51 protein-coding genes (1 of these 51 only partly in view) are annotated in these 57671 nt (G+C 57.8%); 41 read left to right on the forward strand and 10 right to left on the reverse strand.

The window, feature by feature from the left end; all coding sequences use genetic code 11:
- The first annotated feature begins 451 nt into the window (after positions 1 to 451).
- The 7 genes from M5R41_02020 to M5R41_02050 all read left to right on the forward strand — a co-directional run bounded on the left by M5R41_02020 (position 452) and on the right by M5R41_02050 (position 4681).
- Positions 452 to 874 carry an META domain-containing protein gene (locus tag M5R41_02020; GenBank protein ID MCZ7555166.1) on the forward strand — a complete coding sequence of 141 codons (423 nt, stop codon included), beginning with the start codon at positions 452 to 454 and terminating at the stop codon, positions 872 to 874.
- A 60-nt stretch (positions 875 to 934) separates the two neighbouring features.
- Positions 935 to 1438: a class IV adenylate cyclase gene (locus M5R41_02025; protein ID MCZ7555167.1), complete on the forward strand. Its 504-nt coding sequence runs from the start codon at positions 935 to 937 to the stop codon at positions 1436 to 1438.
- Positions 1439 to 1551: 113 nt separating this feature from the next.
- Positions 1552 to 3132, forward strand: coding sequence for a hypothetical protein (locus M5R41_02030; protein MCZ7555168.1), 1581 nt, complete (start codon positions 1552 to 1554; stop codon positions 3130 to 3132).
- Positions 3133 to 3261: 129 nt separating this feature from the next.
- Positions 3262 to 3459 (forward strand): hypothetical protein, encoded by a 198-nt coding sequence (locus tag M5R41_02035; protein MCZ7555169.1) that lies wholly within the window; start codon positions 3262 to 3264, stop codon positions 3457 to 3459.
- A gap of 121 nt (positions 3460 to 3580) precedes the next feature.
- On the forward strand, positions 3581 to 4003 hold the full coding sequence (locus M5R41_02040; protein ID MCZ7555170.1) for a nucleotidyltransferase substrate binding protein: 423 nt from the start codon (positions 3581 to 3583) through the stop codon (positions 4001 to 4003).
- A complete protein-coding gene (locus M5R41_02045) occupies positions 3996 to 4346 on the forward strand; it encodes a nucleotidyltransferase domain-containing protein (GenBank protein MCZ7555171.1) in 351 nt (116 codons plus the stop codon). Before M5R41_02040 ends, M5R41_02045 begins: the two co-directional genes overlap by 8 nt.
- A 110-nt stretch (positions 4347 to 4456) precedes the next feature.
- Complete coding sequence (locus M5R41_02050) at positions 4457 to 4681, forward strand: hypothetical protein (protein MCZ7555172.1); 225 nt, start codon at positions 4457 to 4459, stop codon at positions 4679 to 4681.
- Positions 4682 to 4857: 176 nt separating this feature from the next.
- On the opposite strand, the gene M5R41_02055 is transcribed toward M5R41_02050, so the two are convergent.
- From M5R41_02055 to M5R41_02080, 6 genes are all read right to left on the reverse strand, one after another.
- Positions 4858 to 7155: a hypothetical protein gene (locus M5R41_02055; protein ID MCZ7555173.1), complete on the reverse strand. Its 2298-nt coding sequence runs from the start codon at positions 7153 to 7155 to the stop codon at positions 4858 to 4860.
- The gene (locus tag M5R41_02060) at positions 7155 to 7976 is read right to left on the reverse strand and encodes a purine-nucleoside phosphorylase (protein MCZ7555174.1); all 822 of its coding nucleotides are present in this window, start codon (positions 7974 to 7976) and stop codon (positions 7155 to 7157) included. Before M5R41_02060 ends, M5R41_02055 begins: the two co-directional genes overlap by 1 nt.
- 11 nt (positions 7977 to 7987) lie before the next feature.
- Positions 7988 to 9343, reverse strand: coding sequence for a NupC/NupG family nucleoside CNT transporter (locus tag M5R41_02065; protein MCZ7555175.1), 1356 nt, complete (start codon positions 9341 to 9343; stop codon positions 7988 to 7990).
- On the reverse strand, positions 9336 to 9935 hold the full coding sequence (locus M5R41_02070; GenBank protein MCZ7555176.1) for a thymidine kinase: 600 nt from the start codon (positions 9933 to 9935) through the stop codon (positions 9336 to 9338). The genes M5R41_02065 and M5R41_02070 overlap by 8 nt, the downstream gene beginning before the upstream one ends.
- 377 nt (positions 9936 to 10312) lie before the next feature.
- The gene (locus M5R41_02075; GenBank protein ID MCZ7555177.1) at positions 10313 to 11611 is read right to left on the reverse strand and encodes a thioredoxin domain-containing protein; all 1299 of its coding nucleotides are present in this window, start codon (positions 11609 to 11611) and stop codon (positions 10313 to 10315) included.
- Positions 11612 to 11790: 179 nt separating this feature from the next.
- Positions 11791 to 12165: a hypothetical protein gene (locus M5R41_02080; GenBank protein ID MCZ7555178.1), complete on the reverse strand. Its 375-nt coding sequence runs from the start codon at positions 12163 to 12165 to the stop codon at positions 11791 to 11793.
- 460 nt (positions 12166 to 12625) lie between these two features.
- Between M5R41_02080 and M5R41_02085 the strand changes: the two genes are divergently transcribed.
- The 11 genes from M5R41_02085 to M5R41_02135 all read left to right on the forward strand — a co-directional run bounded on the left by M5R41_02085 (position 12626) and on the right by M5R41_02135 (position 26079).
- Positions 12626 to 15451: a tetratricopeptide repeat protein gene (locus M5R41_02085; protein ID MCZ7555179.1), complete on the forward strand. Its 2826-nt coding sequence runs from the start codon at positions 12626 to 12628 to the stop codon at positions 15449 to 15451.
- 57 nt (positions 15452 to 15508) lie between these two features.
- Entirely contained in the window at positions 15509 to 16483 is a 975-nt protein-coding gene (locus M5R41_02090) for a DUF362 domain-containing protein (GenBank protein ID MCZ7555180.1), read from the forward strand.
- Positions 16480 to 18192, forward strand: a complete 1713-nt coding sequence (locus tag M5R41_02095; GenBank protein ID MCZ7555181.1) for a 4Fe-4S binding protein — start codon at positions 16480 to 16482, stop codon at positions 18190 to 18192. The genes M5R41_02090 and M5R41_02095 overlap by 4 nt, the downstream gene beginning before the upstream one ends.
- The gene (locus M5R41_02100; protein ID MCZ7555182.1) at positions 18189 to 18686 is read left to right on the forward strand and encodes a DUF6174 domain-containing protein; all 498 of its coding nucleotides are present in this window, start codon (positions 18189 to 18191) and stop codon (positions 18684 to 18686) included. Before M5R41_02095 ends, M5R41_02100 begins: the two co-directional genes overlap by 4 nt.
- A 19-nt stretch (positions 18687 to 18705) precedes the next feature.
- Entirely contained in the window at positions 18706 to 19440 is a 735-nt protein-coding gene (locus tag M5R41_02105; protein MCZ7555183.1) for a methyltransferase domain-containing protein, read from the forward strand.
- Positions 19441 to 19567: 127 nt separating this feature from the next.
- Positions 19568 to 19861 (forward strand): type II toxin-antitoxin system HigB family toxin, encoded by a 294-nt coding sequence (locus M5R41_02110; protein ID MCZ7555184.1) that lies wholly within the window; start codon positions 19568 to 19570, stop codon positions 19859 to 19861.
- Positions 19862 to 19879: 18 nt separating this feature from the next.
- Positions 19880 to 20242 carry a helix-turn-helix domain-containing protein gene (locus M5R41_02115; GenBank protein ID MCZ7555185.1) on the forward strand — a complete coding sequence of 121 codons (363 nt, stop codon included), beginning with the start codon at positions 19880 to 19882 and terminating at the stop codon, positions 20240 to 20242.
- Positions 20243 to 20395: 153 nt separating this feature from the next.
- On the forward strand, positions 20396 to 21223 hold the full coding sequence (locus M5R41_02120) for a mechanosensitive ion channel (protein MCZ7555186.1): 828 nt from the start codon (positions 20396 to 20398) through the stop codon (positions 21221 to 21223).
- 68 nt (positions 21224 to 21291) lie between these two features.
- Positions 21292 to 21984 carry a cell wall-active antibiotics response protein gene (locus M5R41_02125; GenBank protein ID MCZ7555187.1) on the forward strand — a complete coding sequence of 231 codons (693 nt, stop codon included), beginning with the start codon at positions 21292 to 21294 and terminating at the stop codon, positions 21982 to 21984.
- Positions 21985 to 22841: 857 nt separating this feature from the next.
- Positions 22842 to 23129 carry a zf-TFIIB domain-containing protein gene (locus tag M5R41_02130; GenBank protein ID MCZ7555188.1) on the forward strand — a complete coding sequence of 96 codons (288 nt, stop codon included), beginning with the start codon at positions 22842 to 22844 and terminating at the stop codon, positions 23127 to 23129.
- Positions 23130 to 23328: 199 nt separating this feature from the next.
- The gene (locus M5R41_02135) at positions 23329 to 26079 is read left to right on the forward strand and encodes a cation-translocating P-type ATPase (GenBank protein ID MCZ7555189.1); all 2751 of its coding nucleotides are present in this window, start codon (positions 23329 to 23331) and stop codon (positions 26077 to 26079) included.
- 230 nt (positions 26080 to 26309) lie between these two features.
- Here M5R41_02135 and M5R41_02140 read toward each other — a convergent pair whose 3' ends face one another.
- A complete protein-coding gene (locus M5R41_02140; GenBank protein ID MCZ7555190.1) occupies positions 26310 to 26945 on the reverse strand; it encodes an ATP-binding protein in 636 nt (211 codons plus the stop codon).
- A gap of 1086 nt (positions 26946 to 28031) precedes the next feature.
- On the opposite strand from M5R41_02140, the gene M5R41_02145 reads away from it, so the two are divergent.
- The 14 genes from M5R41_02145 (at position 28032) to M5R41_02210 (ending at position 41304) form a co-directional block, all read left to right on the forward strand.
- Positions 28032 to 29000 (forward strand): radical SAM protein, encoded by a 969-nt coding sequence (locus M5R41_02145; GenBank protein ID MCZ7555191.1) that lies wholly within the window; start codon positions 28032 to 28034, stop codon positions 28998 to 29000.
- Between the two features lie 195 nt (positions 29001 to 29195).
- Positions 29196 to 30185 (forward strand): AAA family ATPase, encoded by a 990-nt coding sequence (locus M5R41_02150; GenBank protein ID MCZ7555192.1) that lies wholly within the window; start codon positions 29196 to 29198, stop codon positions 30183 to 30185.
- Between the two features lie 48 nt (positions 30186 to 30233).
- Positions 30234 to 31112, forward strand: a complete 879-nt coding sequence (locus tag M5R41_02155) for a DUF58 domain-containing protein (protein ID MCZ7555193.1) — start codon at positions 30234 to 30236, stop codon at positions 31110 to 31112.
- Positions 31109 to 32065: a hypothetical protein gene (locus M5R41_02160; protein ID MCZ7555194.1), complete on the forward strand. Its 957-nt coding sequence runs from the start codon at positions 31109 to 31111 to the stop codon at positions 32063 to 32065. Before M5R41_02155 ends, M5R41_02160 begins: the two co-directional genes overlap by 4 nt.
- On the forward strand, positions 32062 to 33060 hold the full coding sequence (locus tag M5R41_02165) for a VWA domain-containing protein (protein MCZ7555195.1): 999 nt from the start codon (positions 32062 to 32064) through the stop codon (positions 33058 to 33060). The genes M5R41_02160 and M5R41_02165 overlap by 4 nt, the downstream gene beginning before the upstream one ends.
- A 22-nt stretch (positions 33061 to 33082) precedes the next feature.
- The gene (locus M5R41_02170; protein ID MCZ7555196.1) at positions 33083 to 34123 is read left to right on the forward strand and encodes a VWA domain-containing protein; all 1041 of its coding nucleotides are present in this window, start codon (positions 33083 to 33085) and stop codon (positions 34121 to 34123) included.
- A gap of 15 nt (positions 34124 to 34138) precedes the next feature.
- Positions 34139 to 34981 carry a tetratricopeptide repeat protein gene (locus M5R41_02175; protein MCZ7555197.1) on the forward strand — a complete coding sequence of 281 codons (843 nt, stop codon included), beginning with the start codon at positions 34139 to 34141 and terminating at the stop codon, positions 34979 to 34981.
- A gap of 4 nt (positions 34982 to 34985) precedes the next feature.
- Positions 34986 to 36869 carry a BatD family protein gene (locus M5R41_02180; protein ID MCZ7555198.1) on the forward strand — a complete coding sequence of 628 codons (1884 nt, stop codon included), beginning with the start codon at positions 34986 to 34988 and terminating at the stop codon, positions 36867 to 36869.
- On the forward strand, positions 36866 to 37624 hold the full coding sequence (locus M5R41_02185) for a tetratricopeptide repeat protein (protein MCZ7555199.1): 759 nt from the start codon (positions 36866 to 36868) through the stop codon (positions 37622 to 37624). Before M5R41_02180 ends, M5R41_02185 begins: the two co-directional genes overlap by 4 nt.
- A gap of 184 nt (positions 37625 to 37808) precedes the next feature.
- Positions 37809 to 38573 (forward strand): hypothetical protein, encoded by a 765-nt coding sequence (locus M5R41_02190; protein MCZ7555200.1) that lies wholly within the window; start codon positions 37809 to 37811, stop codon positions 38571 to 38573.
- A 24-nt stretch (positions 38574 to 38597) separates the two neighbouring features.
- Complete coding sequence (locus M5R41_02195) at positions 38598 to 39374, forward strand: hypothetical protein (GenBank protein MCZ7555201.1); 777 nt, start codon at positions 38598 to 38600, stop codon at positions 39372 to 39374.
- A gap of 95 nt (positions 39375 to 39469) precedes the next feature.
- Positions 39470 to 40120 (forward strand): deoxyribose-phosphate aldolase, encoded by a 651-nt coding sequence (deoC, locus tag M5R41_02200; protein MCZ7555202.1) that lies wholly within the window; start codon positions 39470 to 39472, stop codon positions 40118 to 40120.
- A gap of 12 nt (positions 40121 to 40132) precedes the next feature.
- Positions 40133 to 40732 (forward strand): SPOR domain-containing protein, encoded by a 600-nt coding sequence (locus M5R41_02205; GenBank protein ID MCZ7555203.1) that lies wholly within the window; start codon positions 40133 to 40135, stop codon positions 40730 to 40732.
- Positions 40733 to 40734: 2 nt separating this feature from the next.
- The gene (locus M5R41_02210; GenBank protein MCZ7555204.1) at positions 40735 to 41304 is read left to right on the forward strand and encodes an SPOR domain-containing protein; all 570 of its coding nucleotides are present in this window, start codon (positions 40735 to 40737) and stop codon (positions 41302 to 41304) included.
- Positions 41305 to 41373: 69 nt separating this feature from the next.
- On the opposite strand, the gene M5R41_02215 is transcribed toward M5R41_02210, so the two are convergent.
- Entirely contained in the window at positions 41374 to 41820 is a 447-nt protein-coding gene (locus M5R41_02215) for a hypothetical protein (GenBank protein ID MCZ7555205.1), read from the reverse strand.
- Between the two features lie 199 nt (positions 41821 to 42019).
- On the opposite strand from M5R41_02215, the gene M5R41_02220 reads away from it, so the two are divergent.
- Together M5R41_02220 and M5R41_02225 are read left to right on the forward strand one after the other, a co-directional pair.
- On the forward strand, positions 42020 to 43021 hold the full coding sequence (locus M5R41_02220) for a YfiM family protein (protein MCZ7555206.1): 1002 nt from the start codon (positions 42020 to 42022) through the stop codon (positions 43019 to 43021).
- Positions 43022 to 43164: 143 nt separating this feature from the next.
- Positions 43165 to 43683, forward strand: coding sequence for a hypothetical protein (locus M5R41_02225; GenBank protein ID MCZ7555207.1), 519 nt, complete (start codon positions 43165 to 43167; stop codon positions 43681 to 43683).
- A 119-nt stretch (positions 43684 to 43802) separates the two neighbouring features.
- On the opposite strand, the gene arfB is transcribed toward M5R41_02225, so the two are convergent.
- Complete coding sequence (gene arfB, locus M5R41_02230; GenBank protein ID MCZ7555208.1) at positions 43803 to 44228, reverse strand: alternative ribosome rescue aminoacyl-tRNA hydrolase ArfB; 426 nt, start codon at positions 44226 to 44228, stop codon at positions 43803 to 43805.
- 150 nt (positions 44229 to 44378) lie between these two features.
- Between arfB and M5R41_02235 the strand changes: the two genes are divergently transcribed.
- From M5R41_02235 to M5R41_02245, 3 genes are all read left to right on the forward strand, one after another.
- Positions 44379 to 44759, forward strand: coding sequence for a response regulator transcription factor (locus M5R41_02235; protein ID MCZ7555209.1), 381 nt, complete (start codon positions 44379 to 44381; stop codon positions 44757 to 44759).
- Positions 44760 to 45069: 310 nt separating this feature from the next.
- On the forward strand, positions 45070 to 48339 hold the full coding sequence (locus tag M5R41_02240) for a tetratricopeptide repeat protein (GenBank protein ID MCZ7555210.1): 3270 nt from the start codon (positions 45070 to 45072) through the stop codon (positions 48337 to 48339).
- Complete coding sequence (locus M5R41_02245) at positions 48336 to 48995, forward strand: response regulator transcription factor (protein ID MCZ7555211.1); 660 nt, start codon at positions 48336 to 48338, stop codon at positions 48993 to 48995. The genes M5R41_02240 and M5R41_02245 overlap by 4 nt, the downstream gene beginning before the upstream one ends.
- Positions 48996 to 49086: 91 nt before the next feature.
- Here the strand turns inward: M5R41_02245 and M5R41_02250 are convergent, their stop codons facing one another.
- On the reverse strand, positions 49087 to 52755 hold the full coding sequence (locus tag M5R41_02250) for a T9SS type A sorting domain-containing protein (GenBank protein MCZ7555212.1): 3669 nt from the start codon (positions 52753 to 52755) through the stop codon (positions 49087 to 49089).
- 375 nt (positions 52756 to 53130) lie between these two features.
- On the opposite strand from M5R41_02250, the gene M5R41_02255 reads away from it, so the two are divergent.
- From M5R41_02255 to M5R41_02270, 4 genes are all read left to right on the forward strand, one after another.
- Positions 53131 to 54150 carry a pirin family protein gene (locus M5R41_02255; protein ID MCZ7555213.1) on the forward strand — a complete coding sequence of 340 codons (1020 nt, stop codon included), beginning with the start codon at positions 53131 to 53133 and terminating at the stop codon, positions 54148 to 54150.
- Positions 54151 to 54387: 237 nt separating this feature from the next.
- Positions 54388 to 54888: a rubrerythrin family protein gene (locus tag M5R41_02260; protein MCZ7555214.1), complete on the forward strand. Its 501-nt coding sequence runs from the start codon at positions 54388 to 54390 to the stop codon at positions 54886 to 54888.
- Between the two features lie 84 nt (positions 54889 to 54972).
- Complete coding sequence (locus M5R41_02265; protein ID MCZ7555215.1) at positions 54973 to 55434, forward strand: hypothetical protein; 462 nt, start codon at positions 54973 to 54975, stop codon at positions 55432 to 55434.
- A 33-nt stretch (positions 55435 to 55467) separates the two neighbouring features.
- A protein-coding gene (locus M5R41_02270; GenBank protein MCZ7555216.1) for a TonB-dependent receptor crosses the window boundary here: on the forward strand, positions 55468 to 57671 show its 5' portion. It continues 49 nt past the right edge of the window; only the first 2204 of its 2253 coding nucleotides appear in the window; it begins with the start codon at positions 55468 to 55470; its stop codon lies off the right edge, out of view.

The following is a 57671-nucleotide window of genomic DNA, read 5'->3' on the forward strand; positions in this document are numbered from 1 at the left end:
AGTGCAAGCCCTGCGGAAGTAACGGAGGGAACTCTCCCCGATGGGCATCAGTCCCGGTAACCTACGAGCTATGGACGCCATGCACGCTGCATCCTGTTCCGCTCACGAACTGTGCGTAAGGGAGAGGCATTTTTCAGCAACAGGGGAATATACGGGATTCCAGACTCCGATGACAGTGGCCGCATTCGAGAATGCACGGGACTGCACTGTTCGCGATCGCACGTCCGTGGCAGGTCTCCGGATCGTGTGCTGTCCGTTTTCGCCTGCTCGGTGACAGCGAAGCATCCGGGCGTGCATTTTTTTTACACTGGACTTTATGCCTGACAATTGCAACATTGCAGTTTGTACGATGGAACAATTCATGACGCTGTACGAAAAAAGAGGCTATCATCCGAAACCACGGCTGACGGCCGGGACCGGAGTCGTGAAATCGCTGTATGCGGAACACCGAATGAAACGACGATTCCTGCCAGTCCTGTGCATTCTTCCGATGCTCTTTTCGAGTATCGTTGGCTGCAGCGAGGATGATTTCTCCCGCGGACGACTCGACGGGACGCAATGGCGCCTCGTGGCATGGTCGGTCAGTTCGCTGCATCCCGGCGACTTCACCATCACTGCCGATTTCAGCGGCGGTCGTATGTCCGGTACCGCCGCGGTGAATCTGTATGGAGGTCCCTATTCCACAACCGCGGGGGGTGGATTTTCCGTAGGTTCGCTGAGTATGACCGAGATGGCGGGTCCGGAGGATGCTATGCGCGCGGAAGCGCTCTATGTGCAATTGTTGCTTGACTGCGAAAAGTATCAATGGAATGCCACACAACTGACGTTGTACGACGCAAACGGAAACGAATTGCTGATCTTCCGAAAGCGCTGATGCGTGGCAGACCCGTCCTACGCGGGATCCCATTCTCTCAAATGCAACAAGGAAGACACGATGGCCCGTAATATCGAGATCAAGGCACGGCTGGACAATGCGGAGGATTTTCTTTCTCGTGTCGGTGAGCTGGCGGACAGCGGTCCGTTTGAAATGGAGCAGGACGACACCTTCTTCCGTTGTGAAAACGGCCGGTTGAAATTACGGGTGCTCTCCGAAGCGCATGCGGAGCTGATCTATTATCGCAGAGGCGATCAGGCCGGACCGAAGGAGTCGTATTACCACATCACTCCCACCATGGATCCTGAGGGCCTGCGAGAATCGCTCGATATGGCCTACGGCATAGTGGGACGTGTCGTCAAACACAGGACGCTCTTCATGATCGGTCGCACACGCGTGCACATCGATCGGGTGGAGGGATTGGGGAGTTTTATGGAGCTTGAAGTCGTCCTGAACGATGATGAGAGGAGCGGAGACGGAATGCGGGAGGCCACAACGCTGATGCACAGTCTCGGCATCGCCGAGGATTCCCTGATAGACTGCGCGTACGTCGACATGCTGTGAGGATTGACGCGCGTCCACCGCGAAATCAGTCAGCTGTAACTTTTTTCCGCTTTGAGGTTCCTTCTCATGTACCATGAGCTGAAGCAATCTCGCACATTCGTAACAGGTGAAGAATGCACACACACCTTTCCAGACCTTTCCGACGATGTTCCGGATACTTGTGCGTAGCGGCGGCACGAATTGTCGTCCGCGTAGTCATCACCGCCATACTTCTGCTTTTCGGATTGAAGCACGGCGCCGCGGTAGCCCAGCAACAAAAGCTGGCAAAACCATCGCTGTCGTGCACGGTCCAGGTGCCGGAGCTTCGCTGGCTGTTTCGGGAAATGCGCTTCGAGCCTGATCCGCTGCCTGTAACCATCACGGTGACGAATACCGGCGATCAACTCGCTGACTCCGTCTTCGCCACCATCGTGCTTCCGCGGAATGGCATGCTGACGCATCGGGATTCGCTGCCTACCGTCCCGCTCACGCCCGCGTGGATATTCCCGGGACAATCCGCTTCGGTTGTGAGACTACTCCGGATATTCGAAGGGGGAGTTTCCACGGTCGGTGTCCGTGCGTTCACCAGGCGTGGGGACAGCGCACACTGCGAAACCATCCTCGATGTTCCTGATCCGGCATACATAGATTTTTCACCATACGCGACGATTGCGGATCCTCCACGGGTAGCCGACGACGCGGCGCCGTACAGTCCCAATCCTTTCATGGTGACGCTCACGTGCATCAATCGCGTTGAAGGGACAGCCGCCCGAAAGGTTGAAGCGACAATAACTCTCCCCGAGCATCTGGTACTGGATCCTCCGGAGCAGCAGGCGACGGTGCTCATCTCGGATTCACTCGCCAGACCCGCCTTTGGTACACCTGCGCCCACCGTCACGTGGTCGCTGCGTTGGACGCATCTGGACAGGGATACGATTCGCAGCACACTGGGCTTCGCCGTTACCGCGTTGGGACCGGATTCCTTGCCTGTGGGGCCGTGGACGACACAGTGCTCCCTGACCGTTCCCGGTCTGCCGCGATCTCTCAGTGGATTCATTTGTGCGCAGGCGAGGGGAGAACTGCCCGGTAGTCTTGCTTGTAATGAAGACAGTACCGATTACGTCCCGAATCCGATCGAGATGCACTGGGGGCTGTTTTTCCAATCGGGCTGGCTGCCGATACGGCTGACCCATGCGGAATTGCGTTTTCCGGGAGCGGATGGGCTTCGTCTTGACGATGCCACGCCGAGACGTTGGGACGGCGATACACTGCTCAATCGCGGGGACACGCTGCTGTTTTTCTACCGCCTTCACGTCGAAGCGCGGCCGACTCGCCGTCTCCCGTTGATAGCTTTCCGGCTGAGTGATGGCGACGGCGAGTGGGGAGGAGAGCACTATGTCACAATACCCGGTCTGCCCCATGTAACGGAGTACGGCGTAATCGCGAGTCCGGGAGGACTTACCATCAGCGCACCGCGGCCGCATCCGGTGCAGGGACGTGCATACGTCACCATTGCGCTTCGAGACGCAGGCGTCATGGAAGCCACGCTTCAGGATCTTGCGGGCCGACGTGTGTGCACCCTGCATCAGGGATGGATGCTCGCAGGGGAGCACGAGCTTGTGCTTGATCGGGGCACGCTGACGCCGGGTTTTTACATGTTGATGCTTCGTATGGTCGGGGGTGGCTCGGCGCGGCGTGGAATGGTATTGCAGTGAAGGTGTAAGGGAAAAATGTTGTTACGTGACCCTTCCTGGCGATGCGTGACGTAGGGATGCCACCTTCTGAACACGCGCTCTCTCGCATCCGCGCCTTCAAAGCACGATGCGCTGCAGGACCTCAGCGCGGTGATGCAGTTCGTCGCGTTCCTTGCGCCGTTGGTATTCGTCCCATTGCCTGCCCGTGCGACATTCAGCGAAGACGGCCTCCCGGTGTATTACATCGCAAAACTCCGCCGGGACGGCATGAAATACCGGGGGAGCCAGCTGAGCGCACGTCTTTCACGCTGTCATCGCGTTGCCCATCCGGTGCCCATATACCCGTGATTCGGTTTATGCAGTATATTGGACATCATGGCGTGAAAGCTGCAACAACGGGCGGGGCTTGTGCCTGCTTGAGTCGTGTATGATGCTGATCGCCGGATGTTCAACGAGTTGGAGATGGCACATGCCGCTTTCATTAGACAGTTTCCGAAAAGCGATCATCGCCATGCGCGGGGTGAGTACCCGGAGCAAGGATGAGTATTTCATGGCATCGTTGGACAGGATTACACAGGACGCAATACGAGCAGGCGTGATCCAGCACTTTGAATTCACCTATGAACTCGCCTGGAAGTTCATGAAACGCTGGCTTGAGCTGAACGTCGGTGCCACAGTTGTTGACGGGGTGACGCGCCGCGAGCTGTTTCGGCATGCCGCCGAGCAGCGGCTCATTTCCGATGTGGAAGCATGGATGCGTTTTCACGATGCACGGAATATTTCAACACATACCTACGAGCCCGAAGTCGCGGACGAGGTGCTGCGCATCGCATACGCTTTCCTCCCTGAAGCCCAATCACTTCTCGAGAATCTGGAAGTGCGGAATGATTGATCTCGATCCTCGTCATCTCGATCTCGTCAGGCGCATCCTCGCACAAAATGTCCCGCACTGCGAGGTCTGGATGTTCGGTTCGCGCGTGAGCGGTCAGGTAAAAGAGTACTCGGACATAGACCTGGTGATCATTGGAAAAGCGAGACTCGATTTCGATACTCTGCGCTCACTGCGGGAGGCGTTCGTCGATTCCGTGTTGCCCATGCGTGTGGATGTACTCGATTGGCATGCCACATCGGAGGCATTCAGGGATGTGATTTTAGAAGCTGGTTACGAGGTGTTGCAACGGGCTCCGGATGTCGCCGGGAACGATACAGAGACCACGGTCGAAGGCGAGCGGTAGTTGATGTTCGTGTTAGCGATGAGGAGCGGTGAGGGTCACGCGCGACAGATATCCCAGGAGGGGAATAGGCCGGCTTGCGGTTCAACAATTTTCATGAGGAAGACACAGACATGAAACGCTTCCTGTATACCTTTCTCGGCGCCGTCGCGGGATACATTTCCGGCGCCGTGCTGGGATACATTCTTGTGCACCTGTTCTCACCCAATGTCCATGACAAGGAACTGGAAGCGGCGATGACCGGCGCATTTTTCAGCGGTCCGGTGATCGCGGTACTTTCGGCGGTCGTCGGTTTCGTCCTGGGTGGAAGGAAGCGTGTGAGGGATTCCGGAGAGTAAGCGCGGAGAGGCAGAGGCGCGGTGTACCCAAACCCGCGAGACAAGCGCTCCTCAGGCCGTCCGTCATCCATCGCTCAATGATTCGGTACGGCGCAGTATTCTTCGCAGGCGGGCACAGTACGCCCGGCTGACGTTCTGCACTGCAACCGATGCACGCTTGTCACGGGAGAATGGGCTCACCGCTGTTGACTGTTCATCCGGGAGAGAAGAATCCGTTCTGCTGTCAGAATGTAGTCTGCGGCTGTGGCGATGGATGGCTGCGCACCGTAAAATTTTCCGGTGACGGGATCGTACAACTCCGGAAGCATGTTGCCGTGTGCGGCGGCAATGCTCGTGACTTTTGCGAACAGCGCCTCGGCGCGTTCGTGTTTCCCCGCGGCCGCATACGCGCGGCAGAGGCGCAGGGCGATTTGCGGACGGACCTGTCGCTCGAACCAGTCTCCATCCGGACGCGCATGGTAATGCAACGCTTCGCCCTCCACCGAGAAGGATGTTTCCACCATATCGAGGATGAATGCGGTCTCCTCGCTCGCGGCTTCAAAGATTCCGAGTGCAACCGCATCGCAGAGCAGTGGATGGAACACGCGCAACGCACGCGCGTCAAGGGCGTCAGCTTTGTCAGATGTCACGACGCGCCGGAGAAGGGCGAGCACACCGTCGCGGCAGCGCCGTGCCGCATCGCGATAGAGAAAGGCTTTCAGGTCGTCGCGCATCCACTCGGCAAAGCGCGCGGCAATGCCCAGGGCGTGTATGGCGCGGACGCTGCCATGCACCGACGGCAGCTCACTGAGACCGCTGCCCCAGGGGCTGTCATCCTGCTTGAGTAATCCGGTGCTGTCGAGCCGATACGTGAGGATGTCAGCGACCTGCGTCGACAACTGCTGCCACCACGGCGCAACCCAGGCGCTGTCGTCGAATCGTGCTCCCGACGTGATGACGCGATTGCGCTCATGTTCACGCAATGCGTCAACTGCCTCGATGTACCAGGCAGGCCCGTCGAAGCGCAGAGTAGCCTGATCGGCGCGCGGCCACCGCCATTCATTTCCTGAGCCGTCCCAGGGAACCGGAGGTACAAGGTAGGGATATCCGACACCTCTCTCGTTTCCGTAGACGTCGAACAGTGTGTACTGCGCGTGCTCCGCATTGTGTACGAAGCGTAGGGCGTCATGCGCGACGCTGCCCAAGCCCGCCGCCGCCAGGGCACGCACCGCGAGCAGGTGGTCTGCGGGTATGCACACCGCGCGGGACCGCGGTTCGAGGCCGGAAAGTATCTGGCCGAACCCCCCACCGGGCTCGCGAACGGTCGCCTGGAGAAGAGAGATCAGCGACTGCGAATACACGGCGTGTTCTTTGGCATCGAGCAAACCGGGTATGTAGCGCGCTTCGCGGTGCAGCGACCTCCACCGCGCGATCTCCGCGTCGAGTCCGAACACTGCCTCGCCCTGATCCATGACCTGGTCGATATCGCGTTCGGCGAGTTCCATACAGCAACTGTTATACACCAGGATGTGATAGGTCGTCCGCATACCTGGATCCTCCGTCGTCAGCGCACGATACATCCACGCCGGTCGGTCGAAGGTGAAACCTATGCCGCTCTCGCGCGGAGTGGATGCGGGTGCGCGTATTGCCGTCACCAGCACGCGTTGTTCCATGTCCCGCGGATGATACCAGTACACCTCGAGGTCACCGGGAAACGTTGCGTGAAGAATCCCTGTGCCGGGAATGAACCCGATACCCGTCGGAGGCGGCAGGGGCCTGCCATCTTCTCCCGATGTGAGCTGCAGCTGGCTGAGAGTGTTTTCCGTTAAGAGGTCCTGCGAAATTCTGTCATACAGACGGGGCCTGCTCCAGCGCACGATGCCGCTGTCTGCGCTGATGGCCGACACCATGACGCCGTTGGAAATGTACAGTGACGCCGCTTCCGCCGGAGTGTCCACGATCTCATCGAGCACCTTGCCGATGTCCTCCGCCCGGATGATACGGAAAATCGCGCCGGTGATACCGCCGTCATCTCCTTTGTCGAACACGCGCACCGCGAGGAGATTGTGTTCCTCGCGGATGAAACGGGGCAGGGGATAGACACGAAGGGACCGCAGTTCGGAGCGGACGTTCGGGGGAAAGGCACCGCTTTTTCCGACGAGCACGCCGTTGAGGAAGGTCTCGTCCGCGTCATCCACAGCGCTCATGACGAGCAGCAGTGAATCCCCCCGCATTGCGTGAGGAACGCGAAATCGGACGCGATACCACGCGAAGCCGTCAAGAAGAGGAAAACCGTTCGCTTCCCAGGCACCGGGTACGGGAATGAAATTCCATTCCTCGATTTCATCGATGTATTTACTGCGCCAGACGTCATCGTCTCCCGGACGGAATGCGGCTTTGCCCCGCAGGTCAATGAAGCTGCTGTCCTGCGCCACGGCGGGCGGGGTACACAACCATGGGATGAGGAAGACCAGGAGGAGAAAATACCTGCGCATTACAATCGTCCGAGCAGCGCGGTCAGCAGTCGCGAGAACTGTTCGGCGGATTGCGCGGCGACGGTGGTAACGTCCTCGTGCGTCACACGCTGCTGCACCGTCACTGCCTTGTTCGTGATGCACGAAATGCCGAGTGTGGGGATGCCATTTCTTACCGCCGCGAGAATCTCGGGCACGGTGGACATGCCCACCGCGTCGGCGCCCATCAGACGAAACATTCCGATTTCGGCGCGCGTCTCGTAGGTCGGCCCCGAGCAGAAACCGTACGTGCCTTCGCGAAGCCGTACGCGTCCTTCGTTGGCGGCATCGCGTGCGAGCTGCATAAGATGTTCGGAGAACAACGGTCTCGGCAGGGGATGATCTTCGCTTCCCGGCCCGTGGAGGTCCAGTCCCATACGCCGGGCGAGCGGCAAGACAAGGACATCGGTAATAAGCATCAGGTCGCCGGCCTGATATGCGGTGTGCAAACCGCCCGCGGCATTCGTGGCAATGAAACAACGTGCGCCGAGCCGGGCGGCAATGCGCGCAGGAAACGCGGCAGCGGAAACATCATGCCCCTCATACCCGTGAAGTCGTCCGACAAAGGCCAGGACGGTCCGTCCCGCGACGCTTCCGGTGGCAAGCTCGCCCGCGTGACCCGCGACGCCGGAGACAGGGAAGCCCGGTAACTCCGCGGCAGGAATGCGACGCACGTTGTGTACTGTTTCCGCAAAGCCGCCCAGACCGGACCCGAGCACGACAACGGCGTCAATGCGCCGTCCGGTGAATGCGATGACGGCGTCCGTCATAGCCTGCGGAGGGTGTGCGTGCAGTGCTTCCATTCCGGCCCGCATCAGAAACCCGTCAATATTCCCGCAATCGCCGCCGTCATCATGGTGGCGAGAGTACCGCCGAGCAGGGCGCGAAGTCCCAGGCGCGAGATGTCCGGCCTCCGTCCCGGAGCCAGCGGACCCAGACCGCCCATCAGTATGGCGATGGATGAAAAATTGGCGAAACCGCACAGCGCGAACGCTGCCATGGTGATGGTTTTGTCGGAGTACAGCGTTCCGGCGCTGATCATTTTGGACATCTCGAGATACGCAACGAATTCGTTGAGCACCAGCTTGGTGCCCATGAGACTCCCGACATGAAAGCTTTCATTCCATGGGAAGCCGATACCCCACGCGATGTACTGCAACACGAGTCCGAAGAGCAATTCGAGACTCAAGGGTTTCCCGAAATGCGCTCTCAACAGGTCATTCAGACCGCCGATGTTGCCGGCCAGCTCAAGCAGGTAATTCGACAACGCGATGAGTGCGATAAAGGCCAGCAGCATCGCTCCGATATTCAGCGCGAGCTGTAAGCCGTCCGAAGCCCCGCTGGCGGCGGCGTCAATCACGTTGGACGCATTCTTCTCCTTCGCGATGTGCACATGTCCCAGCGTTAACGGCGTACCCGTTTCCGGGAGCAGAATTTTACTCAGCACCATGCTCGCAGGCGCCGCCATGATGCTCGCACCCAGCAACTGCGCGGCGAAGCGTACCTGCGCGGTATCCACTGTCATACCGTGAAGTTCGGCATAGGAAATACCGAGCATCTGCACATACGCGGCCATCACTCCGCCGGCGATGGTCGCCAGACCTCCCACCATGACGGTCAACAATTCCGATTCGGTGAGGTCTTTGAGGAAGGGGCGTATCATCAGCGGCGCTTCCGTCTGTCCGACGAAAATATTCGCCGTGTTCGACAGCGATTCCGCGCCGCTGGTTCCGAGGAGTTTCACCATGATCCACGCCATGCCCTGAACGATTTTTTGCATAATGCCGAGGTAATACAGTACCGACATCAGCGACGCGAAAAAGATAATGGTCGGCAGCACCTGAAAGGCGAAAAAGAAGCCCAGACTATCGGTTTGTCCGGGGCTGGAAGCCAGTGTACCGAAAATGAATGCCGCACCTTTGGTGGTGAAGGAGAGCAGTGTGACAAACGCCCGCGATATGGCGTCGAAAGCGAGTTGCGGCCAGCCGAGAGGGGACCACAACGCGCCGAGTGCTTCTCCCTTGATCACGAGCACGCCGAACAGGAATTGAATCCCGAGCCCTTTGATGACAAGCCCCCAGGAGATGCGGCGCTTGTGTCGCGAGAAAAGAAACGCGATGCCAAGGATGAGGGTGATGCCGAGCAGACCGCGAAGAATGCTTTCAACCATGAGCGCGACTCGCCTCCTCGAGATTGGTGGTGAAGCACGTGCGGCAGCGGGCTTCGTATGCGTCCGCGGCGCCCACAAGGACACGTTCCGGATTCAGCGTGACCCGTTGCGTCCTGTTCGCCGGGTTGCCGCACACGACACAGATCGCGAGCGTTTTGGTAATGTATTCAGCGAGTGCGAGAAGCTGCGGCATGGGCTCGAAGGGTTGACCGAGGTAATCCTGATCCAGACCGGCGACAATGACGCGCTTCCCCTGATTCGCCAGCGCTTCGCAGACATGCACGAGCTCCAGATCGAAAAACTGCGCCTCGTCAATGCCGATCACCTCCACGTCGCCGATGCGCAGAGGGATTTCCGCCGCCGATGACACAGTAATGGAAGGGAGGGAGACCCCGCTGTGCGAGACGATCCGGTCTTCGGCGTAGCGTGTGTCTATCGCAGGTTTAACAATGGCCACGCGCTGACGCGCGATCTGGGCGCGGCGCAAACGGCGGATGAGTTCCTCCGTTTTACCGCTGAACATCGAGCCGCATACGACTTCTATCCAGCCGGTATCCTGCGGAAGGTGCTTGTGGGGAATGGTATCAACCATGAGAGACAACCGTTACGATAATGGGATTCCCGCCTCGTCGGACGGGAGACAAAAGGAAAATGTACACGCTTTTTTTCTGTGAAGGAAATGGATCAGCAGGACGAATGCTGCGCAAGGATCGCTCATTCCATCCGCTTCGCGGAGAGACAGATCCTGCCACGCTTCAGAACACGCTCCGCACCCGATGGTGCATGCCGATGTCATTCGTGACGGTTTTCAGCTCGACCGGACGGGAGCGGACTCCGGCCATCGTGTGACGCGTGAAAATGAAGCGCATGCATTATCAAACTCGCCGGATCTTGTCCTGCGATGTTCGTATGTGTGCAGACGCACAGACGTGAAAGATGATGTGGATGACGGCAGGTCACTCCCGACGATTATTTCTTTTCTTTCAGAGAATCTGCCGGAACCGGTGCGAACGCAGCCTTGAAGCGACGTACGTCAAGCATGATGCGCTCCAGTAAAGCATGGACCGCGCGGGGACGAAGATCCCGGATCTGTCTGCCGTTTATAAAAAGCGAGGGGGTACCGGCAAGACGCAACTTCCCGGCAAACGTCACGTCCCGCGCAATGGCTGAGGCGACCTCTGTGCTTTTGAAATCGCGTAAAAATCGGAGGGAATCACAACCAGTTTCAACTGCGAGCTGAATGAATCCTGCGTCTGAATCTGGTACTCCGGAGAGGAACAGCGCGTCGTGATAGTCCCAGAAGCGGCCCTGGAGTCTTGCCGCATCGGCGGCGCGGGCGGCTTCGCAAGAGAAAGGATGCAGGGGTGTTTCCAGCATGGGATTACAGTCACTGTCCAGGGGCATGTGCTTGAACACGAGCACAGCATCCCTTCCGAACAAGGGTTCGAGCTTCATCAGCTCGCGGGCGAGCAAGCCGCATCCCGGGCATCCGAAGTCGCTGAAGAGCACGACTTTTACCAGTGCGCTTGTATCGCCCATAACCGCATCATCAGCTTCGATTGCAACAGGCCGTATCGGTAGCTGATTGAACTCGAGAACCAGTGCCTGCTCGTCCACTGACTCGGCACGTCGGTCGAAATCTTTTTCGATGATCACCGCCCAGAGATAGAAAGCAAGGCCGCACAACACGGCTAATATGGTGCCGGTGACCGACAACCGTTGTGCTGTGCTCAGCGGGCTGCCGGAAAGTACGAAAGATCGAACAAGTTCCAGTGCGCGACGCAGGAGTACCGGGATCGGTCTTGCGGTGAGCTTGAGCAGAAGCACGGCTATCGCCAGGTTGATGCCGTGGACGACAGCGCAGAGCGGACAAAAGGCGGTCGCACCAATGCTCATCAGCGACAAGAGTGTCATACCGCCAATGGCCGCAGCCGCAGCGAGAACGACGGAAACGCCATTTGCGCGGCTCGACTTCCCTTCCGCAGATAATCCATGCATCGTCAACTGGACGATAAGAATGGCGTAAAACACTATGCCCCATGCGGCGAGCGGCACTCCGAGAACTTTGGAAAACGGGCTTCGCAATGCCTCGTCACAGCCGCCTCCGAGCAGTGTACACAAGCCCCCCGAGGCTGTGCCGAGACGAACACCGATATGCACCGTAAAAAGGTACACCGACAGCGATAATCCGATGACTATACACAGGACAATCGCGATGAATGTGCGTTGCGAAGATGATGGGATTTTCTGGGAGAGAGAATTGGACATGCTGGAATACAAGGTGTGAAAATTCAGGGAGGTGCAGGTCGTTATCGGACCTTCGATTCATTATGTGGCCGAGGATGTATGGTGCATCAAAGCAACCCGGCGGGTTACGCCGCAGATGGCGGGATTGAAACGGGAAACGGCGACCGGAGCCGCCGTTTCCCGCGAGTGTATTCTTAGGATCAGTTGTTCGCGCGGATGGTGCAGCGAAGCATTGCGGTGCCATCGGTAGCGACAACCGCAAAGGTGTTGTCGGTCAAACCCGACTGCGTACCGCACGTAAATCCTCTGTACTGCGTGGTCTGGGTCGGCCAGTAGCCTTCGGGAATCGCGAACTGACAGTTGAAGTTCGTGTTGCCGCTCGGTGTCTGCACAGCATGGCTCTCGGTGGTGAACAAATTGACACCAAGTCCGGTCAGACTATTGGAGAGAAAACAACCGAAACCGTCGTACACGGTTGCGGGGTTGCTGCTGGCTTCCAGAGAAGCAGGGACAGTGGAGACCACCGCGACGAGCGCGACGGCGAGGGCGAGAAGGGAAAGACGGACTTTATTCATGGAAAGAACCTCCAATTGGTTTGCCGGTTTGAATTCCCTTGTTATGCCTCCGGCATGCGGCTTCACAAGGTATGGTTGTGTAGGTCACAATTCTGCATCTCAGCGGAATATCATGCCGCTGAACAACATTCGAGGAATCATCCTGATTCGCCCGGATTTTTGCTTAAAATATGTATTCGTAACAAATGACCGTTTAATATACATTCCCTCTGAAGCGAATGCAAGAGGAAACAGATTATTCAGGATTTTTTTTTTTTGTGATAACAACTCGACATCTGTTCGCTACCATTGCCGCGGAAAGAGGCTGCGGAGCTCCGACAACGAGCGATGGCGTGAGGGACCAGGTGCGATCTGCCGAGCAGAATGTCTTAGAAGACGTGACAGTGTTCCTTCAATGCGGCGGAGATAGGTGGGCGGAGGAGGTATTTGGCCCTGAAGGAAAACCGTGCAATATTACGGCATGTGCTGTGACCGATACCCTCACATTTACCGGCGCGGCCTGCATATTCTGCCGATAGTCGTACTGGCACTCTTTTGTCAGGTCGCCGCCAGCACAGCGTGGGCACAATCACCCGACGCTTTGCTCGACAGTGCCCGTTCATTGTTGACCAATGATCCGGCGCGCGCGGCTACCGTCGCCCATCGTGCGCTTGTGCTCGCTGTGAGCGAACAGCAAAAAGCGAGCGCGCTGTATGTGCAGGGCAGCGCGTTGCGCAAGCTCGGAAAGAATGCCGGTGCCATGGACCGGTATCGCGAAGCCTTGGCACACGCGCAGCGTTCGGGTGATGTCCGGCTGCAGGCGTTGGTGTTGTCCGACAAGGGGAAGGCGCATCGTCTTATGGGTTTCCTCGACCACGCGCTCAATGATCACCTGAAAGCGCTGGCCTTGTACGACTCCCTCCGCGATGGCGCAGGTGCAGCCACCGCGATGAACGACGTTGCCATCACGCTGCGCAATCTGCAGCGCTATACTGAAGCCCGGCGGTATCACGACCGCGCCCTCGCGCAGCGGCGCGCCCTCGACGATTTGAGCGGTATTGCGGCTTCGCTTTGCGGAATTGGGAATCTGTACTGGTACGCCGGGAATCTCGATTCCGCCGAAACATATTACCGCCAGGCCCTCGAGATGGAACGGAATGCGGGACAGCTCAGCGAGAATGTCGCGGGATATCTCAACAATCTCGCGAATGTGTACCGCGAACGCGGGAATTTCCGGGAAGCGCACACGAAGTACCAGGAATCTCTCCGGCTGAGCGACCTGGTAGGCGACATGAATATGCGCGCCGTGACCCTGAAAAATCTCGGCATTCTGTACGCCCGGAGTGGTGAGCTGCGCCGGGCCGAAGCGCAGCTTCGCGAAGCGGCGGCCGTGGCCCGCGATAACGGCCTGGCACGCGTGTACGCCGAAAGCATGGACGCTCTGCCATCCGTGTATGAACGGCTGGGGGATCTTCGCATGGCGCTGCAAGCCATGGCGGCCGCGTCGAAAGTGAAGGATTCACTCGGCGCATTGCTCAGTGCCGAGCGCCTCGCCAACGCGGAAGCCCTCTATCAATCCGAGAAGCATCAGCGATCTCTCCGCGAGCTGGATTCCGAAAAGCAAACCTATTACACGCGCTTTCTGTTCGTATCCGCCATTCTCCTGCTCGTCGTCGTCGCCGGCACGTTGTTCTGGCTCTCCACGACCAGGAAGCAGAACCGCGAACTGGCGGGGCGCAGCGAGCGCGCCGAAGCAATGCACGCACAGTTGGAAGCGATGCACGAGCAGGTTGCCCGCTCCGAGGAACAGTACCGTCTGCTGTTCGAAGGCCTGCCCGTCGGTGTGTTTTTCTATGACAACACGTTACGTGTCATACAGGCAAATCACGCACTTGCCGATATTCTCGCCATCGCGCCCGAACAGTGCGATGGCTACGACCTGTATCAACTGCAATCGCAACGCGTACTGGAAGCGCTGTCCAATGGCCTCAATGCCGATCATGGCATGTACGAGGGTCCGTTCCTGCCGCCCGGAAGTACCGAATCCATCATGGTGTCGCTGCGCACCGCGCCGCTGCGCGTGGATGCCGGATTGCGGGGTGCGGTCGGCTTCCTTCTCGACATCTCGGATTGGAAACAGGTGGAGCGTGAACTGCTCGGCGCCAAGGAGGCCGCGGAACAGGCGGTGCGTCTCAAACAAGCGTTTCTTATCAGCATCTCCCACGAGATCCGTACACCCCTGAATGTGATCATGGGGTACGTCAGTGTACTGTTTGCCGCGCTCGTGGAACGAATCTCCACCGGGGAAAAGGAGTATTTCGAAAAAATCGACCTCGCGGTGCGACGGCTGACACGCACGGTGGACCAACTCCTCAGTCTTTCCATACTCGAGTCCGGCGGCTATGCCCTCGAACCGGAGTATCTTGATATCTGTGCTCTGGTTGAGCAGCTGGTGGATGAAACCCGCTCCATCGCCGAGGATAAAAAGATTCCCGTCACCTTCAGAGCGCCGGACAGAAGCGTCTTCATCCGGGCCGATAAGTATTCCGTCTCCCAGGCGCTGCGCAATCTGCTCGATAACGCGGTGAAATTTACGGACGAGGGAGAGATCACCGTAACGATCTCGGTGCGGGAACCGGACGTCATAATCAATGTTGCGGATACGGGCATCGGGATATCGGAATCGTATTTACGCCAGCTCTACGTCGCCTTTACCCAGGAAAATGTCGGCTATACACGTCCGTACGACGGCCTCGGCCTCGGACTGACGCTCACCAAGCGCTATGTGGATGCCAACAACGGCGGTATCACGGTCAAGAGCACCAAAGGTCTCGGCTCTACCTTCACCATCGCTTTTATGGAAGCGACCGGCAGCCAGACCACTCAGCACCTCGCGGAGGAGCGAGTTGCCGCCGCGCATCCCGCACATGTAACGCTCCTGGTGGTGGAAGACGATCACGAAACACAAAAATTCCTCAACCTTGTGCTCTCCGACGACTACACCATGCACTTCGCGGATAGTGCGGACGATGCCTGGACCATTCTCCATCAGCATCGCATTGACATTGTGCTTATGGACATCTCGCTGCGTGGCGAAGAGGATGGCCTTTCGCTCACACGCCGCATTCGCGCCGAGGCGGGAATTGCAAAAATTCCGGTGATCGCCGTCACTGCGCACGCGTTCACCGAGGACAAGCGCCGCAGTTACGAAGCGGGCTGCGACGACTATCTCGCCAAACCCTTCCGCACCCAGCAGTTACGCGAACGCATACAGCGGCAGATCAACCGCATCGCCTCACTCGCTTGATCTTTACTAAAGAGCATCGTATCTTTTGTTCTGTTGCGATCAACCTCCGAGGTGGCAATGAACGAGCATCCGATTTCCCGACGAGACTTCATTATCCGTACCGGCAAGGCCTCCGGCTTCGCTGCGGCCGCCTGCGCCGCGGGATGGGTCCTGCACGAACCCCTGCGCCGGCCCTTTGACCGAAACGACGAAGCACCGGTCGTCCGCGATATGCGTGTTCCCGGCCTTTCGCCGGAATTGGTCGTCGGCCACGGGAGCGACGCCGTGGCGCTCACAGCCGCCGTGCTCACCGCCCTCGGAGGGATGCAGACCTTCGTTGCGCAAGGCGACGTGGTGGTCGTCAAGCCCAACATCGGCTGGGACCGGCGTCCGGAACAGGCCGCCAACACCAATCCGGACGTCATTGCGGAGCTTGTCCGCCATTGTGTTGCCGCAGGAGCCGGCAAGGTCATCGTCACGGACGTTACGTGCAATGATCCGGTACGGTGCTTCAACCGCAGCGGCATTGGCGCCGCCGCGCGTGAGGCGGGTGCCGAAGTGCTGCTGCCTTCGGATGCGCGACTGCGCGAAGTGAACATGGGCGGCGCCATGCTCGGCAGGCAGCGCGTGTTCGATCTCTACCTCGAAGCGGACAAGGTCATCAACGTGCCCATCGCCAAGCATCACGGCCTGACCCGTGTCACACTGGGCTTCAAGAATCTCTACGGTATCATCGGCGGAAATCGCAGCCGCCTGCATCAGGACATCAACAACAGCATCGCCGACCTGGGTAACTTCCTGCGGCCCACGCTGACCATTCTGGACGGCATGCGCGTGCTGCTGCACAACGGACCGCAGGGCGGCAGTCTCGATGATGTGGAGACGCGCAATACCATCGCGGCGAGCATCGATCCGGTGGCTCTGGACGCCTGGGGCGGAATGGAATTTTTCGGGCTTGCGGTTGAGGAAATGCCCTGGCTTCCGCTGGCACGCGACTATGGGCTTGGGACGGAGGATTGGGCTTCCTTGCCACGAAAGGACGTGACTGCATGAGTACCGCGAGTCCCGAAGCGCAACAGTCGTTCCGGCGATTTCGCGCTCTGCGATGGGCGCGGCGTGCATCGCAGGCATTCTTCCTCCTGCTCTTTGTGGCGTTACTGCTGAAAACCAACATGGACGCACTGTCGTCCCCGGAAGAGCTGCCGCGCATCTCCGCACCGGTGAGTCTCTTTCTTGAAATGGATCCGCTCGTCGCGCTGGGCACGGTACTCAGCACGCACACGCTGTACAGAAATCTGTTTTACGCGCTGCTCATCATCGTCGGGACGCTTTTTCTCGGCAGGTTCTTTTGCGGATGGATCTGTCCGATGGGCACCATCAACCACATGCTTGCGTCGGCGAAAAGCGGGAAGCTTCGCGGCATGGCGCGTATTGAGAGCAATCGCTACCGGCCCGCGCAGCGGTGGAAGTATCTCATCCTCACAGCCGTTCTCGCTTCCGCCGCTGCCGGATCGCTGCAACTCGGGTTGCTCGATCCCATTTCTCTGCTTACGCGATCACTCACGCTGCTCGTCTTTCCGGCCTGGAACGTGCTCACACAGGACGTGTACACGTGGAGCTTGCATGCCAACGGCGGAGCGTTCGACATACTGCTGACGCCGCTCGCGTGGCTTTCTCACGCAGCTCTGGTGCGTACCAAAGTCGTAGTCTTCGAACAGACCGGTTTGATCCTCTTTGTGTTCATCGCCATTCTCGCCGCCAATCGCTACGTCACCCGGTACTGGTGCCGCATACTCTGTCCGCTCGGTGCGTTGCTCGGCGTGCTGTCCAAGACTTCCATCCTTGGTCTCGAAAAGCGGCCCTCCATGTGCTCCGGGTGTAACCGCTGCGCACTGCATTGCCAGGGTGGCGACAATCCCGAGCCTGGCACCACCTGGCATCAGAGCGAGTGTCATCTCTGCCTCAATTGTGTCGCGAGCTGTCCCGAGGCGGGAATCGCCTTCCGGTTTTTTCCGAAACGCGATGAAAGCACTCAAGCCGTGAACATGACCCGCCGCTCGGTGCTGTTGTCCACAGGCGCGGGCCTGGCCGCCGTACCGCTGCTCCGCACAGGCGTGCATCCCGACACGACGCCGCATCGGGATCTGGTGCGCCCCCCGGGTTCCATAGAGGAACGCGAATTTCTTTCCCGCTGCATTCGCTGCGGCGAATGCATGAACGTTTGTCCCAACAACGCGCTGCATCCGACCTTTCTCCAGGCGGGGATGGAGGGAATCTGGTCACCCATGCTCATGCCGCGCATCGGGTACTGCGAACCCACATGTGTTCTGTGTTCGCAGGTCTGTCCCACCGGCGCCATTGACGAGATTACCGAAGCGGAGAAGTCCTGGGTACCATCGGCGGAGTCCGTCGATGACGAGCGTCGCCCGCCGCTGCGCATCGGTACCGCCTTCTATGACTTCGGCCGCTGTTTGCCCTGGGCCATGGCCAAGGAGTGCATCGTGTGCGAGGAATGGTGCCCGACCACGCCGAAGGCCATTTACTTCGAAATGGCGGAGGTGACGGACAGGGAGGGCAACTACCATTGGCTCAAACGTCCGCATGTGGATCCCGCGCTCTGCGTGGGCTGCGGCGCCTGCACTTTCGCCTGTCCGGTGAAGGGCGCGCCGGCGATATATGTTACCGCGGTGGGTGAAACGCGCAATCCCCATAACCGCATCTTGCTCGAAGGGGCACAGAAGCAGAAAAGGAGCGAATCATGAGATCCTCAGTGCATGCCCGGCCATCCGTCGGCCGCTTCCCGTCGGTTCGCACTACGCTGCTGCCGGTAATCCTGCTTGTCTGTCTACTCCCCGCCTGCGAGGATGACAGCGTCGCACCGAACCCCGACGCGCATTTCAGGGCGAAGCAGGTATGGAAGCTCGCCGGTGTGCACGACTATGACTTCACACAAAGGCGGGATTGCTACTGCGTACTCGGCGGCAGGGAAGTGCGCTTGGAGGTGCGCGGTGATTCTCTTCGGTCGGGCATTCTCATGGCTGACAGCAGTGCGTTGTCCAAGGAACTCCTGCAATCCTACTGCACGGTGGACAGCCTGTTCTCCTATATCGAGATGGCGCGTGCGGCGAATCCCGCGTCACTCGTCGTCGAGTATGATTCTCTCCTTGGGTATCCACGCCGCATCAGCGTGGATTTTTCCGTGAACGTCGCCGATGATGAATTCATCTACTGGAGTTCCGATTTGAAAACGCGGTAAGTCGAGCGAGGGGTACATCATGCTCCATTACGAAGGCCTGATAGCGGACTGGTACGACGATTTTCTCCTCGACGAACACGCGGACCTGGATCTGTACACTGAACTCGCCGCGGCGCAGGGCGGTCCCGCGCTCGAGCTCGCCTGCGGTACCGGACGCATGCTCCTCGCCCTGCACGGCGCCGGAATCGAAGCCGACGGTGTGGACATCTCCCCGGATATGCTCGAGCGCTGCCGCGCGAAGGCCGAAGCAGCGGGATGCTCACCAGAACTGCGTCTCGCACCCATGCAGAAATTCACCATGGATCGGCGGTACCGAAGCGTGCTCGTCAGCGGCGGTTCATTCCAGTTGCTCGCGAACGCGGAGGACGTCGCGTCCTGCCTGCATTGCATCCGCGAGCATCTGCTGCCCGACGGACGCTTGTTTCTCGATGTGGATGTGGCGGAACCCGCCTGCCATGCCGAGTGGGGTATAAGGCGAGTGGCGGCGCGTGGAGAGGAAACATTTGTGTATATGTCGACCAACACCTACGACAGCGTCCTCCGCTGCAATGTGATCCGCACCCGATACGAGCTCATACGGCGAAGCCGCGTTCGGAAAGTAATCAAGGACACAATTGTCATGCGCGTGTTCAGTAGTGAGGAAATGTCGATGTTGCTGCAACAGGCGGGATTTGTTGTCCTTGAGGTACGTCCCGTTCAGCTGTTCGATTCCCATCCGGGGTCGATGTTGTTTATCGCGGGATGCCTGCAATAGCTCACTGTCTGATCCGGCGTGCTGAGAAGGGAGCCGAGGTCTCGTACAAAGCATCTCTATGCATACTTCTGACTGATACTTCGAAACAAACATTTGTTCCCAAAAATGGAACATGGTATATTTACGCATGCGCGTATTGTCACGCAAAACCTTGATGGAATTCTGGAGCAAGCACCCCGATTCGGAACAAGCTTTGAGGTCCTGGTTTTCTGAAGTCCAAAAAGCATCGTGGAAACGTCCCGTCGATATTAAAAAAGAACACCCGACCGCGAGCTTTCTTGCCGATAACCGAATCGTGTTCAACACCAAGGGCAACAGGTACAGACTGATCGTCAGGATATACTACAGCTACGGCCAGGTGTTTATCCGTTTTATTGGCACGCATTCCGAATACGACAACATCGACGCATCGACAGTATAGCAGAAAGAGAAGGTTGAGTTGATTATCAAACCGATTCATACAGAAACCGACCATATGCGGGCGCTGCAGCGTATCGATATGATTTTCGATGCCCGACCAGGCTCTCCGGAAGGAGACGAACTCGAAATTCTGGGAATCCTTGTGGACGAATACGAAAGCAGGCACTTCCCGATCGAGGCGCCAGATCCGATTGAAGCCATCAAATTCAGACTGGAGCAACTCGGGCTCACGCAGTCCGATCTCGCCCGCATCCTCGGTTCCCGTTCAAGAACCAGCGAAGTACTTGCAGGGAAACGAAAACTCTCCATCTCGATGATCAGAAAACTTCATGCGAGCCTGAATATCCCGGCAGACATTCTGATCAGGGATACAGCACTCTGAAATGCCATGTGTAATCCAGGGAACCCGAAGTACACAGGATCGAAGAAGCGTGAGGAGAGGTGACAAGCGCTGATGCTGAACAGGTCGAAGTCTACTATGCCGATATTACCGTGAGATTGATCAGCTTCACAATGTCCATCAAGGAGTTTATTTATGGATGATTTTCTCACATTCGTCGAAAAGGCGGTTCAGCTCTACGCGCTGAACATCGTTTTGGCGATAGTCATTTTTCTCGTCGGTCTCTGGCTTGCGGGTCGGTTGCGTAACGGACTCAAAAAGCTCATGCGCCGACGTCAGGTGGACGAAACCCTCACCAAATTCGCGGGCAGCGTAATCTATGCCACTTTTCTGATCTTCGTGATCATCGCGGCGCTCGGACAGCTCGGTATACAGACCACCTCGCTCATCGCCATACTTGGTGCGGCGGGACTTGCCATCGGACTCGCGCTTCAGGGATCGCTCAGTAATCTCGCTTCGGGTGTGATGCTCATCGTACTGCGGCCGTTCAGCGTGGGGCATTACATCGAGGGTGCGGGTATCGCCGGAACGGTACGCGGCGTGCAGCTATTCACCACCACGCTTATGACGCCTGACAATCGTCGCATCATCGTCCCGAATTCGAAGCTGACAAACGACAACATCATCAACTACACCATCGAGGAAAAGCGCCGAATTGATTTCTTTTTCTCCGTCGCCTACAACGACGATATTCGCAGGGCACAGGAAGTCATGCTGGAGGTGCTGCACGGCGACGCACGCGTGTTGGACGATCCCGAGGCCACGGTGGGCGTGTTCGAGTTGGGAGATAACGCGGTGAAGTTCGCCGTGCGTCCCTGGGTAAAAACCGAGGATTACTGGCCGGTGTATTTCGATATGATGCAAACGATGAAACGACGGCTGACGGACGAGGGCTTCAATATTCCCTTTCCTCAGCGCGATGTGCATCTGTATCATCATCGCGGCGATGCGCCGGAGCTGTGACGCAACAAGTGCCACAGATCGGCGTATTTGTTGGGAATGGGTCGTTTCTTAAAAAATGGAGCACCACCGTGAACGAACAACGATATACCATCACCCCGAGCGCAGTCGCGGGATTGCTGCTCGTGCTTCTCGGAATACTGTTTCTCCTCGATAATTACAACATGATCAACGCAGGGGCCTGGCTGCGTTACTGGCCCGTGCTTCTGGTGATACTCGGTCTGCTGAAGGCGACACGTCCGGGCAATGCGTCCGGCCGCATCTTCGGCGGGGTGGTGGCGACTATCGGTGCGCTCATGGTCCTGAACAGAGCGGACATTCTGCACATTTCCATCGGCAGCTTGTGGCCGCTGATACTCGTGGCCATCGGTCTCTCCTTCGTCTTTCGCTCCGGACGGCGGAAGCAGCACGCGGACGCGATAGCGGGGGACGGTGATTCCGTGCGGGGCAGCGCCATACTCGGCGGCATCGAGCAAAGCAACAGCTCGAAGCGCTTTTCCGGCGGCAGCGTCAGTGCCATACTCGGAGGACATGATCTCGACCTTCGCGAGGCCGACATGCCCGATCGCGGCGAAGCGGTATTGGACGTGTTCGCCTTCATGGGCGGCGTGGAAATTAAAGTGCCGCGGGAGTGGACCGTGGTTGTGGATGCCAGCGCCTTCCTCGGCGGTTTCGAGAATAAGACCTCTCCGCATCAGCACGGTCTGAAAACCCTGCGCATTACCGGCAGTGCCGTGATGGGCGGGGTGGAGATCAAGGCGTAACGCGGAACGCAGAACACGCAGAAAAAGCAGAACACGCAGAAAGCGAAATACGCAGACAAAGAGGAACGCGCGGAACACGGAACGCAGAACACGCAGAAAAGGCAGAACACGGAACGCAGAACACGCAGAAAAGGCAGAACACGGAACGCAGAACACGCAGAAAAGGCAGAACACGGAACGCAGAACACGCAGAAAAGGCAGAACACGGAACGCAGAACACGCAGAAAAGACAGAACACGCAGAAAGCGAAATACGCAGACAAAGCGGAACGCGCGGGACGTGGAACGCGGAACACGGAACGCAGAACACGCAGAAATGACAGAATACGCGGGTCGCGGAATTCGCCAAGATGGCATAAACAGGTTAAATAGAACGGAGCTCCCGGATGGCGCTTGTCACGATCGGGAGCTTCTTTCTGTTATGGTCGGGAGCGGAGGGCACACACGTGACCGAATGTACGAAGTATTCTCCCGTTGTTCTCAAAACGGATGCGGCTCCGGTGTGACGGAGAGGTGGCTCACCCTTTTCCCGCTTGTCCCTGCTTCGCAATAGGATGTCAGTATCCTCTGTTTCGTGCACGGCGCGCTGTAGCCAGGCGCTCCGCGTCACTGCTCTGATCCCTCAGCCGGGGGTGGCGGATATTGACCACCACTGAGATATTGTGCCGAACAATGCATCCTCCCATTCAGGACTGCAGATGTCTGATCGCGAACGGCGGCGATAATCCGTCAGAATCTCATCTCGTACGCGAAACTCTCCCTTAGAACCTCAGGCGGTGATACCGATGCTTTGGCCGGGAATTTCCGCGGTCCTCTTCGTGTTCGATGTGAACGTATCACTACCAACCGAGGAACGCCATGAAATGTCCCGTTTGCAGAGAACCCGATTTGGTCATCACCGATCGTCAGGGAATTGAGATTGACTATTGTCCCCAATGCCGCGGTATCTGGCTGGATCGTGGCGAACTGGATAAAATTATCGAGCGCACAGCGCCGCAGGCCTCTGCGGATTCCTATCGGAGTGAGCGGGGCGGAGAAAGGGACCGCGACCGGTATGCAGGCGGTTATCGTCATGATGACGACTACTATGAGCATAAGCACAAGAAGAAGAAGGGCGGATTACTGGGGGAGTTGTTTGACTTTTAACAATTCCAGCTACCGGATGCCTGGTCGGACGGCGGAGTCGTCCGCCCGGGCGTCGCGGCTGTATCGTGAAAGGACGCCGTCTGCATCCGCGGGAGAACGGATGTGCTTTGCGTGTGTCACTGAAATTTGTCTACATTGACGCAGCAAAATGGGACACAGGGGAGGTCCTGAATTCCGGTCGAGTACGAACAGGATATTTATGGCAACGACACATTGGCATACGGAAACCATAACGGATATCGCTCGTGAACTTGAGGTCCCTCTGTCGACGGGCTTGAGTGACGAAGTCGTCGAGGCGCGTCGCGCGAAGTATGGTCCGAACGAGCTCCGGGAGCATGGCGGTACTTCACCCATCAAATTGTTGTGGGCGCAGTTCACGAACACGATGGTTCTGATTCTGATCGCCGCTGCAGTGGTTTCCGGTTTCCTGGGGAAGGCGACGGAGGCCGGCGCCATCGGGGCTATCGTCGTGCTTTTCGCTATCCTGGGTTTCGTGCAGGAGTTCAGGGCCGAGAGGGCCATGGCCGCTTTGAAACGTCTGGCCGTGCCGGGCGTGCGTGTGCGGCGCGGAGGCAGTGTACAGGAAATATCCGCCGCACAGTTGGTGCCCGGAGATGTTGTTTTGCTGGAGGCGGGAAACGCCATTCCCGCCGATTTGCGCCTTGTGGAAAGCGTGAACCTTCGTATTCAGGAAGCCGCGCTGACCGGTGAATCGGAGGCGGTGGAAAAGCATACAGATCCATTGCCTCAGGAAGATGTCCCCCTCGGCGACCGGCGGAACATGGCGTACCTGGGTACCGTCGTCACCTACGGACGCGGCACGGCCGTGGTGGTTGCCACAGGCATGGACACGGAACTGGGGAACATCGCTACCTTGCTGCAAACTGTCGAATCCGGACTGACGCCATTGCAGCAACGACTCGATCAGGTGGGCAAACAGTTGGCTGTCGGCGGCGTCATCGTCGCCGTTCTGGTGATGCTCATCGGTATCCTGCGCGGCGAGGCCCTGGAGGAAATGTTTCTGACGGCTGTTTCCGTCGCAGTCGCCGTGGTTCCTGAAGGACTGCCCGCCGTCGTGACGATCACGCTGGCACTGGGCGCACAGCGTATGCTTCGCCGCCGCGCGTTGATCCGCAAACTTCCCGCCGTAGAAACTCTTGGTTCCGTCACCACCATTTGTTCCGACAAAACCGGCACGTTGACCGAAAACCGCATGACGGTCACGGTCATTGACGTCGCCGGGCACTTCCTGGAATTACAGGGCACGAAGCGCCATCCCGCCGCGGTACTCCTCCCGTCCGATGCCGGTCCGGATTTCCTGGAGAATCAACCCCCGGAAATTGGGCTCGCTCTTGCCGCCGGTGCCTTGTGCAATGATGCTTCCCTTCAACCTGATCCGCAGACTGGACGATCCGTTGCTCTGGGTGATCCGACCGAGGGTGCGCTGTTGGTTGCCGCTTCGCAGGGCGGTCTGGACAAGAGTGATCTGGAGCACATTGTTCCGCGTGTGGCGGAATTACCCTTCGACGCGGATCGCAAACGCATGACCACCGTGCATCGCCTGCCGGACGACAGAAGCACCTTGCCCGCTGCGCTCCGCGCACTGCACGATGCGCCGTCGCCCTTCGTCTCCGTTACCAAGGGAGCGGTGGATGGTCTGTTGCCGCTCTGTCACGCAATCTGGCTGAATGGCGTGGCGGCACCCCTGGACGACGCGTGGCGGAAGCGTATCACTGTCGCGAACGATGAAATGGCGCAGAACGGTATGCGCGTGCTGGGCCTGGCGATGCACTGGCAGGATACCGCCGATCCCTCGGAGGAGACGCTGATCTTTATCGGACTGGCAGGGATGATCGACCCGCCGCGACCGGAAGTGAAGGAGGCGGTGGCGACCTGCAAGGCGGCCGGTATTCGACCCATCATGATCACCGGCGACCATCCGTTGACAGCCAGATTTATCGCACACGATCTTGGCATCACCGACAAAATGCGGGTCACAACCGGACAGGAGCTGAGTCGCATGTCACCTGAGGAATTACGGGACGTCGTTCGTGAAGTGTCGGTGTACGCGCGCGTGACGCCGGAGCACAAACTCCGCATCGTGGAAGAACTGCAAGCGCAGGAGCAGGTTGTGGCCATGACCGGCGACGGCGTCAATGATTCGCCGGCGCTGCGCAAGGCCGACATCGGCATAGCCATGGGCATCACCGGCACCGACGTTTCGAAAGAAGCGTCGGAGATGGTGTTGCTGGATGACAACTTCGCAACCATCGTCTCGGCCGTGGAGGAAGGCCGCGCCATTTACGACAACATCCGCCGTTTCGTGAAATTCTCTATAGCGGGCAATGTCGGCAAGGTGCTGGTGATGCTGCTCGCCCCGTTGGGCGGCGTCAATGTGGCACTGCTGCCGCTGCAATTGTTGTGGCTGAATCTCCTCACAGACGGACTGCTGGGTCTGGGACTGGGGGTGGAGCCCGTCGAACCGAATGCCATGAAACGTCCTCCGCGCGCGCCGAAGGAAAGCTTGTTCAGCGGGGGCCTGACCCGTCACGTCATCTGGGTTGGACTGGTGATCGGTGTACTCGCGCTGGGTGTGGGAGCGCTGTACTACCTCGAGAGCGGAGGCAGCGACAATCGCTGGCAGACGATGATGTTTACGGCCCTGGCCTTCATGCAGATGGGGCAGGCACTGGCGTCCCGTTCCACCTTCGAGTCGCTGGCCTCCCTGGGACTCCGGTCCAATCCCGTCATGCTGGCACTGGTGTTGATTACGGCGACACTTCAGCTTCTTGTCCTCTATGTTCCCGCTGTGGCCGGCGTCTTCCACATTGCGCCCCTCGGTGTGCTCGATCTGCTGCTGTGCGCAGGCCTGGGGGCCGCAGTATTGCTGCTGATTGAATGGGAGAAGGCATGGCTGCGCCGTAAGGCAGCTATGACAGTACCCGGGTGATGCGGTCAACAACCCGCCCCGGGCGGTCCCTGAGCGAAGTTTCGGCGGTCCCTGAGCGAAGCCGAAGGGACGCTCAACCACCATTGAAGAGCCGCACAAGGCGCACAGGAACGCGGTACGTGGATCAACGTCAATCATGATCAATGATGCGCTCCCTCGATGTCATCCCGCGAAAGCTGAGATCGGGGGAGCAAGGGTGAGACAACGCGTCGATCCGGCTGTGCCGCTGTTCACATTTGCGTAAAGTAATCCGTCTTTTCGTCCGTATGGATCGCCAATGCGCCGGCGCGGACGAGCCGAACGAGCAGGCGTGTGGCGCGCCTGTCGGAGACGTTGATGAGCTTGGCATATTCCTTGACGGTGATGCGTTCGTTGCGCTCGAACCATGCGAACAGCCGTTTCTCCGCCTCGCCCACGATGAGCCGCACGGGTTCCGACGCGCCGTACTGATGCCGCAAGACGCGCACCATTTCCTTCGACGCCTGAATGCTTTTCTCGCCTACCCGGACATACGCTACACGATCTCCCGCGTCTGAACGCAGATAATGGGGCTTGTGCTCGCTTTCGGGTAAGCGTACGCAGATGATGTCGCGGCTGTCGATTTGAAAGATGAATACGGCATAGGGGAGCGGGGGATCGCTCAGCACTTCCGCGGCAATACGTATGTCCTCCATCTCACTTTTCTCGCTTTCCACACCCACCACGCTTTTATCGTCGTCGATACCGAAAATGACGGTGCCGCCGCGTGTATTCGCGAAGGCGATCATCTCGCGCGCGATTTTTTCGGGCGAGGAGACCTTGCGTTTGAATTCGACGGTCAGACCCTCGCCTTCTTCCAGCATTGCCGTAAGTTCGTGAAAGCGCATTGCAGCCTCATGCGTGAATAGTGCGTGTAAAGTATCCGAAAAAACCACCGAAGCGGCAAGCGTGCAGCCCTCCGAGCCGGGAGCCGAGAGCAAAGAGCGAAGAGCACGGCCGGCACAAACCGAGAGCAAAGGGCGGCCCGCAAGATCTACATGGGTCACGGAAAATTCGAACACCTTTACCCTTCACCCTTTACCTCTCCACGTGTCGTCCTTCGGACTAGGAGAGTGGGTGGGTTGTGCGTGACCCCCCACTGACGTTGGGGGTTAGAGGAAGTGTCGCCCTTCGGGCTCTTCGCTCTTCACCCTTTACCTACTCGTCGTCAAAACCACAAGACGTCCCGGCAGAAGACCCCTTTACTCTTCACCCTTCACCCTTTACTTCCCCAGTGGCGTCCTTCGGACTAGGAGAGTGGGTGGGTTGTGCGTGACCCCCAACTGACGTCGGGGGTTAGAGGAAGTGTCGCCCTTCGGGCTCTTCGCTCTTCACCCTTTACCTACTCGTCGTCAAAACCACAAGACGTCCCGGCAGAAGACCCCTTTACTCTTCACCCGTCACCCTTTACCTACTCGTCGTCAAAACCACAAGACGTCCCGGCAACAGATCCCTTTACTCTTCACCCGTCACCCTTTACCTACTCGTCGTCAAAACCACAAGACGTCCCGGCAACAGATCCCTTTACTCTTCACCCTTCACCCTTTACCTACTCGTCGTCAAAACCATAAGACGTCCCGGCAACAGACCGCTTTACTCTTTACCCTTCACCCTTTACCTACTCGTCGTCAAAACCACAAGACGTCCCGGCATCAGACCCCTTTACTCTTTACCCTTCACCCTTTACCTACTCGTCGTCAAAACCACAAGAGGTCCCGGCATCAGACCCCTTTACTCTTTACCCTTCACCCTTTACCTCCCCAGTGGCGTCCTTCGGACTCTTCACTCTTCATGTGTCGTCAGCCTCAGGCTGCGCTGCGCTTCGTTTAACGTTCAACAGTTTACCGTATTAACAGCGAATTGTAAATCCATTGCCGCTGTACCGTCATTTTCGTATCATTCACCTTGTCACCAACGCGCGAAAGCCAGACCACATGCCGATACTGTGCAACTATTATCTGACCTACCGCTGTAACGCCTACTGCGACTTCTGCCATTTCGGGGATCATGCGCAGTTCCGCGGGCAGCGGCACGCGGAAACCACCGACGTGCTGCGCAACATTCCTGCGCTGTACAAACTCGGCGTGCGCTTCATCGATCTGACGGGAGGCGAGCCGCTGTTGCATCCGGATATTGACGTCATCGCGCGTTGCGCAAAGGACGCCGGAATGCGCACCAGCATCACCAGCAATGGATTGCTGTATCCGAAATTTGCGCGGCGGCTGCGGGGACTGGTGGATCTGCTCCATTTCTCACTGGACAGCGACGACGCTGCGCAGCACGACGCGTTGCGCGGTGTGCCGTGCTTCGACGAGGTGATGCGCTCGCTGGACCTGGCGGCGGAACTGGGCGAGAAACCGGATCTGATTTTTACCGCTACGAGAGACAACTACACACGTCTCGCGGCGGTGCATGATATAGCGCGCTCGCGGGGACTGATGCTGCTCATCAATCCCGTCTTCGAGTATTTTCGGGAGGAGGACCTCCCCGAGGAAGCCCTTCGCGAGATCGAGCGCGTCGCGAAGCTCCCGATGGCCTATCTCAATCCGTCCTTCATCACGCTGCGGCGCCGGGGGGGCAACGATCCCGCCGCTCCGTTGTGTCGCGCGGCGTCCCGCGTCATCGTGATTTCGCCGGACGATCATATTCTGCTGCCTTGCTACCATCAGCACATGGAACGCATTCCCATCGAGGGAGATTTGCTGCGCGCATACCAAAGCGAGCGCATCGCCTGGCATCGCGAGAGGGAAGGGCGCCACTCCTTCTGCAAGGGATGTACCATCAATTGCTACTTCGAACCCTCCTTCGCCTTCCCGACCAATCTGCTGTCCATCGCGTCCGTTCCTTCCAAAATCAAATACGGTTACACCAAGTACATCGTGCAGCCCCTGCGCGGGAGATGACCGCAGGGAGGGAACCTCTTGCCGCGACCGTTCGTCAAAGCGTCGAATCGCAGGTCACCCCGAAGTGGTTTGCAGGAATCAGTCCCGTGTCAGTAAATTATTCGATACACGCTTCCGCCCGGGAATTGGCGGCGTCCCGCGATTGCGGTGACCGATACGGCGGCGATCAATTCAGAGTTTATCAGAGAGGATTGCATGGACGTCAACATCCAGGAGATCAACGAACGCATTCAAAAAGAGAGCGCCTTCATCGATATCCTGAAAATGGAAATCGGCAAGGTCATCATCGGGCAGAAGGCCATGGTGGACCGTCTGCTCATCGGTCTGCTCGGCAACGGGCACATTCTGCTCGAGGGCGTACCGGGTCTGGCGAAAACCACCGCCATCAAGACGCTCGCGGCATCGCTGCACGCCACTTTCCACCGCATTCAGTTCACGCCCGATCTTCTGCCCGCCGATCTCGTCGGCACCATGATTTACAATCAGAAAACCGGTGAATTCCAGACACGGCAGGGCCCGGTTTTCGCCAATTTCATTCTCGCCGACGAAATCAACCGCTCGCCCGCCAAGGTGCAGAGCGCGTTGCTCGAGGCCATGCAGGAGCGGCAGGTCACCATCGGCGATCAGACCTTCAAACTGCCCGATCCTTTCCTCGTCATGGCCACGCAGAATCCCATAGAGCAGGAAGGCACCTATCCGCTGCCCGAAGCGCAGGTGGATCGCTTCATGCTCAAAGTCACCATCGACTATCCCGCGCGCGACGAAGAATTGCGCATCATGCGCCAGCAGATCGCCGACGAAATTCCCGTCGCCAACCCCGTGGTCTCCACGCAGGAGATCCTCAGCGCGCGGCATGCCATGCACGCGGTGTATATGGACGAGAAAATCGAGCGCTACATCCTCGACATCGTGGAGGCCACGCGCCGTCCGAAGGATTTCCGTCTGGAAAGTCTCGCGCCCTACATCGCCTACGGCGGCTCGCCCCGCGCGTCCATCAATCTCGCCATCGCCGGCAAGGCGCACGCCTTCATACAACGGCGCGGCTACGTCATTCCCGAAGACATACGCGCGATTTGCTTCGACGTGCTCCGTCACAGAGTGGCCGTCACCTACGAGGCCGAGGCCGAGGAGATGACGTCCGAGCATATCATACAGCGCATCCTGGATACCATCGAGGTTCCCTGACGCGGCCGCACGACAGCACGGTGACGCTATTCACAAAGTGATCAGGCGATGGATACCACGCAGATTTTCAGAAATGTCCGGCAAATAGAAATCCGCACGCGGGGGCTGGTCAATCAGCTTTTCTCGGGCGAATACCATTCTGTGTTCAAAGGACGCGGCATGGAATTCACCGAGGTGCGCGAATACAATTACGGCGACGATGTGCGCACGATAGACTGGAACGTCTCCGCGCGTTTCAACAGGCCATTCGTCAAGGTGTTCGAAGAGGAGCGCGAACTCACCGTCATGCTGCTCGTGGACATGAGCGGTTCGCAGGATTTCGGGACCATGGTGCGCAAGAAGCGCGAAATCGCCGCGGAGCTCTGCGCGGTGCTGGCCTTCAGCGCCATCAAGAACAACGACAAGGTGGGCATGGTCATTTTCACCGACAGGGTGGAGACCTTCATTCCTCCGAAAAAAGGGCGCTCGCATATCCTGCGCATCATTCGCGATATTCTTGCCTACCAGCCGCAGGGCAACGGGACGAATCTCAAGGCGGCGCTGGAGTACTTCACCAGCGTGACCAAGAAGCGCTCCATCGTGTTTCTGGTCTCCGATTTCATTGACGATGGCTATCAGCGTCCGATGAAAATCGCGGCGCGCAAGCACGACCTCATCGCCGTGCGTCTCATTGACGCACGCGAGGCGGATGTGCCCGATGTGGGTCTGGTGAAACTGCGCGACGCGGAGAGCGGCAGCGAGCGTTGGATAGATACTTCACAGGCCTCGGTGCGGAAGGCGTGGCGCGAAAACTGGGAGCGACGCTTCGAAGCACAGTCACGGGAGTTCCTGATCTCCAATGTGGACGCCATCACCATCGACGCGCGCCGCGGCTATGTGCAGCCGCTCGTGGAATTTTTCAGAATGCGGGAGAAACGCTACCGATGACGTTACGGGCAATCATACCGCTGCTGTTGCTTCTCTTCCTTCCGGCGATAGGCGCGGCGCAGGACGTGCGCGTCAAAGCGGAGGTCGATTCCACCACCTTCCAGATAGGCGAGTGGATACACACACGTCTGGAGGTTTCCGCACCGAAGGACGCAAAACTGCAATTCCCGCAAAGCGACGACGACATCGAGAACGGCGATTTCGTTTCGATAGACAACGAGGAAATGGAGGCCGGGGACCTCTCGCAGCTCGTGCGCCGCGAGATGATCATGACGGTATTCGACACCGGCCGCATCGCGGTGACGGTGCTCGTGCGCTACCGTCTCCCCGGCGACACCACCAGTTATGTGGCACGATCCAACACCCTCACCTTCGTCATCGGCACCGTCGCCCTCGACACCAGCATCACGTTCAAGGACATCCGGGATGTGATGCACGTCTCCCTGACCGTGTGGGACTATCTGCTCATCATCGGTATCATCGCGGCGGTCGCGCTGCTCGCATGGTATTTCTACAAGCGTTGGAAACGGCGTCCTGTGATTGAAGCGGAGGAAGTACCCGAGCCCGAGCCCGAAATTCCTCCGCACGTCGAAGCGCTTGCCGCAATTGATCGTCTCGAAAAAGACGCTCCCTGGCGGCACGGCGAGCACAAGGGTGCGCAATCGCGACTGAGCGAGATTCTCCGGCAGTACATCGAACGCCGTTATCGCTTCCCGGCTCTCGAAGAAACGACTGGCGAAATCATGCGCGACGCGGTACGTTATGGCGTGGAGCGCGATATGCTCGTCGAACTCGAGCAGACGCTGCGCGTTGCAGACCTTGCGAAATTCGCGCGCTTCGAGCCGAGCATACCACAGCATGAAGACGGTGTACACTTCGCCCGGCGATTCGTGACACGCACGACACCGGTGGCTGCTTCGTCGCTGGAGCGTGGGCAGGGAGGAGAGGCATGATTCCGGAAATCACGCAATTCGCCAATCCCGCGTTTCTCTGGCTTCTGCTGCTCTTGCCACTGCTGACGGCGTGGCACGTGTGGAAGCGGAACCGCCTCACCGCCTCGCTGCGTCACTCTTCGCTCGACGTATTGCGCGGGTTGCCTTCCGGCTGGCGCGCGCATCTGCGCCACCTGCCCTTCGCCCTGCGCATGCTCGCGCTTGCGGCGCTCATCATCGCCTTCGCGCGTCCGCAGACCTCGGCGCGGGGGGAGAATGTGTACCGCGAGGGAATTGATATCACTATTGTGCTCGACATTTCCGGCTCCATGCTGGCGGAAGATTTTCGTCCCAACCGCCTCGAAGCGGCAAAAACCGTGGCGCAGGAATTTATCCTCGGCCGCGAAAGCGACCGCATCGGCCTGGTGATTTTCGCCGGCGAGAGTTTTACGCAGTGTCCGCTCACCACCGACTACAGCGTACTCGTGGATCTCCTGAAAAAAGTGAAAACCGGCTATCTGCAGGACGGCACAGCGATAGGGGAAGGCGTGGCCAACGCGGTGAATCGCATGAAGAACAGCAAGGCGAAAAGCCGCGTGATGATTGTTCTCACCGACGGGGTCAACAACATGGGCTCCATCGATCCGGCCACCGCGGCCGAGATAGCCGCCACCTTCGGCATCCGCATGTACACCATCGGTGTGGGCACGCGGGGAACGGCGCCGTATCCGTTTAAAACGCCGTTCGGCATTCAGTATCAGCAGATGCCGGTGGAGATTGACGAGACCATGCTGCGGCAGGTGGCCGAGCTGACCGGCGGCGAGTACTTCCGCGCAACGGGGAACCGTGCGTTGCGCGAGATCTACGAACGCATAGACAAAATGGAGCGCACACGCGTGGAAGTCACGGAATTTCACCGCTACACGGAGCTGTTCTACGGATTCGTGCTGTGGGCGCTCGCTTTGTTTGCCGCGGAATTGCTGCTGCGCGCCTTCGTGTTCCGGAAAATTCCCTAGCAATGACAAACAGGTCGCATCGATGATTAAATTCGCCCATCCGGAATATCTCACCTGGCTGTTCGCGCTGCCGGCGCTGGCCGCGCTGTTCTGGTATGTGTGGTTTCGGCAGCGGCGGGGGATGCGGCGCTACGGCGACAGCGCGCTCGTCAGACGCATGATACCCGAACGCAGCGGGGTCAAGCATTGGTTGCGCATGTCGCTGATTCTTCTTGCCGCCGCGTCGCTCATCGTGGCGCTGGCCAATCCCAAAGTCGGCACGCGCTTCGAAGAAGTCACGCGCAGCGGCATTGACATTATCGTCGCGGTGGACGTGTCCAACAGCATGCGCGCGGAGGACATTCAACCCAACCGCATAAAAGCCGCCAAAAAAGAACTGCAAAACCTCATTAACAATCTCAAGGGCGATCGCATCGGCATCATCGTGTTCGCCGGCGACGGCTATACGCAACTGCCTCTCACGTCGGATTACAACGCGGCCCTCATGCTCACCGATGTAATCACGACGGGCATCGCCCCCAAGCCGGGTACCGCCATAGGCACCGCCATCAATCTTGCGCGCGAGTCCTTCGAGAAGGAGGAGGGCAAGTACAAGGCGCTGGTGATCATCACCGACGGAGAGAATCATGAAGACGATCCCGTCGAGGCAGCACGCGAAGCGGCGGATGAGGGCATCGTCATTCACACTATCGGCATGGGCTCGCTCGAAGGCGCACCGATTCCCGCGGGCGACAGTCCCAACGCCGGTTACAAGCGCGACAACAGCGGCGAGATGGTTCTCTCGCGGCTCGATGCGGAAACCTTGCAGAACATCGCCGCGGCGACGGAGGGGACCTTCACGCAGGCCGTCAGCGGCAGGGACAATCTCGCCACCGTGTTCGAGCAGATCGAGCGCATGGAGAAAAAGGAATTCGGTACGAGACAATTCACCGATTTCGAGGATCGTTTCCAGTTTCCCCTTGCGCTCGGATTGCTGTTGCTCATAGGCGAATTGTTTCTATCCGAAACGCGCAACCGTTTCCTCGCGCGCTTCTCCATTTTCGCCCCGAAGGAAAATGACTGAACCGGAGATGACACGATGAACAGGATACAGCTTCTCGCACTTGCTCTGGCGCTCCTTCTCCCTGCCGCTTCCGCGACCGCGCAGTCTTACCGCGGCCTCGTAAACGACGCGAACGAGGCCTACCGGCAGAAGAAATACGATGCTGCCCGCGACGGCTATGCGAAAGCGTCGAAGGAAAAACCCGACCGCATCGAAAGCTGGTTCAACAGCGGGAATACCGCCTACCGCACCGATGACATACAGACCGCGCTCAAGCAGTACGAACAGGCCGGGAAGCGGGCCCGCAGCAAGGAGGAAGTCGCCGGCGCACTGTACAACGCCGGAAACGTGTTCCTGAACGCCGCGGAGAAGGGCGCCGACAATCCCGTTCTCACGCAGGCCGCGGGAGGCGACGCCGCAAAACTCCGCATGGAAGGGTACCGGCAGGCCATCGGTATGTACAAGCAGGCGCTCAAACTCCATCCCTCCGACGCGGACGCACGCTACAACCTCACGTATGCGCGGAAGAAGCTCGATGAGCTTCAGCAACAGCAGCAGAATCAAAATCAGAATCAGGACAAGAAACAGGAAAAACAGGACAAGAATCAGGATCAGCAGAATCAGGATAAGAGCAAGCAGGAAGAGCAGCAGAAACAGGATAAACAGGATCAGCAACAGCAGCAACAGCAGAACCAGAAAGATCAGCAGCAGAAGGATAAGGCGAAGCAGGACCAGCAACAGCAGCAGAAACCGCAGCCGCAAATGTCCAAGCAGCAGGCGGAGCAGATTTTACGCGCCCTGGAACGCCAGGAAAAAGATTTACAAAAAGAAAAGCGGCAGCAGGTGCCTGTCCGAATTCAGGTGGAAAAAGACTGGTAAACCCATGAACTCCGTGCGCAGACATGCTCCCATGATATCCCTGCTGCCGGGCGGCGCGCTCGCCCTGCTGTGTCTCTTGTGCCTGGCGATACCGGCGGCGGCACAGCAGGCGCAATTCATGGCCAGCGTGGACAGGACGGAAGTGCCGATGGGACAGCAGTTCCAGGTGACGTTCACACTATCGGGCGGGAGTCTCAAGCGCTATTCCGACTTCCGTGCCCCGGATATGAATCGCGACTTCCTCACCCTCGCCGGCCCCAGCACCTCGCAGAGCATGCAGGTAATCAACGGACGCGTGTCCACCAGTATCGCCTGGACCTTTGTCTTACAGGCTCGAAATACAGGGACGTTTACGCTCCCGCCGGCGTCCATCAATTACGATGGCGCGGTCATGAAGACCAATACGATCAAAATTACCGTCACCCGCGCCGCGCCGCAGACGCAGCAGCAACAGCAGCAAGGCCGGCAGCAGGGCGGAAATGCGCAGGTGGAACTCGGCGACAATCTCTTCATTCGCGCTATCGCCAACAAGACCAATGTGTGGATGGGCGAGCCCATCACCGTGACCTACAAACTGTATTCGCGCGTGGCCTTTCAATTGGATAATCCCATCAAGCTGCCGCGCATGATCGGTTTCTGGAGCGAAGACATCGAAGCGCCGACACAGCTGCAGCCCCGGGTTGAAGTGTACAACGGCAAGCAGTACGAAACCTATATGCTGCGCAAGGTGCTCTACTTCCCGACACAGTCCGGCAATCTCACCATCGAGCCCTTCGAAATCGGAACCACGGTGCGTGCCCGCAAACGCCGTAGCACCGGCGATGACTTCTTCGACCGCTTTTTCAGCGACCCGTATTTCGATTCCTATGAGAGCGTGAAGAAAACCCTGCTGACCGAAAAGGTGAAGGTGACGGTCAAGCCCCTGCCGGAGGAGGGAAAACCGAAGAACTTCACCGGTGTCGTGGGCAGCTACAGCATGGATGCTTCGCTGGACAGGACACAACTCAAAACCAATGAAACCGCCACGCTGACTCTGCTGCTCAAGGGAAAAGGGAACCTCCGTCTGCTCGATGCCCCCGTACTGGAATTTCCGTCCGGCATCGATCACTACGATCCGACCATCACGGAGGATGTGAAGCTGTCGGAAGGATCCATGACCGGATCCAAGACCTTCGAGTATCTTTTAGTGCCGCGTTTCCCGGGCAAGTCCACGATACCGCCGGTCGAGTTCAGCTATTTCGACCTGGACAAAAAGCGCTATGCCACGCTTCGCAGCGACGCCTTCTCCCTCACCATCGAGGAGGGGGAATCGCGCCGACAGGCGGGTACCGTCGAGCAGAAAATGATAGATTATCTCGCGCTCGACGTCCGCGCTCCGAAAGCGCTGCCTCCCGACGGCATCCGGCCCGGCCGGCAGGGGATAGGAGTCATCGGACTGGCGGGTCTGTATATTCTGCCGCTCCTGGCTTTCGTCGGAGCGCTTGCATGGAAACGTCGTTACGACCGTATTCATGGCGACACCGCCGGGCTCAAGCGCCGCCGCGCCACACGCGTCGCGGAGAAGCATCTCGGACGCTCCAAGCAATATCTGGATAAAGGCAACATTGACGAGTACTATCTCGAAATCGCGCGGGCGCTCTGGGGCTATGTGCAGGACACGCTTGGTCTCCCCACATCCATGACGGCGTCTGCGACCGTGGCCGAGCAGCTCGCGGCGCGCGATGTGCCGGACGAAGTTGTGCAACGCATGCTCCGCGCCCTGCACGCGGTAGACTATGCCCGTTTTTCTCCTTCGCGAGCCGAGATGGCCGAAATGCGCGATTTGTACACCGGCAGCAAGAATGCGATTATCGAGACGGAGCAGAATCTGAAGGGGAGGAAATCATGAAGCTTCTCCTTCGTGCCGGCGTTTTCCTGTTGCTGACGATGCACGCCTGGTCAAGTTCGGGACCCGCGGTCCGTTTCGCCGAAGCCCTGCAGTCCTATAAAAGCGGCCAGTACTCCGAAGCGATATCGCTGCTCGAGTCGCTGGCGCGTGATGGTCACGCGGGATACGAAGTGCAATACAATCTCGGAAACGCGTACTACAAGAACGGCGACATCGGAAAAAGCGTCCTCGCGTTTCAGCGTGCCTTACGATTGCGGCCGACGGACGAGGACGCGACGCACAATCTCAATGTCGTGCTGGCGCGAACCCGCGATCGGGTCGAGCCCATGCCGCTGCTCTTTTTTGTACAATGGTGGAACGATCTGAAGATGTCCCGGCTGCCCGATGATTTTCTCCTCTGGTCGGTGATTTTCCTCTGGCTGACCGCTGCCGCGGCTTTTGTGTTCTTCGGTTTCAGGTCCACCTTCGTACGACGCCTGGCGCTGGTGGGCGGTGTGTTGATCGCGTTGTGTTTCGCGGCAAGTTTTTCATTGTACAGCGAGCGGCTGGCGGATTTCCATCAGCGAAACTTTGCCGTTGTCATGGCGGCACAGCTCTCCGTGAAAAGCGCACCGGATGAATCGGGCATAGAGAGCTTCATTATTCACGAGGGACTCACCGTCGAAATTCTCGAGCGCCGCGACGAACAGCTCCTCATCCGCCTCGCGGACGGCAAACAGGGTTGGATACCCTCCTCACAGATCGAAAGAATCTGAGCCTCCAGCCCTTGAGCTCTTCTTTCCTGTGTCGCATCCGCTGCGGGAGACGGCTCAAGCGGAGCACGGATCAGGGAGCCGGCTGCGGAAGCAGTTTTATCGGAGCGCACATCTTCCTGAGTTGAATGTTAGGGCTGCTGTGGGTATTTTCAAGCATTGAGCATCCGGAACAAAGCCGAATTCCATGAAACGTCGTTCTGTCGTCCTTGTCTTTTCAGTGGTCCTGCTCGCCTGCGCTTCGACCGCATCGGCGCAGCGCGAAGATGATATTCTCCGCCCCGTGCCTTTCCGCTTTCATGTGGGTCCCCTGATTGGCCTGGGGTACAATGCCTCCTACGGCGAGTTTCAGACCTTGTGTCAGTGTGAATACAGCGCCGGATACGGCTTCGGACCCATTATCGGCGGCTTCATTGATTATCCTGTCAGTCGTGATCTGTCCGTGTATGTCGTCGGCGGAACGCAGTCTCTCAACGCGTCCTATGACAAGGCGCAGCAGCGCTACGAGTACGTTGAGCAGATGGGGCAGTTTCGCGCCATAGATTTCGAGCTCGAAACCGACCTGACGCTGTACACCTTCGGTGTCGGGACCTATGTAAAATGGGATACTCCGGTGTCCGGACTCTATCTTGCGGCCGGGCCGGAATTCGGTTTTGTCTTGTACAGCAACATCGAGGAGACGGAGCGCATCGTGTCTCCGGGCTACACCTATATCCCCTCCGGCGAGCGCGAAAGCGTATTCATGGATGGCGGCCTGAGTGAGTATTACGATGCCAACACATTCCGTATGGCTGTGGCGGGAAAAATCGGGTACATCATTCCGATACTTGACCGGCTTGCCATCGCGCCTGAATTCACCGTCGCCGTGCCGTTCACGTCGGTAACGGCGGAGTATGGTACCTGGAAAATTCTTCCGTATCAATTCACCATCGCAGCCCGTTTCGGTATCTGACATCCTTCCTTTTCAGGAGTATTCATGCATCTGCTTGTTCGACCGCACACCGCGCTGGCATTTTTTCTTCTCCTTGCCGTGTTCTCAACGGAAGAGGGATCGGCTCAGCGTTCGGTTATACCGCATGGTTTTGCCGCACGGTATCCCGGTGCGCTTACCGTTGGTGTTTCGGGTGGTCCGTTGATCCTTCTCGGCTCAAACGGTCCGACAGGCACCTGCGATTGCGTCTACGACGAAGGAGGCGGTACCGGTTTCAACGCGGGGATCGCTTTCGATGTGTACATCAATCCTTTGTTGGGGCTGCGAGTCCAGGGTATGTTCGAATCGCATGCACCGGTATTCAGCAAGAATCTGACCCGTGATCTGTATTCTTCCGACGGCTCACCGGTGACGGTCGAAGCTGAGCGGCGATTCGAAGCGGATCTCCGCTACGCAGGCATTTCCATGCAGCTGCTATGGTTTACCGGAGCGGGGGACCTCTTCCTTACCGCCGGTGCGGGCGCCGGATTCTTTGTTGACGGGACGGCGCTCGATCAGGAGACACTCAATAGTCCCGGCGTTTTTTACCAGCAGGGTTCAAACCGCGCAGTATATCATGACGGGGATCTCAAAGACTTTGCCGATCCCGGTCTTCGTGCCTCGCTTATCGTGGGTATTGGCTATGATTTGGCACTCGCACGCGGTCTCGCGCTCGCACCCGAAGTACAGCTCGATGTGCCGTTGACCTCCGTGACCAGCGAGCACAGCGAGTGGAAACAGCTTGCGCTGCGTTTCAATGCAGCGTTGCGGCTTGGAATCTAGTGCTTTCGTTGAAACGACATAACGTATTGTCATAAAATCATTTAGCTCGGTTGTTTCAATTGGACTCACCCCTCACCCCCAAGGAAGATTCCGCAATGCTCGCCGGGATCATTGACCATACGCTGCTGAAGCCCGAGGCGGGAGAGCGTTCCATCGTGCAACTATGCGACGAAGCGCGCACCTACACCTTCGCATCCGTGTGTGTCAATCCATCCTGGGTGCGGCTGTGTTCTACGATTCTTCACGATTCTGCGGTTGCGGTATGCACCGTGATCGGTTTTCCTCTGGGGTGTTCAAAAACGGAAGCGAAAATTCGCGAAACCGAATTGGCCGCGCGTGATGGCGCGCGTGAATTCGATATGGTTATGCACATCGGGCGCTTCAAGGACAGGGATTTCGCGTATGTGGAACACGACATTGCGCAGGTGGTGCGCACAGCGCAAACAGCACTTCCGGACGGCCTCGTCAAGGTCATCCTCGAAACGGCACTGCTGAACGAACAAGAAATCGCCGAAGCCTGCCGTATCGCGCTGCACGCGGGTGCCCATTTCGTGAAGACCTCCACCGGTTTCGGACCCGGTGGCGCTACAGTGGAGGCGGTGCGCCTCATGCGCGCAACGGTGGGCAGTGACTGCGGCGTAAAAGCCAGCGGCGGGATTCGCGATCGCGCGACGGCGCTCGCCATGGTGGAAGCCGGAGCCGATCGCCTCGGCACCAGTTCCGGAATCATACTACTGACAAAATAATCGGAGAGAATCATGAAAACCCTTCCACGCAGTATTCTCTGGGGCCTGCTTATAAGTCTGCCGCTCTTCCTGGCTTCCTGCAGTTCCAGTGAAGAGATCAGCGACGCCGCTTCGAGCACCGAGGGTGACGAAGCGGTGTTCGAACGCGTCGACAAAGAAGAGTCCATCATTCCGGAGACCGACGTGCCCTCCGACGCAAAGCCCGCACAACCGCAGCCCGCCAAAGCCGAACGCACTGTTCCCGTGCAACCGCAGAGCGATCCTCCCACGGCGCAGGAAGCCCCCGCCGTTCCCGCCCGTCAGGAAACACAGGTCCCGCCGGTGCAGCCCGATGCAACCGAGACAAAACAGCCTGCGGACGCCGGTGCCAGCGGCACGATGATGTGGAGCGTTCAGCTTGGGGCATTCAAGAGCGAAGCCGGCGCACTCCAGCTCATCGAAGAAGTGAAGAAGAAATTCAATCAGCCGGTGTACAAGCGCTACGATGCCGTCACAGGGTACTACAAAGTGACGCTCGGTTCCTACCAGCTTCGTGAGGATGCCTCGCGTTTCAAGCTTGACGTGCAGTCCCGCGGCTATCCCGATGCTTTCGTTGTCGAAGTGGCGCGTTGAGCATGATCGCGCGGGAGGGGTATCGTAGCGTCGTGTATCATCGCCTAGCCGCGGCCTTTCTCGCGGTGCAACTCGTCGCCTGCTCCTCTTCCGGACCCGACAATACGCACCGCTCAGTTTCCGATCGGACCAAACGCACGGCAGTTCCCGACGAAGCAGAAGGGACAGGAGAGGGAAAGGCGATAGTGGGGCGTGATGCGGCGCGAGGAGACAGTGCATCGCATACCGACATCCGGTCCCGGAAAAATGTCAATCCTGCCGCGCCAAAACCGGCCTACTCCGAGCGCAGTGAACGCGTCATGGGCTTTCGTCTGCAATTGCATTCCACCACCGATCACGCCGAAGCACGCAGCGTCATGAGTACGATGCGGCAGCGACTGGATTCGCTCGGTATGGAGCAAGGGCGCATGGACCTGGTGTTCGACGCGCCGTATTACAAACTGCGCTACGGCGACTACCTCATGAAAGCCGATGCCGACCGCGAACGCGGAGTGTTTCACGAACTGGGGTTTCCGGCGGCCTTTGTCGTTCGCGATCACATTGTGCGCGTCATCAGGGAAAGAACGAAATGAGTGACGGCGCACGAGGCGCCGTCATTTCGTACGATGGGCAGGGCAACGAAGGTGTTGCGATGCTGTCACCTACTTCATCACAACCAGCTTGGCCGTGACCTGCTCATTGAGCGCTGCGAAAAACGCGTCGATGTCTTTTCCCTCAGTGGCAGAGGGGAGTATCGCGAGAGACGGCGAAACGAACAGTATGCTCGCGAGCGCGGCTTTCCGGCGGATGGAGAGGGTTTTTCCGCCAGCCACGAGGGCGTCGATTTCTTTTTCCAGCACGCTCAGATCCATTTCCGGATTGTGGACACGCAACTGTACGGCATAGTAGAGGCAGGATTCGACGAGTCCGCAATTGTCGCTTCGCAAGCCCGTTGCATAGTTCAACAGCGCGTTGCGCAATGGAGCGTTTGTGTTTGCACCCAGAGGCGGAAGTGCCGCTGCATCCGTCCGGGTATCCTGTGCAGAGATACTGCCCGGTCCGGAGAACAGGAGCATTGCAACGAAGAGGGTAAGAAGGAGCGTTTTCATGTTCGGACTTCCTGCATTGTCCATGTGTGTATCACAGCAGAGGTGTACGAAGGGAATTGCCGGAAGTTTCCCTGCTGCCCGCATGCGTCGCCATCCAATCCCGAGGTGGACCCGGGTGGACGCATCTCGTTGTATCACATCACAGCATCTCGTTCGTGCTGATGTCGCTGTTATGCTCGTATTCTGGTTCTCACCCTGCATGTCTGTGACCTTCCGTTCCGTCGAACTGCGCCGCTCCCCCATGGAAACAGGCAAGGCCGTGCACGGCGGCATATCGTTCCTCTGGAAAACCGACGGATACATCCGCTGTATCGCACTCGTCGTGCTGTTGCTGCTTCTGCCGTTCACTGCCTCCTCTGCCGATCCCGACTCACTTGCAGAGCAGGGACCGTCTCTCCTCACCGGCGGGGCAGTCACCGCCGGGTATTTTGCGTTGTCGCTGTATGTTCTGGGCAACACCTGGTACAAGGACAAGGCGGTGGTGCCGTTTCATTTCTCCAATGACAATGCGGCCTGGATGCAGGTGGACAAATGCGGACATGCCTTCGGGGCCTATGTGTACAGCTATGTCGGCTACCATGGGATGCTCGCGGCCGGAATGCGGAGACGGGATGCTCCTCTTTTCGGCGCCACGCTCGGTGCACTCATGCAGACGCCTATCGAGATCATGGACGGCCTGCACGAGGGCTATGGCTTTTCCTGGGGTGATGTCGTTGCGAATACGGCAGGGAGTGGACTCGTACTGGGACAGGAACTGCTACTCGGCGAACAGCTTCTGAAGCTCAAATTCAGTTACAGCCCCTCACCGTACGCAGCGCACGGCAACGGAGAGCTCGGCACGACGGATCTGGACCGCGTACTCAAGGACTATAACGGGCAGACCTACTGGCTGAGTCTGCCAATCACTGCGCTCGTGGGTGAGAGCTTGCTGCCGCCATGGATATGTGCCGCTGTCGGGTACGGAGCAGACGGCATGTATGGCGCGTTCGACAATCACGCTGCTCTGCGTGACACACGCATTCCCGTTGTTTCTCGCAGACGTCAAGTATTCTTCTCCCTTGATGTGGACTGGTCGCGAATCGAAACCGATTCATCGCTTCTCCGTCTTCTCCTCCAGGGCCTCGACTTCGTCAAGCTGCCGTTTCCGGCAATAGAAGTCACTTCCGACGGCGCTGTCAGAGCGCATGTGGTCTTTTTCTGATCCGGCACGGTTGCGCACTCAAAACATGGTTTTCCATATGTTGCATGCCAGCGTCTACGCCGGCTTCCCGGAATCGCAGGGATGTGCTAATTTTTCGAGAGTGCTCATGTCCGTCGCAAACAATCCCGCTGCGGGAGTTTTTCATGGAAACCACCTTCGAATATCTTCTGACCCACTCATATAAGGCCGATCTGCTGGCACATATGCGCACGCAGCCCGGGGATTTCGGTGAACTGATTCAGCTGGCGCTCGCCGACAAACAGCCGTATTCCTGGCGCGCGGCCTGGCTGCTGTGGAGTTGCATGGAAAAAAACGACCAACGCCTACGAAAACATATCGGAGCATTTGTCGCAGCGCTCGCGGAGCGGCCGGATAATCAGATCAGGGAGTATCTGATGATTCTGCAGAAAATGGATATTCCTGAACGTTTCGAGGGACGCCTGTTCGACCAGTGCATCAGTATCTGGGAAGCGGTCGGCAAGCAGCCATCCGTCCGCTGCAATGCTTTCCGCCTGATGGTACGCATGGTCAAACGCTATCCCGAACTACGCAGGGAAATCACCTTCCTGACCGGGCCGCGATATACGGATACGCTCTCCCCGGGCGTACGTCATTCCATCCGAAAGCTCTCGAAAGATTGGACTGCGGCGGTTGACGCGTGATTAGCTCAGCGCTCGATCCGCCCCGTCGAGCGCCCTAAGTCTGACATAGCATACACAGTGCAGCGCTATGGAGCCGGGATGGAGACCGGTTGTACGAAAAGAGTTGCTCTGCCCGTTGCTCAATCCTCTGCGGACCATCGTCTGCCACGCGTTTTCTTCAGCTGACCCTTGCGGGATTTGCTGCGCAAACGGTCTTCCAGCGAGGCATGAGTCGGACGGGTGGGCCGGCGCTGTTTTTGTGGAACCATCGCCCTGCGCAGCAAGGACGCGAGCCGTTCGCGCGCATCACGTCTGTTGCGTTCCTGCGTGCGAAAACGCCTGGCTTCGATGATCAGAATGCCATCCTCCGTAATCAGTTTACCGGCAATTCTCGCAAGACGCTCCTTCACTGTTTCGGGAATTGAAGCGCTTCCGGTGACATCCAGGCGCAATTGCACAGCGCTGGCGACCTTATTGACGTTTTGGCCTCCGGGACCGGACGAACGGATGAAGCGTTCTTCGAGCTCGCGATCGTCGAGTGTCAGAGTAGCGGTGATTCTCAACATGGAGACAATGTAGCGGACCGGGAAGCCTTGCGCAAGGGGAGAGAGACTATGGGTGTTCACACCTATAAAAATAGGTGGTACCACCTATTTTTTCGCGTACCCTGGTTTCGCTTTTTGCATACGAAGGCATGAAAATCAGGAGACAGAAGTATGACATTGTTGATTGTGGATGACAGTGCCGCCGTACGAAAGATGATGCGGCAGTTGATGCACCCCTTATTTGAAACAATTCACGAATGCGAGGACGGGTTGGCCGCAGTCAACGCCTTCGACGCTCAGGAATACGACATTGTGATCATGGACATTCAGATGCCGGTTCTTGATGGAATCGAAGCGACGGAAGCGATTGTGAGCAACCACAAGGAAGCCCGGATCTTCCTCGTGACCGCGCATGACAATCCCGAGTACCGTCGTCGGGCGTCCGCGTCCGGAGCGATGGCGTTTTGCATGAAGGATGATATCCTGGCCCTGCACTCACTGTTGCAGGCGATCGTGGAAGCAGAGTACGGCGTCCCTATTCAGGCGGCCTGAGCTTTTGCATCGAACGGATGACATGTGCGAAAAGGCGCTTGCTTGGCTTACCCAAATTTGCTTGTGCAGCGATTTCCTATGTGAATTCGGTTGAGAGGAGCGGAATATCCGTGGCGACCTGTTGCTCTATTCGAACACGTGTCAGGAGAGTGAACCGTGATTCAACGTGTACGTCGTTTCGTGAAAGGACTATGAACCGCCTTTTTCCTTGATTGTCAGCAAAATAAAAGCGATTTTCTGCTTTCGTTCTATACAACCGTATCCGCTGTTGAGCGACTCGTTTTTTTTGCACCGGAGGAAGGCGCAGACTATGAAAACACGGCGACATTGCATCGTACTCTGCATTGTGGTGTGGGGAGTGTTCGTCCCTGCCGGGAGCGCCTTCTGCCAGAAAGCCATTCTCGATTCCCTCGAACGTGTTGTCGCGTCACGAAGTGTTCGCGATACATTACGTGCCGCGGCTCTGATTGACCTCTGCTATGCGTACCTGAACTCCGGTTCCACGAAGGCGTTGAAGGTGGCGCGTGAAGCGTCGGAAATTGCGGCGGAAAGTGGTAATAAGCGGATGAAAATCCGTTGTGCGATCGCTCTCGCCAATGCAGAATCGCAACGAAAGAATAACGAGGCTTCCCGCAAGCACATCGACGACGCGCTCGCCTCAGCCGAGCTGCTGCACGACGACCAACTCATCGCAGCATCACTGAACGCCTTGTCCAATCTTCATCGTGGAACCGGTGAAGACGCAAAAGCGCTGGTCTGTTCACAGAGGGCCTTGAGCTACCTTGAGAAAACAGGTGACACACGCGGTGTATGCCAGACGCTGTATAACATCGGGCAGATTCACAGCAAGCTGGAGAACCCCGAAAAGGCCATGGAGGCCCTCCGCCGCTGCAAGGAGACGGGAGAGCGGATCGGGTTCAAAGAGGCCGTCGTACGGGCGACCACCGCGATGGGCAGTGTCTATTCCAAAACGCACGAGTTTGATAAGGCACTGGCGTGTTACTCTCAGGCGATCACGCTCTACACCGAGATGCGGAATCCGTACGGAGTTGCTTTCTCGTATGGAAGCCTCGGTTGGGTGCACCACGAGTTGGGGAATCATCCCGAAGCGATCACCGCACTTGACCGTGCGATCACTGATTACGAGAAACTCGGAGATAAAACCAATCTGGCTGTGAATGTGCTTGCCAAGGGCAGGGTACTGTACCGCATGGGCCGATATGACGAAGCCGAAGAGGCGTTACAGCGTGCACTGCAACTGAAGCGAAGTATCGGGGATCGTCGCGGCGCCGCAGCCCTCCTCTCGTACCTCGGCAATATTCCTCTCGTCCGCAATCAACTGAAACAGGCGCGGGCATTGTTCTCTGAGAGCCTTGATTCCTGCAGGGCGACAGGCGATAGACAGGGGGAGCAAATGGCATTGCTGAATCTCGGAATCGTGGAAGATAAACAGGGCAACTATAAGCGCGCCATCGAGTACTATCGAGAGAGTCTTCAGATTTCGCGTGAATTGAAAGACCCGACAGGCATCGCCAAGTGCTTCAACAACATCGCGAAGATTCATCTCACGCAAGGGCGACTCGGTCAGGCGCTCGAGTATTTCAATCAAAGTCTTGAGCTCGCGCGGAAAGAGCAACTTCACGACGAAGCCATGATTCTCAACAATATCGGTGCCATCCATACCGCGCAAGGCCGCATTGATGTCGCTCTCGCCTGCTACGAAAAAAGTTTAAGCATCGCCGAACGACGCGAGGACCGCCGCATCATGGTGAGTGTGCTGCAAAATCTTGTACGGTTGCTCTCCGAACAGGGTCGTTTCGATGAAGCGAAGGAATACAACGACCAGTCGCTGAAACTGAGCAGACAAATGGAGGACAGGCGGGGAATCGCCGCCGCCTATGCCAACCATGCGAATTTTCTCAGCCGCGCGGGACGTCATGATGAGGCATTACGCTATGCGAATATGAGTCTGGAACTCGCCGACGAGGCCATGGACGTACAAGCACAAGGTATCGCCACCCATCAAAAAGGCATTATCTACACCAATATGGGGCAATTCGCTCCTGCCCGCGAATACCTGACGCGAAGTCTTACACTCCGGGAGGGGAGCGAAGACGCTGAAGGCACCGCGCTGTCATTCCTGGATATTGCTTCGCTCGATGTGAAACTCGGACGCATCGACGATGCGCGGAAAAACTGTGAACGTGCCCGTGATATCGCCCGGCAGAGCGGGTATGTCGTGATTCTGAAAAATGCCATGCGGATGTTGAGTGACCTGTCCGCGCTCGCCGGTCGGTACGACACCGCGTACGAGCAGTATCAGCGCTACACCGCACTGAAGGATTCGCTCCTCAACGAATCCAACGCGCGACATCTCGCGGAACTCCAGGAACGCTACGAACGAGAAAAAAATCAGACGACAATCGCGTTGCTGCAAAAGGAAAAAGAAGTGCAGGATCTGGAAATCATCAAGAGCCGGGATGCGCTGAAATTGCAGGAACTGCTGGCGGAACGCGAGAATCAGCGAAATCAGGCCTTGCGCTTCGAGTTGGACCTTGCAGAACACGAAAAAAATCGCGCCTGGGCGGACGCCGAGATGCGAAAAGAAATCAACCTGCGCCGCGCCGAAGAGAACGAGCGCATGAAAATCGAGAGTGAAAACAGCAAACTGTCGGCCGAAAATGCGCGATTCACGCGCAATGCGCTGATCGTCGGATTGGCTCTCGTCCTTGCTCTGGCGGTGATGTTCGTCAACCGCTTCCGGCAGAAGCAGAAGCTGAGTGAGCTCCGCGCCAAGGAAGCCGAATTCCAGGGCCCGGCCGCTACCATGCAGGCCATGGCTGTTTCACTTGAAGCGGAACGAAAGGAGCGTGCGATGCAACAGGAGTTTGCCCGTCGGCTCTTGTCTTCACAGGAGGAAGAGCGCGCGCGAATAGCACGCGAACTCCACGACAGTCTCAGTCAGGGTTTGATTGTCGTGAAAAACCGGGCGATGATGGGAATGCGCAATGTAGACAATAAGGAAAAATTGATCGCACAGCTCGAGGCGATTTCCGAGGCGGCCACCGAATCCCTCACCGATGTCCGCCAGATCTCACGCGATCTGCGCCCGCATCAGCTCGATCAACTCGGAATCACCGAAGCGCTGCGATCCATGATTCAGAACCTTACCGCCACAACGGAGATGACCCTGGATTTGGATTTCGATTCTATAGACGACAGATTTTCCCGTGACGACGAAATCGCGATCTTTCGTATCGTGCAGGAAGCGATGAATAACATACACAAACACGCAGGCGCCTCGCATGTCGCCGTTCATTTGCGAAATGAGGATAATGAAGTCAGAATATTCATACGCGACAATGGCGTCGGATTCGACGTCAACAGCGCGACACGCGGATTCGGCATCCAGGGTATGGGCGAACGCGTGCGCATCCTCGGCGGCAGGATGACGATTGATTCGCGAAAAGGGGAGGGCAGCACGATCACGTTGACCATCCCCCGTGATGGCAATTCGAACGTTATTACGAACCTGGGCATACTCAAACGGCGTCAGCAGGATGGCATGAGGGCGGTATGATGCGTACGAACAACATCACCATTCTGATCGCCGACGATCACCCGATGTTCCGCAGGGGACTGAAGGAGTCGATAGAGGAGATCGAACGCTTCCAAATCGTCGCGGAATGCCAGAACGGAGCCATCGCCCTGGAGAAAATCCGTTTGCTGCGTCCGCAAATAACCATTCTCGACATGGAAATGCCGCAGATGGGTGGGCTCGACGTGGCGCTGCATTTGCAACGGGAGGAATTGCACACCGGCTTGATTTTTCTCACCGTTCACGACGACGAGGCCATGTTTCGCCGCGCCATGGATCTTGGCGCGCGCGGATACATACTTAAGGAGGCCGTGGTCAACGAGATTGTGCAGGGCATCGAGGTGGTCGCGGACGGCGATTTCTACATCAGTCCGCTGCTCTCCTCCCGACTCCTGCAGATGACGCGCAACAACGACGGGAACGTCGCGTCACAGGCCGGCCTCTCGAATCTGACACCGGCGGAGCGCCGTATCCTCAAACTGATCGCCGAAGAACTCAGTACCGATGAAATAGCCGATAAACTCTGTGTCAGTCCGCGTACGGTCGAACATCATCGTTCGAATATGAACCATAAACTGGGTTTGTCGGGTTCGTACGCGCTCGTGCGTTTCGCGCTCAAAAATGCGAAGCTGCTGTAGGTGTCCGGGAGTTCCGCTTTGCCTCGCGCATTTCTGAGGATGTCGTGTTAGGACGACGCATACGCTTTTCCGAGCGTTCGTAGCACGAAAGTCACCGGAGTACAACGACACTGCAGCTGCTTCGTTGGCTATTCGTTGTAAGCACGACGAAATAGGTGCCATTGGGAATGCCATCGGCACTCCAACTCGTCACATGCTCACCGGCATTCAGCAACTGGTCGGTCAAACGAGCGACTATCGCTCCGGCGCTGTTGTGTATATTGACGATCACATGGTCTCGCGTTACCAGTCTGAACGGGATTGAGAGTGTCTGACCGGATGGCAGGGGATTGGGATACGCCGCGTCGAGCTGAACATCGTGTGGTATCGCCATATCATGCGTGTTACTCACGAGAGGGTGGCGCCTCAACTTCTGCACAATACCTGTTCTCGATACCGCCCAACCGGTTGCGGAATCAGCGAATACCGCAGTCTGCATTTTTCCGAACGGAACGAGCGCGGTTCTCAGCCAGGTGACCCCTTCGTCATTGCTCACCCATGCGCTGGAATCGGTAAATACCCAAAGGTGGTTGCACCCGGGGGCGACGGTGATCTCAGCCACGCGCGTGCCATTCATGGGCCAGAAGGTCGAGAGCCAACGCTGTCCGCCGCTGTTCGTCCTCCTCGTCCGGGACTGGAAGGCGTCCACAGCAAAGCCCGTGCTTGGGTTGATGAATGCCATGTTTGTCACCTGTCGCGTCCCCGCATCGCTTCGTGTCCAGTTTTGGCCTCCATCAGTGGTACGCATTGTCGAAGCGCTGTTGTCTCCGTATGTCGCATACAGTCCTGTATGCGCGTCGAAGAAGCGGAGGGTGTTGGATACGGGATATGGCGACCCGAACTTTGCTGACGGAGCACCCCATGTCTGGCCACCATCAGTCGTACGATACATCACGGCGGAATCACCCCTGCTGAATGTGAGTGCCAATCCGTTGTTTTCATCGTGGAAGTGAAAATTCTCGAATCGTGCATCGATGTGCCTCATCGTCTCGCTCCAGCTGTGACCCCCATTCGACGTAAGGAAGATGCGCCCATCGCCGGAGCCGACAAGCACGCGTGATCCGTTGAAGGCATGAATACCGGAAAACCAGCTTTTTACCTCCGGTAATTTATAGTGCTCCCACGCCGATCCGCCGTTTGTCGACCTGGAGACGCGTCCGTCATCGCGAGTCAACCAAAGCGCGCCATCGTCCGTGTGTACGACTTTCGTAGCAAAACTATCCATCGCTTCAGGTGAAACGATAATCCATTCTGCGACATCCGGCGGTGAGACGCTGAGAGCGAAAGTCTGTGTGGCGGCACCTGACGCGTTGTACGCCTCGACGACGAAATCGGCGCGATCTCCACGCGCCTTCCAGCGTACAGTTCCGAATACGGAATCGACGCTCGCGCCCTCAGGCCCTGCGAGCAGGCGGAACGCCGCGGAAGGCGTTGCAGTGACAACGGGCGCATAGATGAACTGCTGTCCTTGTTCGAGCAACGATGTGTCGGGACGAGAAGACCATATCGGTGACGAGGAAGGACGCTCGATCCATTTCAAGTCATACATCCCGCGGCCGTACGTGATAGCTCGAAGTGTCCCTGTCGCCGCATTATAACGTAATTTTTGAATGGAAATTGTGGGCATGCCTGAGCCGAAGCGTTGCCACGTCGCTCCGCCGTCATCGGAAATGAACGGACCAAGATCACTGCCGATGATCAGCTTCCCTTCGCTTTCGAGAATATCGTTGACGGGAATGTCCGGTAAATTACCATTAAGATTTTCCCAGGTCGCCCCATTCGTCGTGGAGCGCCACACTTTCGGCACACCATAGCGGGTGTATGTTGCATACAGCACACCGGGCGTGAAGCTGCGCACCGACGAACAGTATCCATCAGGAAGGGAATCCCGTACATGGAACCAGTTCACACCCGCGTCCTGTGAGATGGCGATGCGGCCGTCCGTCGAACCTGTCAACACCATTTTGCTGTCATACTCCGCCAGGCTCACCGCGGAAATGTAATAGCATCCACCGCTGTTGCCGGGGAAGTGACAGCTGTTCATCATGATCCATGATCGTCCTCCACTGGTCGTTCGGTACAGACGGTACGTCCCCAGATAGAGCGTGTACGGGTTCGTCGGATCCATGACGTATTCGACATAGAATAAACTTGATTCATCCGGAATGTTAACGGTTGCCGCAGTCCATGTGCGTCCAAAGTCCTCAGAGCGGTGCATGCTGATGCGTTGTTGCGACGCGTACATCATCTGCGGCGCGAACGGATTGATCGCGGCATTCCCGCCGTCGGCCCCAAGTACCTTCCACCAATCAGCCTTTTCGCGACTCATCAGTGTCCCATTATCCTGGGTGCCACCGAACAACAATTCGTCGGACGTGGGGTGCATCGCACCGCCAATGAATTGTGTGATGGAAAGCCCGCGGTCGCGTTTTTCCACCCGCGACCCGTTGTTCGTGACAACGTAAAAACCGCCGTCATTACCAACGTACACGATATCGGGATTCAGAGGGTTGAAATCAATGGAATGCTGGTCGACATGGAGTACGCCGCCATAGCCCTCTTCCGGTATGCGCATCCAGGTTTCTCCTCCGTCGTCTGAATAGAGCATGCGGACGCCTCCGGCAAATACCTTGTTCGGATTTGTCGGATCAACTCCCATAATATTGTTTTTCCAGCCCTGGGTTGTCAGGTAATCGAACGGTACGTGCAAACGACGCCAGGTGTCGCCCGCATCCACCGTCTTGTAAACACCGATCAAATCTCCGGCGAATGTGGAAATGCCTATGTAGAGAATATCCGGTTCGCTGTTGCAGATGGCGATACTCGTGCGTCCGATGCTGTCGGCGGCGAAACCGAGATCCAGTTGTATCCACGACGCGCCGCCATCGGTGCTGCGAAACATTCCGCCAACTCTGCTGGTGTTGCTCACATTCATTTGGCTTGAAACCGTGTAGAGTATATTCGGGTCGGAGGGATTCATGGCCAGATCACTCGTCCTTCCTTCGAATATTTTTATCCATGTCGCCCCTGCGTCTTCCGTCTTCCACACGCCCTCGTGATTTTTATCGCGGGGGCCGTCGGGGATAGCGCAGTACAGCACAGATGGATTTAACGGGTTGATGGCTATATCGGCGAAGCGGGAATACGGCGGGAGCGTGCCCGCGCCGATTTCGTGCCAGGTACTCCCGCCATCAGTACTTTTGAACATCCCTCCGCCATCGAAGCTCCGCTGCGTAAAACTTGCCTGACCGGTACCCGCATAGACGACATTCGTGTCCAGCGGATCAATGACGATACTCCCCATCGCCTGCGTTGGGAGGTCGTCGGAAACCGGATGCCATGTTCCACCTTCGTCAAACGTGCGCCAGATCCCGCCGTCCGCAGCACCGATAAAAATCGTTCGCGGATTGGAGGGGTTGACCGCTATAGTCATGATGCGACCGCCGATAGTAAACGGCCCACGGTTGATCCATCGATAATCCGATCGAACTCCATTACGGCCTCGCGGTGCGTAGTATGACATGCCGCGTTGCATGTCCTCCCATGCCCGAACCCGTGCGCCTTCTGGGATTGTGCCCCCCGGATATGTGGCGCGCGTGTAGAAGTACTCCTGGCGTTGGATGGCATTTCCCCGCGACGGAACGGAAGGACGTTGCTCCACCGGCTGGATGATCGGGACCGCCATGCCGGCATCCTGTGTGCGCGCTGTGATTGGGAACATGACAAACAGAGACACGACCGCGAAAAGCGTCGCACTATTCCGCTGTGGGGAGAGAACCATGAGGCCTCCGTCGGATCGAAGTGATGGGACACAGTATGTGAATGCGAATGACGCAGGAATAATACGTCGGGAAAGCGCCGATAGCAAGAAAAAAATAAAAGCAAGATTATTTTAAATAATGATGCGACCGACGAGTTCGCGCGAGGCCTGAATGGGAGAAAGCAATGCAGGGCGGCAGGAGTATCGATTCCCTCATGCAATATGCTTCTGTGTACGGATTTTTCGTCGGGATGCATAGGCGCGGGATATCGTCTATTTCGATGACGGCGGTATATTGTTCCTATCACTTCCTTCAACAAGAAAGGCGGGTTCCCAATGAGCAACAACCCCATCCTCTCCATACAAAAACTCGGCTTCCAGTGGGAAACTGTCGATCCCTTCCTGTTCTGTGTCCATCATGCGGACGCCTATCCCCGCGGCAATGCCGAGATGGGCCCCGCCGCGTCGCTTGCGGGACGCAACCTCGGTCAGGATTTTGAGCTCCGTGACGGGTGGCGCATGTATCATGGTGAACGCGTGCCCGGATTTCCCGCGCATCCGCATCGCGGGTTCGAAACGGTGACCGCTGTGCTCCGGGGTTTCGTGGATCACTCCGATTCCCACGGTGCGGCCGGTCGCTACGGCATGGGTGATGTGCAATGGATGACCGCCGGCAAGGGATTGCAGCACTGTGAAATGTTTCCGCTGATCAACCAGGAAAAGGAAAATCCATTGGAGTTGTTTCAGATCTGGCTGAATCTCCCTGCCGCGAAGAAGTACGTCGAAGCACATTTTCGCATGCTCTGGGCGGAGAGCATCCCGACGACGGAACACCGCGATGTTTCAGGGAAGAAGACGCTCTGTACGCTGATTACCGGACGCATCGGGCAGACCGTCGCACCGGATCCGGCACCGGACTCCTGGGCGGCAGATCCGGCGAATTACGTGGTGATTGCTATCATCGCGATGGAGGAAGGCGCGAGGTGGACGCTTCCCGCTGCTCCTGAGAACGTGCGCCGTACCCTCTACGCGTTCGAGGGGAGCGCCCCGGGTATCGACGGGACAGAGTTGCCATTCTACCACTCCGCCGAATTGCGGCCCGATGTCGCAGTGGAACTCGATGCCAGAGGCGGTCCGCTCCGTATGTTGCTGCTGCAGGGACGTCCCATCGGTGAACCTGTGGTGCAGTACGGTCCGTTCGTGATGAACACCCGCGCCGAGATTCAGCAGGCCTTCGAGGATTTTCAGCGTACGGAGTTCGGGGGCTGGCCGTGGGAACGGAGCGACAATGTGCATGATCGTGAAAAGGGGAGGTTTGCCCGGCACGCCGACGGTAGACTCGAACAGCCCTCGTAAACGTCGGTACGTTTTCGGCGCCTGCACGCGCCGGCAGGGATTATCTCCAACCGCACCGAGTCGAGGTCCGCGATTCCCGATCACGGCGAAGCATTGCTGCACATGCCGTTCAGCGGCGAAACGGTGCAATTCAACAAGCGGAGTTGCCTGTCCGATTGTCATCTGCTATATTTCCTGACGTGGCGTTCAGCAGCATCGTCACCTCTATACCGATACGAAACAATCTTGGAGCACCTCATGAGCGAAACGAAAGAGCATCTCAAGGAAGCATTTGCCGGTGAGAGCCAGGCCAATCAGAAATACCGCGCCTTCGCGAAAAAAGCAGAGCGCGAGGGCTATCCCAACATCGCGAAACTCTTCCGCACCACCGCCGAAGCGGAACGTATTCATGCCGAAGGACACTTTGCCGCGCTGGAAGGAATAGGCAGCACTGCGGAAAATCTGAAAGCTGCCATCGATGGCGAAACCTACGAGTATCAGGAAATGTATCCGCCCATGCTCGAAACGGCCGAGGCCGCAGCACACCGTGCGCGAACGATGTTCGGGTACGCCGTCAAGGCGGAAGAGGTCCACGCGCAACTCTACGCACTGGCGCTCAAGGCCGCCGAAGAGGGACGTGACCTCGAGGTCAGCGAGTTCTGGCTCTGTCCCGTCTGTGGACATATCGAGTTCGGAACCCCGCCCGACAAATGCCCCATCTGCGGCCTGAAGTCCGAAAAATTCGTTGTCGTCGTATAAATTGGCGGAGAGCAGAGAGCGGTCGTGCTTTCCGCTCTCCGCTCTCCGCTTGCTTCCCGTCCGAAAATACGCTAATTTTAACTGATGCGTATTTTACGTCATAGCGCCCTCGCTCCCTCGCTCCGTTTGAGATTGTTCACGGTGTTGATGTTGGCCTTCGGATTTGTCTGTGGCACGTTTATCAGCAGCTACGCGCCGAGTATGTATTGCGGGGTGCTTGCTCCCTGTGCGGATGCCGGCACGCACAGCGATCATGATACGGATGCCGCCACGCACTGCGAGGTGCTTTCGGAGTGCGGATCGTGCCCCGACAGCGGGACGGACGTCTGTGAAAACGAAAGCCGGACAGACGAAAAGTGCTGCACCAAGGATTGTCCCGAGTGTTTCTTCTGTCATAGCGGTCCGCTGGTTCTGCTCGGCGCTTCCGCCGCATCGTACTTCGCTCCCGCTGTGGCGACCCTTCAGCAGCAGGATGAACAACCGCTTTTCCTTCCTTCACCTCCTCTTCACCAACCTCCGAGATTTCTGAAATACACCCAGATCTGATTTTTTTTTTTCCTATCAGCTTCGGAGTATTTCATGAAAAACAGTCTCAGGCGCATTGCGCCATTGTTGCTGTGCCTATTTTCACTTGCGCTGCCGTACAGCATCCTGGCCCAAACCATTCACGGTTCGGTCAGTGCTGTGGAAGAGGGACAAAGCGTCGCTCTCCCCAAAGCCCACGTGTTCTGGCTCGGGACGAAAGATGGCGTCCTCACGGACGATCACGGGCATTTTCACATCGAACGCAAACGCGACGCGACACATCTTGTCGTCAGTCATGTTTCCTGGGAAACCGACACGATTCTCGTCGGAGACCGACTAAGCATTGACGTACTTCTGTCTGTACCGCGAACAACAGAAACCGTCGAAGTCACAGCCACCGCTCCGGATACCTACGTCGCGCCGATACCCCAACGCACGGAGGTTATAACCGCTCAGGAATTGGAGAAAGCCGCCTGTTGCGACCTTGCCGGTTGCTTCGGCACGACCTCCTCGGTACAACCCGACGCAACGGACGTCATCACGGATACCCGCCAATTGACCATGCTCGGTCTCGGTGGTGTCTATACGCAGGTGCTCGTTGATAACGTGCCGTTGCCCGGCGACCGGCTTACACGACAGTTCGGAATACAGAGCATCCCTGGTCCCTGGGTCAATCGTATCATGGTCAGCAAAGGCGCCGGCGGCGTCGGCCAGGGGTCATCTGCCGTGTCCGGCCTGATCAACGTGCTGCTGCTGGAGGGGATGGAAGAAAATCGCGTCTTTTTCAACGCATTCGGTATGAGCCATCTTGAACAGCAGTACAACGCCTACGTCACAACCAGCGTGGAAAAATGGAATACCATTCTCATGCTGCATGGAACGCGTCACGGAAAACGCATGGACCGCGACGGCGATAGCTTCATGGATGCGCCGAATGTGGACCGTTACTCGCTGCTGAACAAATGGACGTACACCAACGAGGAAGATTTCACGACCAACACCGGCATCCGCTTTGCCTGGGAAGACCGCCTGGGTGGTCAGATGGATTTCAATGAATCGCTGCATCGCGGCGGCACGGACGTCTACGGTCAGCGTATGCGGAACAACCGGGCCGAAATCTATAATCGCTCGGACATAGGCCTCGGCGAGGGTCTGACCCTGCGTACCCATGCCATCGCTTCGCTGCACGAACTCGACGCGTTCTACGGCACTACCTCCTACGATGCCACGCAATACGCGGGCTTTGCCGATGCATGGCTCGTGATGGAACCGGACGAGACACACACGCTGACGCTCGGCGCATCCTGGTCCTGGAGCGAGTTGCAGGAAAACGTCGATACAGGCCTCAATCCTCTGGGAAAAAGCTACGCCGGCTCCTACAACCTTTTGGAATCCGTACCCGGGGTGTTCATTGAAAGCAAACTGCTGCTGTACGACAAGGTACTCTCGCTCGTTACGGGCGTACGTGCGGATCATTACCGCGAGTACGGGATAGCGATGACACCCCGACTGTTTCTGCGCTACAACATGGACGAGGTCACCACGCTGCGTCTTTCGGCGGGAACGGCATTTCGTACGGCGTCGGTGTTTTCGGAATACGCTCCGCTCTTCGCGAGCTGGAGGGATATTGTCGTACCGACAGCCCTGCAGCCCGAACGGGCGATCAGCTACGGATTCAATGCGGTTCGGCAGTATGACGCGGGCGGGCTTTCCGGTATGCTCACGCTCGATATTTTTCGCACCGAGTTCCAGAATCAGATCGTTGCGGATTTCGACCAGCGATCCGATGCCGTCATTATCGCCAATCTCGGTGAACGCACCACCTCGGACCATCTGATGTTTGAGGCCACGGCACAGCTGCCTTTCGGTCTTGGACTGCGCGGAAGCTACATGTTGACCGAAGCTGTGGAGATTCATGGCGGAGTGCGGAAACTGCCGCCTTTCATTTCCCGTCACCGCGCGCTGGCTGTAATGACGATGGACATGTTTCGCGAACGGCTTACGGCGACGCTCAGCGCGGAATGGCGCAGCGGACAGAGTTTACCCAACAGCGCGCTATGGCCGGCGGAGTTTCGTCTCCCGGCCATTTCACCGGCGTTCACCCTGCTCAACGCACACCTGAATGCCAATCTTGGTCGCATAGACGTCTACGTCGGTGTCGAGAACCTTCTGGACTTCCGGCAGTCGGGTCCGATTCTCAATGCACGCAGACCCTTCGAGGCGCATTTCGAGCCGACGTTCGCATGGGGCCCCGTGAA

This window comes from Bacteroidia bacterium, assembly GCA_027493955.1.
GTDB lineage: Bacteria > Bacteroidota > Ignavibacteria > SZUA-365 > SZUA-365 > JAOSJT01.

Coding starts and splice junctions, on each gene's coding strand:
- M5R41_02030 (MCZ7555168.1), top strand. CDS start 1,552: ATGCACACACACCTTTCCAGACCTTTCCGACGATGTTCCGGATACTTG.
- M5R41_02045 (MCZ7555171.1), top strand. CDS start 3,996: ATGATTGATCTCGATCCTCGTCATCTCGATCTCGTCAGGCGCATCCTC.
- M5R41_02265 (MCZ7555215.1), top strand. CDS start 54,973: ATGCGTATTTTACGTCATAGCGCCCTCGCTCCCTCGCTCCGTTTGAGA.
- M5R41_02120 (MCZ7555186.1), top strand. CDS start 20,396: ATGGATGATTTTCTCACATTCGTCGAAAAGGCGGTTCAGCTCTACGCG.
- M5R41_02205 (MCZ7555203.1), top strand. CDS start 40,133: ATGAAAACCCTTCCACGCAGTATTCTCTGGGGCCTGCTTATAAGTCTG.
- M5R41_02060 (MCZ7555174.1), bottom strand. CDS start 7,976: ATGGAAGCACTGCACGCACACCCTCCGCAGGCTATGACGGACGCCGTC.
- M5R41_02190 (MCZ7555200.1), top strand. CDS start 37,809: ATGAAACGTCGTTCTGTCGTCCTTGTCTTTTCAGTGGTCCTGCTCGCC.
- M5R41_02070 (MCZ7555176.1), bottom strand. CDS start 9,935: ATGGTTGATACCATTCCCCACAAGCACCTTCCGCAGGATACCGGCTGG.
- M5R41_02155 (MCZ7555193.1), top strand. CDS start 30,234: ATGGATACCACGCAGATTTTCAGAAATGTCCGGCAAATAGAAATCCGC.
- M5R41_02100 (MCZ7555182.1), top strand. CDS start 18,189: ATGAGATCCTCAGTGCATGCCCGGCCATCCGTCGGCCGCTTCCCGTCG.
- M5R41_02145 (MCZ7555191.1), top strand. CDS start 28,032: ATGCCGATACTGTGCAACTATTATCTGACCTACCGCTGTAACGCCTAC.
- arfB (MCZ7555208.1), bottom strand. CDS start 44,228: ATGTTGAGAATCACCGCTACTCTGACACTCGACGATCGCGAGCTCGAA.
- M5R41_02130 (MCZ7555188.1), top strand. CDS start 22,842: ATGAAATGTCCCGTTTGCAGAGAACCCGATTTGGTCATCACCGATCGT.
- M5R41_02175 (MCZ7555197.1), top strand. CDS start 34,139: ATGAACAGGATACAGCTTCTCGCACTTGCTCTGGCGCTCCTTCTCCCT.
- M5R41_02075 (MCZ7555177.1), bottom strand. CDS start 11,611: ATGTCCAATTCTCTCTCCCAGAAAATCCCATCATCTTCGCAACGCACA.
- M5R41_02110 (MCZ7555184.1), top strand. CDS start 19,568: ATGCGCGTATTGTCACGCAAAACCTTGATGGAATTCTGGAGCAAGCAC.
- M5R41_02055 (MCZ7555173.1), bottom strand. CDS start 7,155: ATGCGCAGGTATTTTCTCCTCCTGGTCTTCCTCATCCCATGGTTGTGT.
- M5R41_02105 (MCZ7555183.1), top strand. CDS start 18,706: ATGCTCCATTACGAAGGCCTGATAGCGGACTGGTACGACGATTTTCTC.
- M5R41_02135 (MCZ7555189.1), top strand. CDS start 23,329: ATGGCAACGACACATTGGCATACGGAAACCATAACGGATATCGCTCGT.
- M5R41_02195 (MCZ7555201.1), top strand. CDS start 38,598: ATGCATCTGCTTGTTCGACCGCACACCGCGCTGGCATTTTTTCTTCTC.
- M5R41_02090 (MCZ7555180.1), top strand. CDS start 15,509: ATGAACGAGCATCCGATTTCCCGACGAGACTTCATTATCCGTACCGGC.
- M5R41_02255 (MCZ7555213.1), top strand. CDS start 53,131: ATGAGCAACAACCCCATCCTCTCCATACAAAAACTCGGCTTCCAGTGG.
- M5R41_02020 (MCZ7555166.1), top strand. CDS start 452: ATGAAACGACGATTCCTGCCAGTCCTGTGCATTCTTCCGATGCTCTTT.
- M5R41_02040 (MCZ7555170.1), top strand. CDS start 3,581: ATGCCGCTTTCATTAGACAGTTTCCGAAAAGCGATCATCGCCATGCGC.
- M5R41_02215 (MCZ7555205.1), bottom strand. CDS start 41,820: ATGAAAACGCTCCTTCTTACCCTCTTCGTTGCAATGCTCCTGTTCTCC.
- deoC (MCZ7555202.1), top strand. CDS start 39,470: ATGCTCGCCGGGATCATTGACCATACGCTGCTGAAGCCCGAGGCGGGA.
- M5R41_02185 (MCZ7555199.1), top strand. CDS start 36,866: ATGAAGCTTCTCCTTCGTGCCGGCGTTTTCCTGTTGCTGACGATGCAC.
- M5R41_02235 (MCZ7555209.1), top strand. CDS start 44,379: ATGACATTGTTGATTGTGGATGACAGTGCCGCCGTACGAAAGATGATG.
- M5R41_02165 (MCZ7555195.1), top strand. CDS start 32,062: ATGATTCCGGAAATCACGCAATTCGCCAATCCCGCGTTTCTCTGGCTT.
- M5R41_02245 (MCZ7555211.1), top strand. CDS start 48,336: ATGATGCGTACGAACAACATCACCATTCTGATCGCCGACGATCACCCG.
- M5R41_02085 (MCZ7555179.1), top strand. CDS start 12,626: ATGTGCTGTGACCGATACCCTCACATTTACCGGCGCGGCCTGCATATT.
- M5R41_02210 (MCZ7555204.1), top strand. CDS start 40,735: ATGATCGCGCGGGAGGGGTATCGTAGCGTCGTGTATCATCGCCTAGCC.
- M5R41_02050 (MCZ7555172.1), top strand. CDS start 4,457: ATGAAACGCTTCCTGTATACCTTTCTCGGCGCCGTCGCGGGATACATT.
- M5R41_02225 (MCZ7555207.1), top strand. CDS start 43,165: ATGGAAACCACCTTCGAATATCTTCTGACCCACTCATATAAGGCCGAT.
- M5R41_02260 (MCZ7555214.1), top strand. CDS start 54,388: ATGAGCGAAACGAAAGAGCATCTCAAGGAAGCATTTGCCGGTGAGAGC.
- M5R41_02095 (MCZ7555181.1), top strand. CDS start 16,480: ATGAGTACCGCGAGTCCCGAAGCGCAACAGTCGTTCCGGCGATTTCGC.
- M5R41_02080 (MCZ7555178.1), bottom strand. CDS start 12,165: ATGAATAAAGTCCGTCTTTCCCTTCTCGCCCTCGCCGTCGCGCTCGTC.
- M5R41_02065 (MCZ7555175.1), bottom strand. CDS start 9,343: ATGGTTGAAAGCATTCTTCGCGGTCTGCTCGGCATCACCCTCATCCTT.
- M5R41_02180 (MCZ7555198.1), top strand. CDS start 34,986: ATGAACTCCGTGCGCAGACATGCTCCCATGATATCCCTGCTGCCGGGC.
- M5R41_02140 (MCZ7555190.1), bottom strand. CDS start 26,945: ATGCGCTTTCACGAACTTACGGCAATGCTGGAAGAAGGCGAGGGTCTG.
- M5R41_02220 (MCZ7555206.1), top strand. CDS start 42,020: ATGTCTGTGACCTTCCGTTCCGTCGAACTGCGCCGCTCCCCCATGGAA.
- M5R41_02240 (MCZ7555210.1), top strand. CDS start 45,070: ATGAAAACACGGCGACATTGCATCGTACTCTGCATTGTGGTGTGGGGA.
- M5R41_02250 (MCZ7555212.1), bottom strand. CDS start 52,755: ATGTTCCCAATCACAGCGCGCACACAGGATGCCGGCATGGCGGTCCCG.
- M5R41_02170 (MCZ7555196.1), top strand. CDS start 33,083: ATGATTAAATTCGCCCATCCGGAATATCTCACCTGGCTGTTCGCGCTG.
- M5R41_02025 (MCZ7555167.1), top strand. CDS start 935: ATGGCCCGTAATATCGAGATCAAGGCACGGCTGGACAATGCGGAGGAT.
- M5R41_02160 (MCZ7555194.1), top strand. CDS start 31,109: ATGACGTTACGGGCAATCATACCGCTGCTGTTGCTTCTCTTCCTTCCG.
- M5R41_02150 (MCZ7555192.1), top strand. CDS start 29,196: ATGGACGTCAACATCCAGGAGATCAACGAACGCATTCAAAAAGAGAGC.